General features: G+C 30.1%; 49 protein-coding genes. 16 read left to right on the forward strand and 33 right to left on the reverse strand.

Features of this window, described 5'->3' with window-relative positions; all coding sequences use genetic code 11:
* Window positions 1-50: 50 nt before the first annotated feature.
* The 5 genes from RDK80_RS14145 to RDK80_RS14165 all read right to left on the reverse strand — a co-directional run bounded on the left by RDK80_RS14145 (window position 51) and on the right by RDK80_RS14165 (window position 7,468).
* On the reverse strand, window positions 51-1,775 hold the full coding sequence (locus RDK80_RS14145) for a S41 family peptidase (protein WP_308524627.1): 1,725 nt from the start codon (window positions 1,773-1,775) through the stop codon (window positions 51-53).
* A gap of 20 nt (window positions 1,776-1,795) precedes the next feature.
* Entirely contained in the window at window positions 1,796-3,109 is a 1,314-nt protein-coding gene (locus RDK80_RS14150) for a lanthionine synthetase LanC family protein (RefSeq protein WP_308524628.1), read from the reverse strand.
* A gap of 175 nt (window positions 3,110-3,284) precedes the next feature.
* On the reverse strand, window positions 3,285-3,506 hold the full coding sequence (locus RDK80_RS14155; protein ID WP_308524629.1) for a hypothetical protein: 222 nt from the start codon (window positions 3,504-3,506) through the stop codon (window positions 3,285-3,287).
* Between the two features lie 96 nt (window positions 3,507-3,602).
* Window positions 3,603-6,785 carry a lantibiotic dehydratase gene (locus RDK80_RS14160; protein ID WP_308524630.1) on the reverse strand — a complete coding sequence of 1,061 codons (3,183 nt, stop codon included), beginning with the start codon at window positions 6,783-6,785 and terminating at the stop codon, window positions 3,603-3,605.
* 557 nt (window positions 6,786-7,342) lie between these two features.
* Window positions 7,343-7,468 (reverse strand): hypothetical protein, encoded by a 126-nt coding sequence (locus RDK80_RS14165; protein ID WP_308524631.1) that lies wholly within the window; start codon window positions 7,466-7,468, stop codon window positions 7,343-7,345.
* Window positions 7,469-7,631: 163 nt separating this feature from the next.
* Here RDK80_RS14165 and RDK80_RS14170 point away from each other — a divergent pair, with 163 nt between their 5' ends.
* The 6 genes from RDK80_RS14170 (at window position 7,632) to RDK80_RS14195 (ending at window position 15,667) form a co-directional block, all read left to right on the forward strand.
* Window positions 7,632-8,306, forward strand: coding sequence for a hypothetical protein (locus RDK80_RS14170; protein WP_308524632.1), 675 nt, complete (start codon window positions 7,632-7,634; stop codon window positions 8,304-8,306).
* 139 nt (window positions 8,307-8,445) lie between these two features.
* Complete coding sequence (locus RDK80_RS14175; RefSeq protein WP_308524633.1) at window positions 8,446-8,862, forward strand: hypothetical protein; 417 nt, start codon at window positions 8,446-8,448, stop codon at window positions 8,860-8,862.
* A 146-nt stretch (window positions 8,863-9,008) separates the two neighbouring features.
* Window positions 9,009-9,830, forward strand: a complete 822-nt coding sequence (locus RDK80_RS14180) for a putative ABC transporter permease (protein ID WP_216559910.1) — start codon at window positions 9,009-9,011, stop codon at window positions 9,828-9,830.
* A gap of 155 nt (window positions 9,831-9,985) precedes the next feature.
* On the forward strand, window positions 9,986-12,883 hold the full coding sequence (locus RDK80_RS14185; RefSeq protein ID WP_276515583.1) for an acyl-CoA dehydratase activase: 2,898 nt from the start codon (window positions 9,986-9,988) through the stop codon (window positions 12,881-12,883).
* A 16-nt stretch (window positions 12,884-12,899) separates the two neighbouring features.
* Window positions 12,900-14,267, forward strand: coding sequence for a 2-hydroxyacyl-CoA dehydratase (locus RDK80_RS14190; protein ID WP_276515584.1), 1,368 nt, complete (start codon window positions 12,900-12,902; stop codon window positions 14,265-14,267).
* A 77-nt stretch (window positions 14,268-14,344) separates the two neighbouring features.
* The gene (locus RDK80_RS14195; RefSeq protein ID WP_308524634.1) at window positions 14,345-15,667 is read left to right on the forward strand and encodes a helix-turn-helix domain-containing protein; all 1,323 of its coding nucleotides are present in this window, start codon (window positions 14,345-14,347) and stop codon (window positions 15,665-15,667) included.
* A 38-nt stretch (window positions 15,668-15,705) separates the two neighbouring features.
* Here the strand turns inward: RDK80_RS14195 and RDK80_RS14200 are convergent, their stop codons facing one another.
* Entirely contained in the window at window positions 15,706-16,200 is a 495-nt protein-coding gene (locus RDK80_RS14200; protein WP_308524635.1) for an ECF transporter S component, read from the reverse strand.
* Window positions 16,201-16,414: 214 nt separating this feature from the next.
* Between RDK80_RS14200 and RDK80_RS14205 the strand changes: the two genes are divergently transcribed.
* Window positions 16,415-17,785 carry an aldehyde dehydrogenase gene (locus RDK80_RS14205; protein WP_308524636.1) on the forward strand — a complete coding sequence of 457 codons (1,371 nt, stop codon included), beginning with the start codon at window positions 16,415-16,417 and terminating at the stop codon, window positions 17,783-17,785.
* Here RDK80_RS14205 and corA read toward each other — a convergent pair.
* The 6 genes from corA to RDK80_RS14235 all read right to left on the reverse strand — a co-directional run bounded on the left by corA (window position 17,780) and on the right by RDK80_RS14235 (window position 23,961).
* Window positions 17,780-18,835: a magnesium/cobalt transporter CorA gene (gene corA, locus RDK80_RS14210; protein WP_308524637.1), complete on the reverse strand. Its 1,056-nt coding sequence runs from the start codon at window positions 18,833-18,835 to the stop codon at window positions 17,780-17,782. The two genes, RDK80_RS14205 and corA, sit on opposite strands and share 6 nt — an antisense overlap.
* Window positions 18,836-18,935: 100 nt before the next feature.
* Entirely contained in the window at window positions 18,936-20,318 is a 1,383-nt protein-coding gene (locus tag RDK80_RS14215) for an MATE family efflux transporter (protein WP_308524638.1), read from the reverse strand.
* Window positions 20,319-20,460: 142 nt separating this feature from the next.
* Window positions 20,461-22,437 (reverse strand): helix-turn-helix domain-containing protein, encoded by a 1,977-nt coding sequence (locus RDK80_RS14220; protein WP_094903090.1) that lies wholly within the window; start codon window positions 22,435-22,437, stop codon window positions 20,461-20,463.
* A 48-nt stretch (window positions 22,438-22,485) separates the two neighbouring features.
* Complete coding sequence (locus RDK80_RS14225) at window positions 22,486-22,899, reverse strand: bacteriohemerythrin (protein ID WP_094903092.1); 414 nt, start codon at window positions 22,897-22,899, stop codon at window positions 22,486-22,488.
* 22 nt (window positions 22,900-22,921) lie between these two features.
* Complete coding sequence (locus RDK80_RS14230) at window positions 22,922-23,248, reverse strand: P-II family nitrogen regulator (RefSeq protein WP_094903094.1); 327 nt, start codon at window positions 23,246-23,248, stop codon at window positions 22,922-22,924.
* Between the two features lie 11 nt (window positions 23,249-23,259).
* The gene (locus RDK80_RS14235; protein WP_094903096.1) at window positions 23,260-23,961 is read right to left on the reverse strand and encodes a DUF1538 domain-containing protein; all 702 of its coding nucleotides are present in this window, start codon (window positions 23,959-23,961) and stop codon (window positions 23,260-23,262) included.
* Between the two features lie 151 nt (window positions 23,962-24,112).
* Between RDK80_RS14235 and RDK80_RS14240 the strand changes: the two genes are divergently transcribed.
* Window positions 24,113-24,799, forward strand: a complete 687-nt coding sequence (locus RDK80_RS14240; RefSeq protein WP_256311407.1) for a hydrolase — start codon at window positions 24,113-24,115, stop codon at window positions 24,797-24,799.
* 46 nt (window positions 24,800-24,845) lie between these two features.
* Here RDK80_RS14240 and RDK80_RS14245 read toward each other — a convergent pair whose 3' ends face one another.
* The 3 genes from RDK80_RS14245 to RDK80_RS14255 all read right to left on the reverse strand — a co-directional run bounded on the left by RDK80_RS14245 (window position 24,846) and on the right by RDK80_RS14255 (window position 28,052).
* A complete protein-coding gene (locus tag RDK80_RS14245; protein WP_308524639.1) occupies window positions 24,846-26,207 on the reverse strand; it encodes a sodium:alanine symporter family protein in 1,362 nt (453 codons plus the stop codon).
* A gap of 92 nt (window positions 26,208-26,299) precedes the next feature.
* The gene (locus tag RDK80_RS14250; protein ID WP_308524640.1) at window positions 26,300-27,145 is read right to left on the reverse strand and encodes a response regulator; all 846 of its coding nucleotides are present in this window, start codon (window positions 27,143-27,145) and stop codon (window positions 26,300-26,302) included.
* 28 nt (window positions 27,146-27,173) lie between these two features.
* Window positions 27,174-28,052 carry a DMT family transporter gene (locus RDK80_RS14255; RefSeq protein ID WP_216559930.1) on the reverse strand — a complete coding sequence of 293 codons (879 nt, stop codon included), beginning with the start codon at window positions 28,050-28,052 and terminating at the stop codon, window positions 27,174-27,176.
* A 161-nt stretch (window positions 28,053-28,213) separates the two neighbouring features.
* On the opposite strand from RDK80_RS14255, the gene RDK80_RS14260 reads away from it, so the two are divergent.
* The 5 genes from RDK80_RS14260 to RDK80_RS14280 all read left to right on the forward strand — a co-directional run bounded on the left by RDK80_RS14260 (window position 28,214) and on the right by RDK80_RS14280 (window position 35,106).
* Window positions 28,214-29,527 (forward strand): aminotransferase class V-fold PLP-dependent enzyme, encoded by a 1,314-nt coding sequence (locus RDK80_RS14260; RefSeq protein ID WP_308524641.1) that lies wholly within the window; start codon window positions 28,214-28,216, stop codon window positions 29,525-29,527.
* Window positions 29,528-29,550: 23 nt separating this feature from the next.
* Window positions 29,551-30,039 (forward strand): DsrE/DsrF/DrsH-like family protein, encoded by a 489-nt coding sequence (locus RDK80_RS14265; protein ID WP_235601373.1) that lies wholly within the window; start codon window positions 29,551-29,553, stop codon window positions 30,037-30,039.
* 841 nt (window positions 30,040-30,880) lie between these two features.
* Window positions 30,881-32,230: a radical SAM/SPASM domain-containing protein gene (locus RDK80_RS14270; protein WP_308524642.1), complete on the forward strand. Its 1,350-nt coding sequence runs from the start codon at window positions 30,881-30,883 to the stop codon at window positions 32,228-32,230.
* A gap of 453 nt (window positions 32,231-32,683) precedes the next feature.
* Window positions 32,684-33,931: a D-serine ammonia-lyase gene (locus RDK80_RS14275; protein WP_308524643.1), complete on the forward strand. Its 1,248-nt coding sequence runs from the start codon at window positions 32,684-32,686 to the stop codon at window positions 33,929-33,931.
* A 155-nt stretch (window positions 33,932-34,086) separates the two neighbouring features.
* Entirely contained in the window at window positions 34,087-35,106 is a 1,020-nt protein-coding gene (locus tag RDK80_RS14280) for a lysylphosphatidylglycerol synthase transmembrane domain-containing protein (protein WP_308524644.1), read from the forward strand.
* A 55-nt stretch (window positions 35,107-35,161) separates the two neighbouring features.
* On the opposite strand, the gene RDK80_RS14285 is transcribed toward RDK80_RS14280, so the two are convergent.
* The 13 genes from RDK80_RS14285 to RDK80_RS14345 form a co-directional block, all read right to left on the reverse strand.
* Window positions 35,162-35,608: a DUF340 domain-containing protein gene (locus tag RDK80_RS14285; protein ID WP_308524645.1), complete on the reverse strand. Its 447-nt coding sequence runs from the start codon at window positions 35,606-35,608 to the stop codon at window positions 35,162-35,164.
* A 1-nt stretch (window position 35,609) separates the two neighbouring features.
* Window positions 35,610-36,416, reverse strand: a complete 807-nt coding sequence (locus tag RDK80_RS14290; RefSeq protein WP_094903109.1) for a DUF3100 domain-containing protein — start codon at window positions 36,414-36,416, stop codon at window positions 35,610-35,612.
* Window positions 36,416-37,618 (reverse strand): M20 family metallopeptidase, encoded by a 1,203-nt coding sequence (locus RDK80_RS14295; protein WP_308524646.1) that lies wholly within the window; start codon window positions 37,616-37,618, stop codon window positions 36,416-36,418. The genes RDK80_RS14290 and RDK80_RS14295 overlap by 1 nt, the downstream gene beginning before the upstream one ends.
* 90 nt (window positions 37,619-37,708) lie before the next feature.
* Window positions 37,709-38,956 carry a serine hydroxymethyltransferase gene (gene glyA / locus RDK80_RS14300; RefSeq protein ID WP_308524647.1) on the reverse strand — a complete coding sequence of 416 codons (1,248 nt, stop codon included), beginning with the start codon at window positions 38,954-38,956 and terminating at the stop codon, window positions 37,709-37,711.
* Window positions 38,957-39,078: 122 nt separating this feature from the next.
* On the reverse strand, window positions 39,079-39,768 hold the full coding sequence (locus RDK80_RS14305) for a response regulator (protein ID WP_308524648.1): 690 nt from the start codon (window positions 39,766-39,768) through the stop codon (window positions 39,079-39,081).
* The gene (locus RDK80_RS14310) at window positions 39,765-41,327 is read right to left on the reverse strand and encodes a histidine kinase (RefSeq protein ID WP_308524649.1); all 1,563 of its coding nucleotides are present in this window, start codon (window positions 41,325-41,327) and stop codon (window positions 39,765-39,767) included. Before RDK80_RS14310 ends, RDK80_RS14305 begins: the two co-directional genes overlap by 4 nt.
* Before the next feature lie 366 nt (window positions 41,328-41,693).
* Entirely contained in the window at window positions 41,694-42,137 is a 444-nt protein-coding gene (locus RDK80_RS14315) for a hypothetical protein (RefSeq protein WP_308524650.1), read from the reverse strand.
* Between the two features lie 422 nt (window positions 42,138-42,559).
* A complete protein-coding gene (locus RDK80_RS14320; RefSeq protein WP_308524651.1) occupies window positions 42,560-42,754 on the reverse strand; it encodes a hypothetical protein in 195 nt (64 codons plus the stop codon).
* Complete coding sequence (locus tag RDK80_RS14325) at window positions 42,751-44,082, reverse strand: tetratricopeptide repeat protein (protein WP_308524652.1); 1,332 nt, start codon at window positions 44,080-44,082, stop codon at window positions 42,751-42,753. Before RDK80_RS14325 ends, RDK80_RS14320 begins: the two co-directional genes overlap by 4 nt.
* Window positions 44,083-44,570: 488 nt before the next feature.
* Window positions 44,571-45,233, reverse strand: coding sequence for an ABC-2 transporter permease (locus tag RDK80_RS14330; protein ID WP_094903127.1), 663 nt, complete (start codon window positions 45,231-45,233; stop codon window positions 44,571-44,573).
* Between the two features lie 11 nt (window positions 45,234-45,244).
* Complete coding sequence (locus tag RDK80_RS14335) at window positions 45,245-45,856, reverse strand: ABC-2 transporter permease (protein WP_308524653.1); 612 nt, start codon at window positions 45,854-45,856, stop codon at window positions 45,245-45,247.
* The gene (locus RDK80_RS14340; protein ID WP_308524654.1) at window positions 45,840-46,706 is read right to left on the reverse strand and encodes an ABC transporter ATP-binding protein; all 867 of its coding nucleotides are present in this window, start codon (window positions 46,704-46,706) and stop codon (window positions 45,840-45,842) included. The genes RDK80_RS14335 and RDK80_RS14340 overlap by 17 nt, the downstream gene beginning before the upstream one ends.
* Before the next feature lie 2 nt (window positions 46,707-46,708).
* Entirely contained in the window at window positions 46,709-47,083 is a 375-nt protein-coding gene (locus RDK80_RS14345) for a GntR family transcriptional regulator (protein WP_094903133.1), read from the reverse strand.
* A gap of 300 nt (window positions 47,084-47,383) precedes the next feature.
* Between RDK80_RS14345 and RDK80_RS14350 the strand changes: the two genes are divergently transcribed.
* The 3 genes from RDK80_RS14350 to RDK80_RS14360 all read left to right on the forward strand — a co-directional run bounded on the left by RDK80_RS14350 (window position 47,384) and on the right by RDK80_RS14360 (window position 50,315).
* A complete protein-coding gene (locus tag RDK80_RS14350; RefSeq protein ID WP_216559954.1) occupies window positions 47,384-48,499 on the forward strand; it encodes a glycosyltransferase in 1,116 nt (371 codons plus the stop codon).
* 110 nt (window positions 48,500-48,609) lie between these two features.
* Window positions 48,610-49,635, forward strand: a complete 1,026-nt coding sequence (locus RDK80_RS14355; RefSeq protein ID WP_216559955.1) for a lysylphosphatidylglycerol synthase transmembrane domain-containing protein — start codon at window positions 48,610-48,612, stop codon at window positions 49,633-49,635.
* A gap of 116 nt (window positions 49,636-49,751) precedes the next feature.
* A complete protein-coding gene (locus RDK80_RS14360; RefSeq protein ID WP_094903139.1) occupies window positions 49,752-50,315 on the forward strand; it encodes a biotin transporter BioY in 564 nt (187 codons plus the stop codon).
* Window positions 50,316-50,332: 17 nt separating this feature from the next.
* Here the strand turns inward: RDK80_RS14360 and brnQ are convergent, their stop codons facing one another.
* From brnQ to RDK80_RS14385, 5 genes are all read right to left on the reverse strand, one after another.
* A complete protein-coding gene (brnQ, locus tag RDK80_RS14365) occupies window positions 50,333-51,622 on the reverse strand; it encodes a branched-chain amino acid transport system II carrier protein (RefSeq protein ID WP_308524655.1) in 1,290 nt (429 codons plus the stop codon).
* Window positions 51,623-51,708: 86 nt separating this feature from the next.
* On the reverse strand, window positions 51,709-52,689 hold the full coding sequence (locus tag RDK80_RS14370) for a biotin--[acetyl-CoA-carboxylase] ligase (RefSeq protein WP_216559959.1): 981 nt from the start codon (window positions 52,687-52,689) through the stop codon (window positions 51,709-51,711).
* A 110-nt stretch (window positions 52,690-52,799) separates the two neighbouring features.
* Window positions 52,800-53,519, reverse strand: coding sequence for a 4-hydroxy-tetrahydrodipicolinate reductase (gene dapB / locus RDK80_RS14375; RefSeq protein WP_308524656.1), 720 nt, complete (start codon window positions 53,517-53,519; stop codon window positions 52,800-52,802).
* Between the two features lie 9 nt (window positions 53,520-53,528).
* Window positions 53,529-54,401 (reverse strand): 4-hydroxy-tetrahydrodipicolinate synthase, encoded by an 873-nt coding sequence (gene dapA / locus RDK80_RS14380; protein ID WP_308524657.1) that lies wholly within the window; start codon window positions 54,399-54,401, stop codon window positions 53,529-53,531.
* 3 nt (window positions 54,402-54,404) lie between these two features.
* Window positions 54,405-55,415, reverse strand: coding sequence for an aspartate-semialdehyde dehydrogenase (locus RDK80_RS14385; RefSeq protein WP_308524658.1), 1,011 nt, complete (start codon window positions 55,413-55,415; stop codon window positions 54,405-54,407).
* Window positions 55,416-55,574: the final 159 nt, after the last annotated feature.

The following is a 55,574-nucleotide window of genomic DNA, read 5'->3' on the forward strand; positions in this document are numbered from 1 at the left end:
TTATAATACTTTTTATTATCTATTGAAATTATTACATATATTATAAACAACTATTTATTTTCCAAAATATATTTAATTGCTTCTTCTATATACTCATCTCTACCTTCTCTTACTCCTTCTATAGTTTTTTCTATATCGATATCTGGACTAAGCCCTATTCTTTGAGTCTGTTTACCTTCAGCTGTATATACCCCAATAGCTGAAAAAGATATTGCATTTCCACAAGGAAGTTGTATAAAACTTACATCTCCATTTGCTCCAATAGAATTTTCTCCCATGACAGTTACATTAGGAGCTTCTCTAAGACTTAAAACAGAAGTTTCACCTGCACTTTGGGTAGTTTCACTCATCAATATTACTATAGGATTTTCATATATAAGTTCTGTAGAAAATTCTGTAAACTTTTCTGTATTTATAAATACACCTGGAACTGATCTTGATGGAATACTGAAACTAGCATATGGTATTCTTTTATCAAATAAATATTCTTGTAAAAAAGCAAAATTACTCTTAGGATATTGTCGTAAATCAATAATTATACCATCAGTATTTTTAAAGTCTTTCATAATCATATCTACTTCATCAAATTTTAATTTAGATGGATTTATAAGTCCAATATTATTTTCTAAAATTTTATAATCTTCTTCTATATTGTTGTAATTATATAAATTAAAAGGCATTCCTTTAAGCTCATATTCTATTTTATCATTATCTCTTAGCACAGTTATATTCATTATTTTTTCATGAGATATTAAAATCATGCTACCCATTGGGTTTAATATTTTTTCATTATTTGGAATAGATATATATTTCTTTAGATCTTCTATAACATCTTCTATTCTTTTACCATTTATTTCTATAGGTATATCACCAACTAATAAAGGGCATGTATCTTTATATTCATTGTCAATTCTTTCAACTACATATTTCCCCTCAGCTTTTGTTAAATATACTGGAGCTATATATTTACCAAATTCAATCTCATAGAATTCAAACACATCTTCTAATTGAGTACCTGAAAAAAAAGTATGTCCATCATGAAGTTTTGTTGAAAGTGAAGCAAGAGTCTGATTATAGCTATGTTTATCTATTCCACTTAACATAATCTCTATATATTCTTCTAATATTAAATTCCAGTCATCATCTAAGATATCTAAATAGGGATAATAATATTCTATAGCATTCCAAAATCTAAAAAGGCTTAATAAACGGTATCTACTATCACTATAATCCATATCTTTATAAATTTTTTCATTTGCAAAAAAAGTTGATAGAACTTTTTCAAATAATACAGGAGCTTTACTTCTATCTAATTCTGGAATTTCCCTTATTTCTAACAGTGCCTCTGAAAGGGAATCTCCTAAATATGATTTATCTTTAATCCAATTTGTATCAGCTTGTACTATTTTTTCTTCTTCTTTTGCTATTTCCCATTCTATGAATTTTCCTTGATAATTTCCATAGTCTATTTCTCCAAGACCTATAAACCAATCATAGAGTATATTATTAACTTCTTTTTCATTTTTAGATTCTTCAATTATAGGAATTAAATTAAGTAGTTCTTCATCCCAATCTTTCTCACCTAATAAAAAAGCAGGATGAGTATATTTAACATAGCCCCATACTTTGCAAAGTTTTTTGAGATTATAAACTTTTAAATCATCTTTATTTTTATCTTGAAAAATTGTATCTCTAAATATAAATAAAGAAGTGATTATAATCAAGATAAGTATAATACATATAAATATTATATTTTTATTTTTTTTATTTATCATACAAAACTCCTTTTTAACATTTAATTATAGGCTATTAAAATTCGACTTTCATTGCCATTTGGAATACCTGTTAATATAGAATAGATTGTTTGTAATATACCTGTATATCCAACAAGATAGTCATATTTATTAATTTCATCACCAGTATCTACTTTATAGTTTTTATTATGATGTAAGTTATAGCTTTCTATTGTATATTCAATTAATTCTAAAGTTCTATTCCAAAAGATTGGATTTTTGGTGTCTTTATACATTTCATTCATAATGGCTGCTGTACCAGCAAAACCATGACATACAATCGGGGATGTTAACATATAATCTGATATATTCATCTGTGCAATTTTAAGCATCTCATCAACAGTAAACTTTTCAATTTTTTTATTTAATATTGCTAATGAAGAAATATATAAAGAGCGTAAAATACCTACTGAACCGTAACACCAACTCATACGACATTCACCTATTTCACTCAGTTGTATATTTTTCATTTTTATATAATTTTCAAAAGATATTCTACCAGGCCAATATATTATATCATTAACATAATATGATGCTTTCAAATATTCTTCAATTATACCATTAATTGCTTGAATCAATCCACTTGAGTTAAATCCATTTGCATATACTAACGAAAGTACTGTTAAAGGACCGCACATGCCATGAGATATTCCATAGTTTATATAGCTACTAGTTGAATCTAATGTTGGATCAAGTTCATATTCATACTTATTTGGGTAATAAAACCAACCTGGAACTTTATAATTAAATATAATTTTTTCTTGAGAATGTTTTATTAGTGCATCTACTAGTTTTATAGTTAGTTCATAGAATTTCTCATTTTCATTAAAGTTAAGCAAATAACTTAAAGTCCCTGAAATGCCTTGAATAAGCTCAAAGTCTTTACCTATATAATCTTTATAATCTTTATCTATACTTAAATACTTATAAATATTTTCTACAAGAAGATTATCCAAAGAGTCTGAAAAAATTGATAAAGATGGCAATTTTAATAATAAGTTTTTTACAATATATGTAATATAACAAATACCTGAAAAGGAAGAGTAAGGTGAAAATATATTATCATAAATACCTTGACGTATATTTTTTAAAGAAATATATACAAGATCTTCCCATTCTTCTTTAGAAATGAAAAATTCTTTAAAATATGTTAATGTAGATAATACATCTAGTGCTTCATATGAAGATAAGTTTTCAATATTTATTTTAATCCTAGTTAAATCGGATACCGAGTTATTAATAAATTTTTCTAAAACAGAATCTTCTAATTTTATTTTTTTTGATATAATTTCTCTAAATTTTATCTGGTCTATCATTATTTTTCTCCTTCCAACTTTAGGTATTTGCTAATTATAAATAATAAAGGTTTACACTTATTTTCTATAAACAATCTGCTTGTTTTTAAATTTGGCAGGGTATTTAAATTTTAGAATCTTTAAAGCTTAATTATATTATTATTGTTTAAAACTTAAATAATTTAGGATTTGCTTTTTAACAGAATTTTCCTCCTCCTAGTAGTGCTGTAATTAGACATGCTGGTGCATCATTTTCAGTTAGACAATAACAATAAGACTGATCTCTATCAGTATATTGACATTTACATGTATCGCCAGTTACTAATGTACCTGTATCATCTGATAGTGGTTTTATACCATAATTGTTTTCAGTTATTTTTTTTACATCAAGATCAAAATCATCGAATAAATTTCCCATAATCTAACCTCCTTAATTTTATTTAGTCCCTCTTACCCTGCCAAAAAAAGGGAATATGAATCATTAAGTTATTTACTTCTAAACATATATATTAACTTAAGAATTATACTTAAGATAACCTTGTAATGATCTTAAGCCATCTCTTGCTAATGAATATATTTTACGTTCCCATATATTATTGCCGACAAATCTATTACAAAACATATGTATTATACTGGATATAATATTCTCTATAGTATTAGTAATTTCTCCTTGTTTATCTATTTCATAAACAGCTTTTGCATACTTTCTAAGTCCAGTATATGTTTCAGTTATTAGATTATATATATCTGGATATTCAATTAAACTACGTATGGTTTTCCAATTATCATCATTAACAGCACCCATATAAGTATCACGATTTTTTTGTAATAATTTTCTATATTCTCTTGTCTTAGATATATCTTCAAAGTTCATTGAATCTAAAAACATTTGTTGTCTATCTCGAGTAAGCCCAAAAGCCTTTAAGGTACTAATAATAAATGAAATTCCAATATAATCTATTTCTTCTTCATAACTCCCAAAAAATTTATTCATTGTTTTCATTATTAAATGGCTTTCATGACAAAAATATTCTTCAGCTTCTCTAATTAAATCTGGTCCTCCATATCTTTCCGTTTCTCTTTTATAAGAATCTATTAATACTTCTGATATAAATCCTTTGTTTTTAAAATTTTCAAGTAATTTATTCATATTTTCAAACAAAGAAGTAAGAAAACCTTCCTTTGCTTGTATACGTAAGCGTAAATGAGGCTTTGGATCTGAATATCTAATGAAAAAATATTTTTGAACTATACCATAATTTGCAAATTGCTCTAAAAAATCATATATATAAGCTATCATTTCATTTTGTCGTTTTCCATAACCATATAATTTATAAAAAATCCAATTTTCTTTTCCTGGAAGAAGAATTAATTCGTCTCTATTTATTTTCATACAGTTTAGAGAAATATCAGATTTAGTATTGATTATTTTACTATCTTCTTTTTGCATATCTCTATTTTTTGATGATAACATAAATGGAACAACTATCTCAGTTATATAATGATTGCCTTTTCCATCTACAGCAACATTATTATTAAAATCACATTCCATTTCATATAATGTAGTCTGCATAGTATCCTTTTTTACAACTTTATAAATTTGATCTATATGCATAGGGTTTTCAATATCCATTAAAATGCGATTATCAAACCTTGCCAAATATACATATCTTGGAATATGCCACTTTTCTCTATATAAATTAAATTTTTTGATAAACTCATCTTTTTTATTACTACTCATTTTAAGAATATCTTTTGAAATAATCCATGTTTCAGGTTTTATTATTATTCTTTTATAAACAATTCTAGGAGAATATTCACACTCCATATTTCTTAACATTGAAATCCCATTTAATACATTTATCTGACAATCTGATGAGATTTTTGTTAAAAATTTTAATACTGGGCTTGAATTTCTAGTGTTTAACATATTAGTCATAGTAACTATTACTTTTTTATTGAGTTTTTTAGATTTTATATAAAAAAAATTATTTTTATCTATACCTATATATAAATCTTTAATAGAAATAGGAATTTTTTCATCAGTATAATTTGATGTTAAAGTTATTTGATAATCATAGTCACTATTTGTTAATGAAACATTACTGGTTCTTCCATTTATGGGTAATTCTGATATTTCAGCAATTATGTATTCTGATGAATACTCTTTTTCAATTTTAAAAGCATCTTCAATAAATTTATTTTCATTTACTGTAAACAAATCTGTGAATCTTCCAAAAGTTTTTCCAATACCATTAGAGCCAAGACTAGGTGCAAGTGTAAAGGAATAATTTAGATTATTAGGATGTGCTATTAAAAATAATTCCAAAGATTTTAAACAAGTTTTATTACTAAAGTTTTGAAACTCTTCACCAGCAATATAGTCAATATCATCATCAGTAAGCTCAACTATTTTTTTATTTTCCTTTATTGCAGATAATATTTTTCTTTCTTTTAATAGATCTATACGTATTTCTTTTAATGAATTTTTTCTTATTGGAGAAATTATATTAATTCCATCATCTATATAATCCTCAGGACTTCCTATACCTTTATCAGTATCTAATAATTCTAGTACTGGAACTTCTGACCTATAGCCATACTTTTCATTAAAAATCTTTATATACTTATCCATATCATTAGATGTATTATATTCGGGTGTTATTTTACACATAGCATTAATAAACTGTTCTAGTTCTTCTCTTACAGACTCATCTAAAATATTAGCTTCAGTACTTACTTTCATATCAATTTGAAGATAATTTTTACATTTATATATATCTTTCATCATGTAGATTGTTTTATCTAATATATCTTGTCCACTTCCAATAGATTGTGAATTATATTTCGATATATTATTCCTTATTTCATTTAATTTTGTTAAATAATAATCTACATCTACATTATTTTTAATATTACTTAATACACCTATAACATAGTCTAAAATATCAGTATTTATTATTGGAGGTCTAAGTTCTGAAATAAGAAATTCATTTTCAAATAATTGAATAATAAATTTTTCTATACGTTCAACTGGTACATTTGGATTCTTTTCTGAAATAAAAGAAATTAAAAAAGATAATTTTTGTGGTTTCTGACATAAATTTTCAACTAATTTAACTTGAGATGTATATCTTACTGTGGTTGATAGTTCTTGAACATCATGGCCTGCTTCATTATGTTCTAAAAATGTCTTATTTGGTTTTTCAATTCTATTACCATTTATAAATGTGTAGTCATTAAAAATAACTTTTAATTCATTTTTAATTTTTGGATTGGATTCTATTTCTTTTATAACTCCATACAACCATTCCATATCAACTCTTGCTCTTTTTGTATGTTGAGATTTTTCAGAAATAATTATTTTTGATTCCTTATCAAATTCTCCCATTGATATACCTGAAAATAATCCAAAGGGTGTTGGTCGTGTTGACAACCTAATAAAATATTTAATTAATGACGAAGTTACTTGATCAGAAGATTTTGATGAATCAGTTATGTCTGTTCTATCTAAAGCTTCTAACAGGTCATTACTTGCGACTGCCAATGTTTCATTTAGAAAAGGTTCTTTGAACTTATCTTTAAGATTTTTTTTCATATCAATCTCAGAGACATTATCAAACATTAATAAATAATCATTAGTTGATAATAATGGAGTACGAATCATAAAGAAATCATTTGCATTATATTTTATCATTAATAGATCATCTCCTAGTATAATAATGTTATAGTCACTAAGGACTATAGTGTTAATACATTTCTATTATTAAGTAACAGAAGAAGTAGTTCTTCCTTCATCAGATATTACTTCTGTATTTAACATGTCTGACGGTTCTCGATAGACCCCAGACCTTTCATAAAGTATGCAACATTGTATTTGCCATTTTGCGTGATGAAAAAGAATTTGAGATCATTACTCCAGAAGAACATCAAAAGAATTACCTAAAAGTGAAATGTGACGTCGCTACATAGTGTAATTCTATAGAAGAATTCTTACTTTTTGACATACAATCAAAGGGTTTATAAAAGTTGCACTTTTTTAGTTCAACTGAAATATCAAATGTTTTTAAATTAGTCATTGACATTTCTTAGGTGGACTTATTTATATTTTTATATTAAAGCAACCTCTTTTGCTAGTAAATTTGAAATTACATAATTCTATTAATTAACTTCTTCAAAAAATAATGCCTCTTAAGAATACAATTTGAAAATAATATCCAAATATGGATTCTTCAATATATTATATTTATGTCATTATTCAATATCTGAATTATGTATTGTTGCTAAAATCAGCATATCATTCATAAAAAAACCTGTCAACCCATTGGTTTTGCTCATTTTTCGACATATTTTGATATACTTTGTCGATTTATTATACATGAATTTACCACCATGATTCTGCTGCAACTTTTAAATTAACATAACCCGAGCCCATTGATTTTACAAATGAAGTTGAGTATTTTTATTTTATTTTATTGTCATATTTATGTAGTGATACGTGGAAATGTGTGTTGTAATATAGATATAAAGAAGTATGTTTCCAATGTATCTAAAAAACTTTAATAAAAAAACTGGCAAAACATATTTATCCATTGTTCATAATTATCGAGATAAAGAAACAAAAATTACTAAGGCTAAAGTTATTAAGTCTCTTGGATATCTTGATGAACTGGAAAAGGAATATGATGATCCTGTTGCCTTTTTCACAGAAGAGACTAAGCGTATGAATGCTAAGCGTCTTTTAGACAATGCCCCTGTATCTTTTACTATTACAAGGGATGAATTAATTCCTGCTAATTCTGTAAATCGTAAGAATTTTGGTTATGCTGCTTTAAGTAAAATATATCATGAGCTTGGGATACACACATTTTTAGTTAATATGCAAAGACATTCTAATGAAGAATATGATGTTAATCCCATTATGAAGATGCTTGTTTTCTCTAGGCTATCAAATCCTGCTTCTAAGAAGAAGTCTTTTGAAGAACGAGATCGTTTCTTCGAAAATAATGACTATTCTCTTGATGATGTTTACCGTTGTCTTTCTCTATTTAACAAGCATAAGGATAATTTACAAGTTTGGATTAGCAATAAAATTAAAAACAATTACGGAAGAGATACTAAGCTTGTTTATTACGATGTTACAAATTATTATTTTGAAACTGATAAGATCGATGATTTTAAAAGAAAAGGTGTTCCAAGGAGCGTCACCCCAATCTAATTGTTCAAATGGATTTATTTATTGATAATAACGGGATACCTATTACATATCAATTATCTCCTGGCAACACTAATGATTGCCTTACTTATCGTCCAAACTTATCTAGAATTAAAAAGGATTATAAGCTTGGTAAGGTGGTGTGGTTGTTGCCAATAAGGGTATGACTACTGGTGATAATATCTGGTATACTTTATCTGCAGGAAATGGTTATGTATTTAGTATGTCAGTTAGAGGTGAAAACAAAGAACTTAAAGATTATGTTCTTAATCAAGATGGCTATGAGTGGCTAGGTAAAGAATACAAAAGAAAATCAAGGCTATATCCAAGGGCAATACAAGTAACATCAGTAAGTGGAAGAAAGATGAAAAAACCAGTTGATGAAAAGCAAGTTGTATTCTACAGTGAAAAGTATGATAAAAGAGCCAAGGCTGAACGAGCCGCTACTATAGCTAAAGTCCAAGACCTAATAGCTAACCCAGAAAAATATACTCAAGCAACCTCATATGGGGCATCTAGTGTAGCGTCATCTTCTACTAAAAGTATCTTTATCATATAAGCACCCCTTTCGTTACTAATATTATAGCAAAATATTAATAATTTCCTAATTAACTTTAATTCATTGAAGCAAATTGCATTTATTGATTTTTTGAATTATAATTATATCATTAACTAATCTAATAAAATATAGTGATGTGATATAATATGATGAATTTTATTTTAAAATATTTATGGTTCTTTATTATTTATGCTTTCTTAGGCTGGTGTGTAGAAGTTGCTTATCATGTAGTGACCTCTGGGAAATTTGTTAATAGAGGTTTTCTAAATGGTCCTGTATGTCCAATTTATGGCTTCGGTATGATAATATTGATATTTTGCTTAGAAGACCTATCAAAAAATTTCTTTCTATTATTTTTAGGTGCATTTTTGCTTACATCGACTTTGGAACTCGTTACAGGATTTATACTTGAAAAAGTATTTAATGATAAGTGGTGGGACTATAACGATATGCCTTTTAATATAAGAGGTTATGTATGTCTCTCCTTTTCGATTATATGGGGTCTTGCCGGAGTCTTTATGATAGATATAATTCATCCGTCAATTTCAAAGCTTGTATCTATCTTCAATAGTAATATTGGTAATATTATATTGATTATACTTTTGGCATATTTTATAGCAGATTTTTTTATAACAATTTTAGGTATCATGAAAATAAAAAAACATATGCGTATACTTGAAGAAATAGCTGAAAAATTAAGATCTTATTCAGAAGATGTAGGTGAGAATATTTATAAAGGTATGACATTAGCAATTAAAACTAAAGATAATATGAAAAATAGACTTGCAGAACAGAAGTCGGATTTTAAAGATATTATAGATGAAAGAAAGCTACATATTGAAGAATTAAAGACAAAATATGAAAAATTGTCAAAAGAAAAAGGATTTATCCATAGGCGTTTAGAAAAGGCTTTTCCTAATATTAAGAAAAAGCTTTCTGAGTTAGATCATAACAAAAAAGATAAATAAAACAACCTATTTTACAAGCAGAGGACAGTATTCTTACTATCCTCTATTTTATTTTTTTGGAGGTGTTTGTTAAATTTTATCGGAATATTGAATAATAATAAAACTGTGATATAGTATAATAAAGTTAATTATATAGAAATGAAGGGACGATAAAAATGAGAATCGGTATTGATGTAGGTTCTACAACATTAAAGTGTATTGTATTAGATGAATATGACAATATAGTTTTTAGTTCCTATGAGCGTCATTATTCTCAGATTACTAAAAAAACTAAAGAATTGCTAGAAAGAATTATGGAAGAATGTCAATGTGATGAATATGTTAATCTATCTATCTCAGGTTCTGCTGGTATGGGATTTGCCGATAGATGTAAAATCCCCTTTGTTCAAGAAGTATATGCAACACGTATAGCAGTGGGAAAATTGATACCAGAGGCAGATGTAGTTATTGAATTAGGAGGAGAAGATGCGAAGATACTTTTCTTAACCAACGGATTAGAAGTTCGTATGAATGGCTCCTGTGCTGGTGGTACAGGGGCATTTATTGACCAAATGGCAACTTTACTTAACATCACTCCTAGTGAGATGAATGATTTAGCTAAATCTTATGATAAGTTATATACAATTGCCTCAAGATGTGGGGTATTTGCGAAATCAGATATTCAGCCCCTCTTAAATCAGGGAGCTAAGAAAAATGATGTTGCTGCTAGTATCTTTTATGCTGTTGTAAATCAAACCATAGCAGGATTAGCTCAAGGTAGAGAATTATTAGGTAATGTTGTATATCTTGGAGGACCACTTACCTTTTTATCAGAGCTTAGAAGAAGCTTTGATAAAACTCTTGATACAAAAGGTATCTGTCCAGAGTACTCCTTATATTTTGTTGCCCTAGGTGCTGCCTTTATGTCTGAATCCCAAAAAGTAAATCTAAAATCTACCATAGCTATGATTGAAAATCAAAATAGTGATGGAGATTTCGCTCATACTTCTCCATTATTTCATAGTGTAGAAGAATATAATAATTTTATTTCTAGACACAATGAGGAAAAAGTAATATATTCAAATCCTAATGAATACAATGGAAATGCATATCTTGGTATCGATGCAGGTTCCACTACAATAAAGATGGTAATTATTGATGATGAGGAAAATATTCTAAATTCAGTTTATCTTCTCAACAAAGGAAACCCTGTGTCTATTGTAAAGGACTTTCTACAAGACTTTTATAATAAATTTCCAAATATCACCATAAGGTCTAGTACAGTAACTGGATATGGCGAAGAAATACTAAAAAACGCCTTTCAAATAGACTATGGTATTGTAGAAACTATTGCACATTTTACTGGCGCTAAGAAATTTAGGCCTAATGTGGACTTTATAATAGATATAGGTGGACAAGATATTAAATGCTTTAAGATAAAAAATGGTGTTATTGATAATATATTTTTGAATGAGGCTTGTTCCTCTGGCTGTGGTTCATTTTTACAAACCTTTGCCGGAGCCTTGAATTATACCATTGAAGACTTTGCCAACCTAGGAAACTTTGCTTCAAATCCTGTAGACTTAGGATCACGTTGCACAGTTTTTATGAATTCTTCTGTCAAGCAAGCTCAAAAAGATGGAGCTACCATTGAAGATATATCAGCAGGTTTATCAGCTTCAGTAGTTAAGAATGCGCTATATAAAGTGATTAGAGTTACATCTAGAGAGGGTTTGGGTAAGAATATTGTAGTTCAGGGTGGCACATTTTTGAATAATGCTGTACTTCGTGCTTTTGAAATGGAATTAGGGCAGGAAGTTATTCGACCAAATATCGCAGGTTTAATGGGAGCCTATGGTGCAGCCCTTTATGCAAAATCTAATGCTAAGGATATTTCTACTATTCTATCAAAGGATAAACTGATATCTTTCTCTCATGAAGTACAAGGCTCTACTTGTGGACTTTGCAGCAATAATTGCAGATTGACTATTAACACATTTGATGATGGCAGAAAGTTTATTAGCGGTAATCGATGCGAAAAACCCCTAGCTAAGAAAGAAGGTAGAAAACAATTAAGTATATATGATTATAAGCTAAAACTCTTAAATAACTATCAGCCTATTAAGGGAAAACGAGGCAGAATAGGGATACCCATGGTATTAAATATGTATGAATTATTACCTTTCTGGCATAAATTCTTTACAGAATTAGGATTCGAAGTAATCATTTCTCCTAAATCCAATAGAGATTTATATCTAAAAGGTCAACATACTATTCCTTCTGATACCATTTGTTATCCAGCAAAACTCGTTCATGGACATATTGAATCCTTAATAGATGGAGAGGTTGATAATATATTCTATCCATGTATGAGTTATAATTTAGATGAGGGATTAGGAGATAACCATTATAACTGCCCCGTGGTTGCATACTATCCTGAAGTGGTAGCCGCAAATGTCCCGCAAATTAAAAATATTAACTTTATCTATGATTATATTGGTCTTCACAGACCTAAGGATTTTATAAAGAAAATCCATGGAATTTTAGGCAGAAGTTTTAAGGATATTACTTTAGAAGAAGTAAAGCTGGCTTCTAACAAGGCCTATGAAGAATACTATTCTTATTTAGAAAGAGTTCAAGCCATGGGCAAACATTATATAGATTATGCAAATAAAAATAATCTACCCATTATCGTTTTGGCAGGTCGTCCTTACCATGTAGATCCTGAAATAAATAATGGAATAGATAAATTAATATGCCAATTAGGTGCTATAGTTATATCTGAGGATGTTATTAGCGGAAATACATCCAAATTTCCAACTTCAGTTTTAAATCAATGGACCTATCACGCTAGGCTATATGCTGCTGCTAAATATATTGGAGATAAAGATAATATGAATTTAGTACAATTAGTTTCTTTTGGATGCGGTTTAGATGCAGTCACTACAGATGAAGTTAGTGAGATATTAGAAAATGAAGGAAAAATCTATACTCAAATAAAAATAGACGAAATAACAAATCTTGGAGCTGTAAAAATTAGACTTCGCAGTCTAATGGAAGCTCTCAACCAATGAAAGGAGTCATGGTAATATGACAACAGATCATATTAATATAGAGGATTCAAATGTCGTATTTACTAAAGAAATGAAAAAAGATTATACTATTTTAATTCCAGATATGTCTTCAATCCATTTTTCTCTTTTTAAAAATGTATTTGAACAGTATGGATATAAAGTAGAAATACTTAAAAATGAAGGCTCTTCTGTAGTAAACGAGGGATTAAAATATGTTCACAATGACATCTGTTACCCTGCATTACTTGTTATTGGTCAAATGATAGATGCCCTAAATAGTGGTAAATATGATTTAAATAAGGTGGCCCTCATTATTAGCCAAACGGGCGGAGGATGCAGGGCTTCCAACTATATACATTTACTTAAAAAAGCTTTAAAAAAAGCTGGATATAGTAATATCCCCATTATCTCCTTCAATGTTAAGGGACTTGAAAAGAATAGTGGATTTAAACTTACTTTACCTTTGATTAACAAACTATTAGTAGCATTAACCTATGGTGATATGTTGATGCTTTTAAAAAATCAAGTTAAGCCCTATGAAATCTTTAAGGGTAGTAGTGAGAATCTGGTAGATTTTTGGATTAATCATTTGGGAAGACAGTTTGAACATGACAAAGGATATAAAATAAAAGAAATAAATAGAAACTTAGAAAGAATAGTAAAATCCTTTGGAGAGATTCCAGTTTTCAACGAGAAAAAAATAAAAGTAGGAATCGTTGGGGAAATTTATGTAAAATACTCAAAGTTAGGCAATAACCATCTAGAAGATTTTCTCATAAGTGAAGATTGTGAAATCATGGTTCCTGGTATTATGGGGTTTGCAATGTATACTGTAGATAATTCTATGGTAGATGTTGATATCTATGGTGGAAGTAAGATTAAAAGGACCAGTGCCTCATTAATAATGAAGTACCTTAGAATGTACGAAAATATGATTATCAAAGCAGTGAAAAAATATAGTAATTTTACTCCACCCTCTTCATTTGAACATTTAAAGTCCTTATCTGCCGATATCATAAATGAAGGTTGTAAAATGGGAGAAGGTTGGGTATTAACTGCTGAGATGGTTGATTTAGTTAAAATGGGATATGAAAATATCGTATGCACTCAACCTTTTGGATGTTTGCCTAATCATATAGTAGGAAAAGGAATGATACGTAAAATTAGAGACATCTGCCCTAGTGCAAATATAGTCCCTATTGATTATGACCCGGGGGCTACTAAGGTCAATCAAGAAAATAGGATTAAGTTAATGCTCTCTGTTGCCAGAGAAAATCAGGAACTAAATAATCCTACTAAGGACTGTGAAGTAGCAGATATGAAAGAAGATTCTTTAGGGGTTAAAGGTTATAAAATTGGAAAACATTTGAAGGCAGGAAATTAATATAGCAACACAGGAAACATTTTTGCTCTATCCCTATGCTAAACTTATATTACCCTAGGGCAGAGAGGAGAATAGCCATGACCACTATTCAATTGCTTCAAAAATCAATTGACTATATTGAAGAGAATCTAAAATCTGAACTTTCATTATCAGAGCTTGCAGAAATCTCAGGATTTTCAACATTTCATTTCTGTCGTATTTTTTCTAACTATGTAGGTATGCCTGTAGCTGCTTTTATTACTAAGCGTAGGCTTTACCATGGAATTTATGAGATTCAAATCGGCAAAAAAACAATTGATATAGCTCTTTTATATGGTTTTAATACCTATGCAGGATTTTTTAAAGCATTCAAGCGTGAATTTGGCTGCTCTCCTACAAAATATTTAAAATTAAATACTGCTAAAAAACCAATGGCAGTAAATTTAATTAGGGAGGCAAAAATTATGCTAACACAGAGAGAAATAAAACAGATATTGTCAAATTGGAATTTAGACTCAAATTTAGAAATAGAAGATACCTTTACTTTAGGTGGTACAGCTAAATCTGATAATACATGGTTAATTAATGGAAAATATATCTTCAAAACAGGAAAAAATATTGCAGGTTTAAAAACACATATCGCCATTTCAAAGGAACTAGAAAAATCTGGAGTCCTTGCAGCAACTCCTATTAAAACCATTGAGGATGAGGATTTCATTATTAAAGATGACAAATACTTTTGTCTTACCAATCATATCAAGGGGAAATTTTTAACACCTGAAGAACGTTATGCAGGGAATAGAATTGAAATAGGAAAAAAATATGGTGAAGCCATTGGTAATCTACACAAAATCCTTAAAAAACAAGATAAAAATTTAGAAGTTAATGACAATAATCTCCTAAAAACTGTATTAGGCTGGGCATTGCCCCAGACAAAAATAACTATGGAACAATGGGGTTGTCCATTACCCGATAGATTCTATGAGGATTTTACTGAAAACTTTAGTAAGCTTTATAATGAACTACCACGACATATAATTCATCGTGATCCTAATCCGTCAAATATTATGTTTCATAATGATGAAGTAAGTGGCTTTATTGATTTTGAAATCAGCGAGAGAAATGTAAGAATCTTTGATCCTTGTTACTGTGCAACAGGAATCTTAGCTGAAGCTACTACAATTGCTGATAGGTTTGAAAAATGGGATGAAATATTAAAGGGAATAATTACTGGATATGATAATATCTGTAAATTGACAGAAGCCGAAAAACTTGCAATTCCTTATGTAATCTATTCCATTCAAATGATTTTTATTGCCTGGTTAGATGGAAAAGAGGAACTTAAGAATCTTACAATGCAAAATAGGAAGATGCTTATCTGGATATGGGAAAATAAAGATAAGTGTTTTGAAAGCCTATAAAATATAAAGTCTGACAGAAAATTTCTGTCAGACTTTATTTAATTGGTTATTCTTGTCTTTTTTAATGTTGTATATAATACTACTGCTGTAACTGCCCCAAGCAAGCCTTGCATTAAATTACCCGGTATAGATGCTAATGCTGCCTTTGCTCCATACATAAATATTTCTGCAAAATAATATCCAAATGCCATAAATACTCCGCCAATAACTGTGGCTATAATCGGTGTTCTTTCCCCTAGTTTAGTCTCAAGTATTTTTCCTGCTATATAACCCTCTAACCCTTTTACTATAAAAGTAATAGGAGCATAATGAGTGTATCCCAATAATATGTCTGCTAAGGCTGATCCTAACCCTCCTACTAAGAATCCACCTCTTCTGCCTAGCATTATAGCTGCCAAAAATACCACCATATCCCCCAAATTTAAATATCCATTTGTTCCTATAGTAGGTATATGGATTACCATAGTCATCACAGTTGTTAGAGCCATAAGCACAGCTATTCTTGTTATTGTTTTAGTATCCATATCTTTCATTTTTAATCTCTCCCCTTTCACCGTACGGGTACAATATTTTTAAACTTATGTAGTGTCTGTATATATAGAATAACACTTCCACTACACTTTTTCAATAGTTTTTTAGGGCAATTGAAATATTTATTTTCTTTATTTATTTAAGATTAAAAGTATAGACTCTATCTGAAAATTATATGATATTATATATCTATATTAAAGGAAAAGGAATGATCCTATGTTACAAAACTTATATGAATCAAAAAGAGAGTACTTTGATAATGGAAACACTAGAAGCTATGAATTTAGAATAACTGGGCTTAAAAAACTTAGAAACATAATAGAGAAAAATGAAGAGAATATAATTAATGCTCTGACATTAGATCTAGGTAAACCTATATTTGAATCCTATACTGCTGAAATAGGTGTTGTATATCAAGAACTAAATCATGCAATAAAAAACTTAAGGTATTGGATGAAGCCTAAAAAAGTTCCTACCCCAATTTATCTACAGCCAGCTAATAGCTTTATCTATCCAGAACCTAAAGGAGTAGTGTTGATAATCAGCCCGTGGAATTATCCATTTCAATTGGCCATATCACCTTTAATAGGTGCCATCGCCGCAGGAAACTGTGCTATTTTGAAACCATCAAATCAATCAAAGGAAACTGAAAAGATAATTTCCAAGATAATCCGTGAGGCCTTTTCTGATAATTATATTAGTGTAGTAGAAGGACCAGGTTCTGAAGCTGTTACACCTTTAATAGAGAATTATAGATTTGATCATATATTCTTCACCGGAAGTGTAAATGTAGGCAAGAAAATATTGGAACTATCGGCAAAACATTTAACACCTGTGACATTAGAATTAGGTGGGAAATCGCCAACCATAGTTTACAAAGACGCAGATATAGATATTGCAGCTAAAAGAATTACTTGGGCAAAATTTTATAATGCAGGCCAAACCTGTGTAGCACCTGATTACCTTTTAGTACATGAATCTAAAAAAGAAACTTTAATTAATAGTATAAAGCTATATATCAAAAATTATTATGGAGATAATGGTAAAGAATCTGAAAATCTAGGTAGAATAATCAATGAAAAGAGATTTCATAGACTTATATCTTTATTAGAAGGATGTAATATTCTAGAAGGTGGAGTTTATAATAAAGAGGATAGATTCATTGCCCCTACATTAGTTGATGAAATAGATATGAATCATCCAATTATGCAGGAAGAAATATTTGGTCCAATACTTCCTATATTAACATATAATCATATTTCAGAAGTTTTGGATATAGTTAGGATAAATCATTATCCTTTAGCTTTATATCTTTTTACAAGAGATAAGTATATTGAGGACTATATTATTGAAAATATCCAATTTGGCGGAGGATGTATTAACCACGCAATATCACATGTTGCGAACTCTCATCTTCCATTTGGAGGAATTGGTTTCAGCGGCATGGGAAGATATCACTCAAAATACACCTTTGATACTTTTTCCCATGAAAAAAGTATATTTAAATCTAATGGAAGACTTGACAGCAATATACTATACCCTCCTTACAATGAGAAAAATTTAAGATTGGCTAAGAAATTTCTATAGCCAATCTTTTTTTCTAAAAAATCTTAACATTAATATAATAATTATAATGCTTATTATCCAAAAGCTAAAATATCCATATTTCCAATTTAATTCTGGTAAGTATCTAAAGTTCATACCATATACTCCTGCAAGAAATGTTAAAGGTATAAATATGGTTGAGAATATAGTAAGAACCTTCATCACTTCATTTGTTTTATTTCCTATGCTGGAAAGATAAGTATCCAGCATACCACTGCATATATCTCTATATGTTTCTATAATATCTATCATTTGGATTACATGATCGTAAACATCTCTTAAATAATAAATTGTTTTACCATCTATTAAATCATAATCATTTTTAGATAAGCTGCTGATTACATTTCTCATAGGCCAAAGTGAATTTCTAATATAAATCAAATCCCTCTTCAAGATATAGATCTTCTGGAGTATCTCCTTCTTAGGATTTAATAGTAATTCATCTTCTATAGTATCTATTTTTTCTCCTATATCTTCTACTATTAAAAAGTAATTATCTACTATTGCATCAAGTAATCCATATAATAAATCATCTGCTCCGTTTTTCCTTATATTAGTACCTTCCTTTAGTCGACACAAGATACCATCAAATAGCTCTGTTTCTAGCTCTTGAAAAGATATAAGTTTATCTTTGAATAATATAAATGATATTTGCTCTGTTTCTAATTCCTCTTCTTCATTAAAATACATTAACTTAGTGACTAAAAATATATAATCATCATAGTCCTCCATTTTTGGATTTTGAGATGTATTTAATATATCTTCTATTACTAGTGGATGTACCTTTAGTGATTGGCATATTTTATTTACTAAATTTGTATCGTGGATTCCTATTATATCTAGCCATTTCACTTTATCATCTGTATCATTTATAAACTTACCTAAATCATTTATTTCTTTTCTTTCAAGTTCTAGGTTATTATATTTTGTATATGTAATTTTAATATTTTCTACCTTTTTCTCTCCTACATGTATTAGAGAACCTAGAGGCGTATTTACTATTTTAGCTATATTTTTACTTTCCTTAGTCATTTTACTCACCTCAGTATATTTCTATATATTATACCCTAAAAAAATCATACTTCATACCAAATATAATAATGAGCCAGAGAACTAATCTCTGACTCATTGGTTAGTGTGAAGCAAAAGGAACCGTCCCTCTTGCATTTTCTATTTTTATATTTAACTCTTGTCTCTCTTCTCTTATTAACATATATGACGCAATACTTGCTAAAATATCTGATATTGGATAAGCTAACCAAACTCCCATAGCTCCTAAATGAAATACTTTCACTAATATAACAGATATCGGTATGGTTAAAATTAGCTGCTTAGATATTGATAAAAATATTGATGTCTTTGCCTTTCCAAGGGCTTGAAAATAAAATATAGATACATAATAAATACTAGCCATCGGAAGTGCTGCCACCACTATTCTAAATGCTTTTACTGATTCAGATATTATCTCAGGCTCCTTCACAAATATAGATATTAATTGTGGAGTATAAATCATAGCAATTAACCACATTATCATAGATGTAAGAAAGGCATATATGCTAGTTTTCTGCATTACCGTTTTTAATCTCTTATAATTCTTAGCCCCTACATTAAATGCAGCTATTGGCTGCATAGCTGAAGCTATTCCAAACATTGTTATAAACAGGAACATATATATCTTAGATATAACCCCAAGTACTATGATTCCATTATCTCCTGCTGTATTAAGTAACAAATGGTTGCGTACTGCCATTAGTACTCCATCTTCTGATTCTATAATAAATGCAGATAAACCCACTAATATAATTGCTTTTATTAGCCTTTTATCAAATTCAAAACCTGATGGTATTTTAAATTCTTTCTTTACCTTTGAATAATTATAATAAGCATAACTAAATCCAATTATCTGAGAAACCGTTGTAGCTATGGCTGCCCCTTTAACTCCCATTTTAAACTCTACAACTAAAATATAGTCAAGGATTATATTAATTATAGCTCCTATACTGGTGCTTATTATTGAAACCTTATTATTCCCTACAGATATCATTATATTAGATATAAATGTTGTTAAGCTTAAAAACGTAGATCCAAATATTATTATATCTAAATAATCCTTCGCATAAGGTAATGTCTGATGACTAGCACCAAGACCTAAAAGTATCTTCTCTGAGAATATATATATAATAGCCGTAATAGATACCATCAATAAGAAGGATAAAGAAAAACCATTTCTAACAATTTTTCTAGATTGATCCATATTATTTTGTCCGTTGGATCTAGAAAATGCTGTTGATGTTCCTACAGCTATCATTACACTCAATGCAATTATTATCCTTTGTATAGGAAATACTAGTACTAATCCTCCTATTCCATATCCACCTACAGTTCTTCCCACAAATAGCGTATCCACCATATTATATAGTTCTGATACTAAGAAAGAAATTATTATTGGAATAGAAAATCTAAGTAATAGTTTACCGATCTTTTCCTCTCCGAATAATTTATTGTTTTTACCCATAATAAAACCTCCATTTATCTTACTTTATTATGTTAACATAAATGGAGGTTCCTTTTCATTCACTTGTTTATCCTCTATCTTGGATTGTTTTTGGCTTTTTGAATAAACAAGATTTTCAAAAACCTTAAGATAATCCAAAAATTTATGAATTTAGTACATTATTTAGTACAAAAAGCACAGTTCCATATGGTTTTATAGTAGCAACTGTATTATATACTGTAGATTTTTTTCCATAATAGAAAGATACATTGGGATGTACATATTCCTTTAGTAATTCCCAATTATCATTATCTAATCTTTCTGGTCTATTTAAACCCAGCCATTTATCATATACTGAGCCAAATCCCTTGTCTAATACATATTTAGTGACTTGAAAATCTGATTCCATATTTAGTATATTTAATGAGATTTTTCGCTCTTTAATCTTATCCATAGGAAGGCTATCATATATTACCTTTTCATCTATTTCTACAGGATTAAAAAGCATTATCTGATATCCATACTCTGATTTTGTAACTATATAACCTTCCCCCCTATCTATTACTCTATCTCCTAAAAGAGATAATAACATATAAGCATAATAGGAAGGCTTCTTTAAGTAGTTAGATGTAAATATACCATTTCCACCGAAGAAGGTATCATTGTTTAATATGGTTTCCTTAGATATTTCATCTACCATATTTAATACAACTCTATTATTCAAATGAATATAATTATATAGTACATAAGGTACCATAGAAATCGTATCCTGCATTCCACTAATTTTCTTCTTTGGGAAATATGGCTCTAAATCTTCTATCCTCATACTTAACCATTTCTCCACATCTTCATCATAGAGATTAGAAAAATGATTTATAAAATCATTAATTATATATTCTTCAACATTTTCACTAATGATTATCGGGATAAGATTCTGATCTCTTAAAAAATCTAATATATTTTCAACTCTAGTCCAGTTAATAAATTTATGATTCTTATCTCTATAAATATCCATATCCTCAGAGAAAAGTTTATTTACTATGCAATATTTAAATTCTATCTCTCTTTGTATTTCCTCTAGAATTCTTCTATTTTCCTCTTCAAGAAGAAGATAAATATCCCCCAAATCTATTATATCTGGTTTCCTATATTCATCTATAGTATCCTTATTCAAATCTATATCAATCTTTATAATTCTATTATCATAATCATACCTTTCATAATCTTCAATATAGTTAGTAAGATAAGGTATGGCTTCTCTAATATTAAAGTATTTAACCTTTGTCATCTTCTCAAGTTCTTTTTCACTTACTTTATATTTCTTCCTATACTGCATAGGTGTACAATTATAATGAAGCTTAAAATGTTTATTATAATATCTTACATGAGAGAAACCTACTTCTTCTGATATTTCTGATATATTTCTATCTGAATCTAAAAGTAGTTTTGTAGATTCCTCTACCCTTATTTGATTTAAATACTCATTAAATCCATGGCCTAATATATCCTTGATTTTATAAGATAAATACTGAGAGCTGAGAAACTCCTTGTCTGCTATTTCCTGCAAACTTACCTTATTCATATAGTTATTACTTAAATATTTAACTATTCTATGATATCTCTCTAACTGTTCGTCATCCTCTTCTAAGCCTTCTCCTTCATAGAAAAGGTAGTGAAAGTTATTTAATAGATGATACATCATATCTAATAAATATTCTTCTATCTTATCTTCATAATCATCTATTTTAGATATTGCTTCGTAAAGAAGTATCGAAATATACTTTCTTAACTCATGATATTTTTCATCTTCTTGGGGTTTTCCCTCTGAGGAATCTGTATAAAAGAATACTTCCTTGGCATCATCATAATATCTTTCAAAAAAATTAGGGTCGATATTGAGTACAAGGACTAAATTATCTGGATCATTGGACTTTATACTATACACTTCATTGACGTTGATTATCTCTATTTCTCTTTCATTTAATGTATATATTTCATTTTCTACACCTACATCTATAGTGCCTTTCAGAACAAACAAAATTTGAATGGAATCCTGCCAATGGATTGGGTATTCCATGATATTGGCTAAAAATATATTTATAGGTAAATCCTTCATATATTCCACATGTACTTTTCTCATATTAAATCCCCTTCATTATCCCAATCTAATGTGTATTATTAGAAGAGTTTAATAAACGCCTTTACTATTTAAATAGTTTTTATATTTCATATCTGTAACAAGAATATGATTTTCGATCCAATTAGCTATAAAAACAATTAAATCCATACCAATTTTTCTTTGTTTTACATCTACATCATCAGCTTTAATAGACTGAATCTTAGCTACAAATGCATCATGTTGTTTCTTGTGATTATCAAAATCCTTATACCCATGAATCTTCATCAATTCTTCTTCATATGTGAAATGTTCTATAGTGTACTCTGCCAATCTATGGATTACAGTCATAATTTCATCATAGCGATCAACTCCATCTTTTGCAGAAACTAAGTTATATAATTCTGTACCCATTTTAAATAGTTCCTTATGTTGTTCATTAATCTTTTCAATGTTGACACTGAAATCGTCCTTCCATTTAAACATAATTTATCCCCCTTGTACTTTATTATTCCTCAAATTCTTCTCTATGATGTAAACCTATTAAATTAGTAACTGGTACTGTAAAAATAATGCCTGTCCCTGGTTTCTTAAGCTGTCCTGCCTCTACCATTGCATTCATTATATTCTTATACTTATCTATTTCCGTTAGAATTAAGATTATCTCCTTAGAGGCTTCAACATGCATATTTAAGAACTTTTTTACTTCAGATTCTCCTGTTCCTCTACCATAGAAAATAGTAGCACCATTAGCTCCTGCTGATTTTGCAGCATCTACTACTTTTTCAGCTTTACCTCTTTCAACTACGGCTATTATACATCTAATTTCAATCACAATACCACCTCCTAAATTTTAGTTAATATACCTAATATCATTACAGAAATCATTGAGCCTATGGATGTAAGTCCTACTATTCCAAAACCAGATATCAATGGGTCAACCCCTTTAATAACTGAAGCCAACCCTACAGCCAAAGCCATATTGATTGGTATGTTTACAGGTCCCGTTGTAGCAGATGCAGCATCAAATGCTATTGCACCAAATGGCTCTGGTGCGAAAAAAGATAGAAGTATTACTATTAGTAGCAGTGGTACAAGGACTTTTATATATGGAAGGTTCAATAATATCTTTAATAAACCTATTGTCATACCACAGCCAAATCCCACGGCAACTCCATGGATTAGGACCATATGTGGTATAGCTCCTTGAGATAATTCTTCTACCTCTAAAGCTAATGCTTTCAATCCTGGTTCTACTAAAGTAGCAGCATAACCTATTACAAACCCTATTACTAGTATAATCCATTTTTTCTCAATAATTACAAAATTTCTACCAACTGAATCCCCTAAAGGTATTAAGCTCATGGTTGTACCTTTTAAGAATAAATGTAAACCTAGTACAGATAATATAAATCCAATTATAAAATCCCTCACATTATGTAGTGGCTTTTTTAGGATAAATATCTGAAGTGCAGCTAATATAGCGGTTAGAGGTATGATGCTAATAGCAGTTTCCCAGAGTGCACTCAAATTCGGTAGTCCCTTCATGTCAATTCACTCCCTTGCTATTTTTATGATTTGTCTTATATATCCATTATAGCATACTTTTAACTGCAAGATTATGTAAAAAGAAAATCATAGAGGAAAACAATATTTATGGGTATAATATAATTATATAAATATCTTTAGGAGGTGTTTTATGGAAAAAGAAAAATATATACCAGAAGTAAAATCTCAGCTTAGATCTAGGATCATAGAGGTTCCGCCTGTAATCTATAAAGCTAGTGGTATAAAAGTATTAGGGACAAGGATCAAATCCTTGCTATTCTCAACAGATGTGGCTATTATAAAAAATACAAATGCCAATTCAATTATAGCAGTATATCCCTTTACCCCGCAATTGTCTATTACTCAAGCTATACTTGAAGTTGCTCCAGTTCCTGTTTTTGTAGGTGTAGGGGGTGGACTTACAACTGGCAAAAGGTCTGTTGATATCGCCCTTCAGGCAGAGCTCATGGGTGCATATGGAGTTGTAGTAAATGCTCCTACAGCTAATGATGTAATTTCTAAAATGAAGGGTAGAATCGACATACCTATTATAGCTACTGTTGTTTCAGAATGTGACGATTATAAGGGCAAGGTTCAGTCCGGAGCCAGTATATTAAATATATCTGGTGGTCCTAGAACAGCTTCTCTCGTGAGAAAAATAAGGGAAGAATTTGGAAAAGAATTACCTATCATTGCTACAGGTGGTCCTACAGAAGAGTCTATCCTTGAAACCATAGAAGCTGGAGCCAATGCTATAACCTATACTCCGCCTACCAGTGCTGAAATATTCGCAGGGGTCATGGAGAAATATAGAAAAGAAATGAGAGATCATCAATAAACAAAGGACAGATCCATTAAAAAGATCTGTCCTCTTTATTTATAATTTATTTATTACCAAGAGCTCTTTCTTTTGCAAAGAATTCCTTAGTAAGTTTAATAACAACTCCACTTAAAGCCGCAACTCCTATTAAGTTTGGAATAGCCATTAAACCATTTAATGTATCTGCTAAAGCCCAAAGAACTTCAAGTCCACCTACAGCACCTACAGCTATAAAAGGTATCCATAAGATTCTATAAATCATATTAACTTTAGGCCCAAATAAATATTCAGCACAACGCTCTCCATAGTATTCCCAACCTAGTATAGTAGAGAATGCAAATAGTAAAATACCTATGGAAACTATAGTTCCACCCCAAGTTCCCGGTAAACCATGGCTGAAAGCCTCAGTTGTAAGAGCTGCTCCTGTTGCTCCACTTTGCCATACACCTGTAGTTAAAATTGACAATGCAGTTATGGAACAAATAACTATTGTATCTACAAATACTTCAAATACTCCCCATAATCCTTGACGTACAGGGTGATCTGTTGTCGCAGCTGCATGAGCTATCGGTGCACTACCAAGTCCTGCCTCGTTAGTAAATACCCCACGTGCAACTCCATATCTCATAGCATCCTTAAGGAATGAACCTGCAAATCCTCCTACAGCAGCTGTTCCAGTAAATGCTGAGCCAAAGATTAATCCAAATGCCTCTGGAATATGTGCTGCATTAATAATAATTATTACTAAACCGCCTATAATATAGAATGCTGCCATAAAAGGTACTAATTTTTCAGTTACAGAACCTATTCTCTTAATACCACCTATAACAACCATAGCTGCAAATACTGCTAATGCAATTCCTGTCCATAATTTAGGAATATTAAATGTTACTTGAAGTGATTCTGCTATAGAGTTGGATTGAACCATGTTTCCTATACCGAATGCAGCTAAAGCTCCAAAGAATGCAAATATATATGCAAGCCATTTCCATTTTAATCCATTTGTAATATAGTACATCGGACCTCCGACAAATCTTCCGTCAGGAGTCTTTTCCCTATAATGAACTGCTAGTACAACCTCTGCAAACTTTGTAGTCATACCAAATAATGCAGCAATCCACATCCAGAATACTGCTCCTGGCCCCCCAATAGATATTGCAGTAGCAACACCAGCAATATTACCTGTACCTACAGTAGCAGCTAATGCTGTGGCAACTGCCTGGAATGCTGTTACCTCACCTTCACCATGGTCATCCTTAGCGAACATCTTAAGTAAGGTATTCTTTAAAATATAGCCAAGCTTTGTAATTGAGAAAAAATTAGTGCGAAGAGTTAAATAAATTCCGGTACCAACCAATAATATAAGCATTGGTGGACCCCATACAAAATCATTGATAATTCCATTGATTTCCATTAATTTGTCCATTGACCTGCCTCCTTTTTTATTAGACTAGGTCAATTATATATACGGAGTTTCAAAAAACTTCAAAAATACTCAAAAATGATTTCTGAATATTTCTAATTGTTATACTTTTCGCAAAGTATACATAATCCTGAGAGGAATTTTTTCATATTTATTGAACCTTTTCCATTATTTTTCCCTCGAATATAGTCCATTTCACGCTTTATTTGTTCGAAATTAAACAGAGTATTTGAATATTCCACAAAGGTTTCATTCATATAGTCCTCTATACCTAAGGATGCAATATTGCTCATAGCTACATTGATAGTCCTTCTCATTCTTTGTTCCATGGCCTTAGGATTATTGGTAAATCTAGAGCATAATTCTCGTATAGAAAGATCATTTATTTTAACTCTATTTTTCATTAAAAAATTTGCTACTTTTACTAAATCTTCACTTCCTATTTCACCAATAATACCTAGTCTAAAAAGTATTAAATTGATATCTTGTTCACAATCCTTTGACTCTATAGTTTGTTCAAAATTTGGCGTAATATCGTTAAATATTTGTTGAATTTTATTCATCTTTTCTTCTAATTCTATTTTATATTTGACCTTTTTTATTATGGTTTCTACTTCTAAGTAATTTATAGGCTTATAAATAAAATATTCTACTCCATGAATATATGCCTTTTCAACATTTTCCTTAGATGTAAAATTGGAAATCATAATAAATTTAGTGCTAAGACTCTCTTCTTTTATTTCTTTAATTATACGAAATCCATCAAATTCTTCATCTAACATATCCAAAATAATCAAATCCGGCTCTGAAGTCATTATTTCTTCTACACCTTCTAAAGGATCATCAGATACGCCCACTAAAAAACCTAAATGATTGTTATGGATAATCTTTTTTAGAGTATTTATATCATCCATATTTTTATCTAATATAAATATCTTCATATTTATCCTCCAATTACAATCTTTTGTTTTAATCCCTCTTCAACTTTAAAAATTCCCACTTTGTTTCACTAGTTATAACTGAAATTAAAATTGCCATACATCCTATTAAAAATCTTACAGTAAAGGGTTCTTTCAGAAATATAATTGCAAAAGTGCTTCCAAACACCGCTTCTAGACTCAAGATTATAGCCGCATGAGTTGAGTTTGTGTACTTTTGAGCAACAGTTTGTACTAGAAATGCAAACATTGTACTAAATAAAGATAAATATAATATCGGAATTAATGTCTGAGTTTGAATATTCATTTTTGTCCCTTCAAATAATATGGCAAATATAAATGAAAGTATACCTGCTGTACCTAATTGTACTATTGATATAACATATGGATCTGATTCCTTTGCAAAATATCCTGTAGAAGATATATGGCATGCAAACATTATGGCACATAAAAATGTCAAGAAATCTCCATATCCAATTGTCAAATTACTATTTAAGCTGAGTATTCCGATCCCAACTAAGCATAAAAAAGCTGCTGCTAAATCAAATTTATCTGGTCTTTTCTTAGATATACCCCAATAAATAAATGGTACCATAACCACATTGGTTGCTGTAATGAAAGCCTGTTTTCCAGCTTCAGTATATTGTAGACCTACTGTTTGCATAGCAAAACCTGCAAATAGAAATAATCCTATAATTACTCCAGCTTTTATATCTTTTATAGAAGCCTTCCTAATTTTGTTAAAAAATATCACTGATAGTATTATGGTGGAAATAATAAATCTAAAGAACAATAAGTAATAAGGAGTTACATGATCTAATGCATTCTTTGTCACAACAAACCCTGAGCCCCAAACAACAGCAACTAAAAGTAAAGATAAATCTGCATATAAAGTTTTTTTACCTGTCAAAAAAATTCCCCCTATATTTGAAGCAGTAGGGATGATCCTACCTTCTTATTTTTACTACTATTATATCATAATTATAGGATTATAACTTATATTCAGTAAAATGGCACCAAAAATATATTTTCTAATAAAATAGTATTATATTAAATAGTAAGGGTGATTTTATGGATAAAAACTTAATTGTAGGTAGCAATAGTCTAGTAAGGTTAGAAAATGGCAACTCTGTGCATTATATCAACTTTGATAATGCTGCTACGACACCTCCCTTTCAATCTGTTGTAAAAGAGATAGTTGAGTTTTCTAGCATTTATTCTTCTGTGCACAGAGGTACAGGATATAAGTCCATAGTGTCTTCAATGATATATGATGAAGGAAGAGAAATAGTATTAAATTTTGTTGGAGGAAATAAGGATTATCATACAGTAATATTTTTAAAAAATACTACAGAATGTATAAATAAGCTATCTTATAGATTAAAAGATACTCTACAGGATAAAATAGTCTTATCTACATACATGGAACATCATTCTAATCTACTACCTTGGAAATATAGATATACTACAGATTATATACAAGTAGACGCCTCTGGAAGACTATGCTTAGAGGATTTAGAATTCAAATTAAAACTATATAAAGGGAAAGTGGGATTAGTCGCAGTAACTGGTGCATCAAATGTAACTGGTTATATTAATCCCATATATGAAATAGCAAAGTTATGTCATAAATATGGAGCTGAAATTTTAGTAGACGGAGCCCAGCTCATTCCCCACAGTCACTTTGATATGAGACCTGTAGATAGCCCTGAGCATATCGATTATATAGCATTTTCTGGACATAAAATGTATGCCCCCTTTGGTGTAGGTGCATTGATAGCGCCTAAAAAAGTTTTTGAAAAGGGTTTTTCAGAACAAGTGGGCGGAGGAACAGTAGAGTTTGTATCTATTAAAGATACAATATGGGCAGACCCTCCTGAAAAAGAAGAAGCCGGAACCCCTAACTTAATGGGAGTGGTTGCATTATCTACTAGCATCAAAACATTACAGAACTTAAATATGAGGAAAATAGATGAATATGAAAAAGATCTTACCCGATATGCCATAAGTTTAATACATGATATACCTGGACTTATTCTCTATGATGATATGAATGTAGAAGAGAAAGTATCTATTATTTCATTTAATATGGAAGGATTAAAGCATAATGAATTAGCAACCATACTTGCTCGTGAGGGAGGAATCGCCGTTAGAAATGGTTGCTTCTGTGCACAGCCTTATGTTCAAAGACTGCTTAAAATACCTGATGAAGATGTAGAAAAATATATGACTAATCAATCACTATCTCGCCCCGGTTTAGTCAGAATTAGTTTCGGTCTATATAATGATTATAATGAAATATATCTACTTGCATATCTTCTTAAAGAAATCAGTCAAAACTTAGATTTTTATAAAAATAAGTATAGAAATTCTCCTTTCTACTAAACCTAGTAGAAAGGAGGTTTTCTATGGAAATGAATACTGATAAAAAAATGAGTATACTTATGTTCAGCGGTGATTATGATAAAGCATTAGCAGCTCTTATATTAGCTAATACTGCAAAGGAGATAAATGTAGATGTCACAATGTTTTTTGCATTTTGGGGATTAATGCTTGTTAGAGATCCCAATAGTATCTCTGCTGAAGATAAAACTACATCAGAAAAAATGTTTGCAAACATGACTCCAAGACATATTGAAGAGTTACCTCTATCTAAAATGAACTTTGCAGGTATAGGAAAGAAAATGCTTTTGGGAATGATGGATGATAGTGATACTCCTAAATTATCTGATTTTCTCAATGGTGCATTAAAAAAAGGTGTAAATATGAAAGCATGTAAACTCTCTTGTGAAGTAATGGGCTTCAAAGAAGAGGAGCTTCTCAAAGAAGTTAGTATAGTTACAGCAGAAGACTATTTAGTAGAAGCTTTGAATTCTAATATTCAGCTTTTTATCTAAGGTATTACTATAGTGATAGAAAATACACAGAGGAACGGCAGACGGTGCAAAAATGGATACTTTTTCCAATGTAATAGCCGTAGTCTTTTATGCTATGAGTTGTTTAATGTTACCAAATAATATTCTATGTTTAGAAAATTGTGGGTTAACAGGTGACCTTTTACCTGTTAACCCCTTTATTATTTCTCTTATACTTACTATATTTATCACTCTTTTCATATCATAGGCTAAAAAGTCCAAAGAGGTATTTAGTAAATTTGTTAAAATTTGTAGAATATTGCAAAGAATTGTAATAATTTGCAATATTCATAAAATTGCAAAATTTACCTTGACTTCTAATAAATGTTTTAATATAATTCATATATACCATGGTATAATGCAAAAAAGTTAGAATGTCGTGTCATACTAGGGGGGTGAAAATATAATGAAAATGAAGCCGATTATTGAAGCTAGTTGGAATTTGCAAAATGAGTCAAATCAGGAGAGTTCACAAATGGGACCAATGGTAGGAATGGGTAATCAATGGTGCTGTGCTTGCTAAGCTTAGTAAGGTGGTTTAGCTTACTCTCTTACTGAATATTTGATTCGAAAAAAGCTAAGCTACATAACCCTTCTATCACAATAATCCAAAGTATTCAGTGATAGAAGGGTTTTTATCACAGATAACATCCCGCCAAACATTTTGCTTATTATGGTTTGCGGCAATGTGATTTGTTGGGAAATTATGTGTGCACCATAAACTTGGCGGAGATGATAGGTATTTGGCTTATATATACTTTGGACATCCCCAGCAAAGGTGGGACTTCATCAACACAACAATCAGCTTTAGGGAGGGAAAGCAATGAGATTAATTAAACACATGATATTTGTAGACATACACGATAACAAAAAACTGTTGATAAACTCTTTAACAGGCACTATGGACGAAATTGATGCCCCTATTTACGAAACATTGTCCAAGTGGCAGGCTTGTGAAGAAATTGTAACGGAGAATGATTTGGAGGCTGAGCTATTAAGCAATCTCCAATCCAGAGGATATCTGGTAAATAACTACGAAGAGGAAATAGCCAAAAAGAATGAAATTTTAAAGGTATTGCGCAACGATCACATTCAAAGGCAAAAAGACCAAAGATCTGTCGTCTTTGTTATGACTTATGACTGCAACTTCAGATGCCCTTATTGCTTTGAGGGTGATGCCTATCTTAAAAAAGAGGTCATAACTCCGGAACAAATTGATGCTGCCTTGAAACTTGCGGGTGAGGGCGTAGAGTCAATATGTCTTTTTGGAGGAGAGCCGTTGCTTCCAAAAACCAGACCTGCTTTGGAACATCTTTTTAATAAGGCCCCCGATAAAACATATCAAATTTTCACCAATGGGTATTATCTGATAGAATCCCTTGATTTACTTTTGTCTATAAATATTTCTCAAGTTTTAATCACTTTAGATGGCAGTGAAGAGTCTCACAATAGCAGGAGGGTCTTAGCTAACGGAAAGCCTACGTTCAAGAAAATTATGGATGGTATAGAGAAGTGTTTAGAAAGCGGGATAAATATCCGAATCAGAATGAACCTTGACAAAAACAATTGCAAGCAAGCAATTGATTTAAGAGAAAAGCTGCTTGACAGATTTTCAGGATATAAGGATAATTTATCGTTTGAATTAGCCACACTGCTTGGAAACTCTTATGATGAACGAATTGATATAATGACTGAAATATATCATTCGGATATAAAGCACTCCTTCGAGGATAGGGAAAGAATAAACGATTTTATAACTAAAAAAAATTCAATACTGGATCACTTAGTATATGGCAGAGCCATAAATCCTTTGTACTCCTATTGCTATGCTCACGTAGATGGCATGGCGTTTGACCCCTATGGCGATATTTATCCATGCTTGGGGTGTGTTGGCAAGGACCGCTTTTCTATAGGAAAGTATCATCCCTTAATTGAATTCAAGGAAAACTCAATACGCAACCGTAATATAGAAAAAATTCCCGAATGCAGGGATTGTACATATTCTCTTCTTTGCGGAGGAGGCTGTCCTTTGGGGTTAGATGGAAATGGTGATTTTTTCAAGCCTATGTGCTATTCCGTCAAAACTCTTTTGCATAAAGAACTCCCCTTATTTTATAAAGAAAGAGAAGAAGCTATGAAAAAAACCGAGGAAGCAGTAAATAGCACCTATTGATGGAACGGGAAATCGTCAACCCCAAAACCATAGATGCACACAAAAACGCTGTAATCCGTTGATACGACTGGATTTGCAGCGTTTTTTCTTATTCGATGAGCTTTATCCTTCAGAAGATCCCATTCTTTACATAGAGCCACAAATTGTTTAAATACTAAATTTATGGCCTCTTTATTATCTTTTCTAAAGTCCGATATTGATTTTAAATCTGTAGTTAATCTTCTTAGTAGTCACATTACTTCTATATTTATTCCTTCTGTATATCTAATACTACCACCATTTCTTATGATATCATGGATAAATTGCAGCATATTTAACCTAAATTATGTCAACCAATTGTTGGATTTTCTACACGGTCTGACGGTTCTCTTGTGTCTTTTTTCTTTTCTCTTTTATTATCTAGATATATCTTATATACTATAAATAAAAGATATTGTATTGGAGGTTTTTTATATGGATTTTCCGTTATTAAATGAATTGAAAGCTGCAAAGGAAATTATATGGTATAACGACAATTATATTAATTTTGATGAAGTTAAAGATGGACTACCTGTGTCCTTAGATGATGTACTTGAAGCAGAAAATAGACTTAAAAGATTTGCCCCATATATAAAAAAAGTATTTCCTGAGGTAATAGATGGAATTATCGAATCACCTATCTCTGAAATTGACAAGATGAAAGGTCGAATGGAAAATGAATATAATAAAAATATATATGGCAGGCTAATTCTCAAGAGGGATGATTTACTTCCCATAGCTGGTTCGATTAAAGCTCGAGGCGGTATATATGAAGTATTAAAACATGCAGAAACCTTGGCTATAGATAATGGCCTACTAAAGCTAGAAGATGATTATAGTATATTAGCCGATGATGATTTTAAGAAATTCTTCTCTACTTATACAATTCAAGTAGGCAGTACAGGCAACCTTGGACTAAGTATTGGTACAATCTCTGCCAAAGTAGGATTTAATGTAATAGTCCATATGTCTCAGGATGCTAAGCAGTGGAAGAAAGATTTACTTCGCTCTAAAGGAGTTAAAGTAGTTGAATATACATCAGATTATTCAAAGGCTGTGGAAGAAGGGAGAGCATTATCAGATAAAGATCCTAAATCTTATTTTATAGATGATGAAAATTCCAAGGATTTATTTATGGGGTATGCTGTCGGTGGCATGAGAACTAAAAGACAGCTTGAAGATATGGGAATTGTAATCAACAAGGATCATCCTCTTTTTGTATATCTTCCTTGCGGTGTAGGTGGAGGCCCTGGCGGTGTAGCTTATGGACTTAAACTTATGTATGGAGATAATGTAAGATGCTTCTTTGCAGAACCAACTCATTCACCTGCTATGCTATTGGGTTTGGCTTCTGGGCTTCATGATAAAATTTCCGTAGAAGATATTGGTCTAGATAATAAAACTGATGCAGATGGTTTAGCAGTGGGAAGACCTTCCTCTTTTGTAGGAAAAATCATGGACAAAACATTAACTGGTGCATTTACAATTGATGACTATAGGTTATATGACTTTCTAAAAGCACTATATGATGAGGAAAAAATATTCTTAGAGCCTTCTGCCCTTGCAGGATTTTTAGGACCTATATTTACTTCGGAAAAATATAAAAATGAAAATATAACTCATATGTGTTGGGGAACTGGTGGAAGTTTAGTACCAGAAGAAATAAGAAAACAATTAATTTAGTGCAAAGGCAGGTAGCGTCTATCGGTGTACAGACGTTTATCCTGTCTTTAGGTATATAAGTTCTCTATTTTACTGCCCCCTTCTAATTTACATGAAGAAGGTGTATAATAGAGAATAAAAGTTCTTGTGCATAATAAAAGAAAGTAGGAATTACTATGAAAAAAGCATTAAATTATATAATATTAGTAGGTCTTATAGTGCTTACCATATGGATTTTTGTTAGCAACAATGATTTCGATAATTTTTCTGAATTAATCAGTAGTGCAAATATCGTGCTTTTATTAATAGCAGTTTTATGTATGGTATTGTATTGGTTTTTTGAAGCCTATATAATCCATAGAATGAAAAAAACCTTAAATATTAAAAGTACCTATGGAGCATCTCTTAAACTTTGTATGATTGGTCAATATTATAGTGCAATTACTCCATTCTCCACTGGAGGTCAGCCTGTTCAAATATATTCATTGGTAAGTGATGGTGTACCTGTAGGTACTGCATCATCTTTATTTGTTAACAGGTTCTTGATATATCAATTGGTAGTTACTTTCTATTCATTATTTATGTTTATAATTAGATTTAACTTGCTTTATACTGAAGCTAAACTAGCACTACCTTTTGTAATAATAGGCTGTTTGGTTAATTTCATAATTTTAATTATGATATTTGGATTCTTACTAAATGAAAAATTTATTAGAAGTCTTTTAAGTAAATCTATTAAAATTTTACACAAATTTAAAATAATAAAAGACATAGAAAAATCTGAAGAAAAAATGAATAATACTTTATTAGATTATAAGACAAGCGTCGAAGAGATGAAAAAAGATAAGAAAACTACATTGGAATTGATTCTAGTGTCTATAGTACAGTTGACAATTGGTTTTTCTATTACTTTTTTTGTCTATTTAGCATTAGGTTTTGAAATGGGTCATTTCTTAGATATCATTGCTATTCAATCTTTACATTATATGGCAGTGTCTTTTATGCCTACTCCAGGAACTGCTGGTGCGGCAGAAGGTGGATTTTATATGTTATTTAAAGTCATATTCCCTAAAAAGATCCTATCCTTTGCCTTAATGCTATGGAGATTTATAGATTATTATTTGAGAGTTATGATAGCAGGATTAGTAACATTAATAGACTTTATATCTAGAAAGAAAAAAGTAAGCATTAATTAGACTTATAGATAAACCTCAAGGAGCTTTAACTTCTTGAGGTTTATTTTTATTACAATTAAATTTGTCCTAAGGCTCTTAATAAAATATCTGCAATAATTGCCGAACCTAGATAAGTTCCAATCATTACAAAAATTGCAAGAATTACAATTCTCCATCCTGTTTTTTTAAGAGAGTCTAAATTTTTACCAGTATAGATCCCTGCATATCCTAAAATCGGAGTGGCTAATGCTAAGAAATTAACTTTTGAAACTAGATTTGATATAGTTGCTGCTCCCGGTATTCCAGGTACTGTTAATAATGTAGATAAAGTTACAATATATGCTACACTAGGAATTTTGAGCGGTATTATCTTTGCTAGTACTATTCCTAACACTGCTATTGATACTAATATTAATACTCCTGGAATTGCTTCTATCATATTTACTTTATAACCAACATAATTTCCCACAACTGAGATTGCTGCTGTTATTAATAATATAATAACGGAATCCTTTAGTTTCATGTTAATTTCCCTCCTTAGTCACAGGAACTTCTGGCAGCTCTTTATACTTCATTTTATATACCTTCTTATATAACCATTCAGCCAAAGGTAATGCTAACCATAATGACATATATAAACCATCTAAGCCGGAGAGCATATTGCTTGCAGCTCCAAAAGCTGTAATCATTTCTTCCATTTCTGGAAACATAGCTACTAAGGAGCCTACTCCCGCTGTCATCATGCTCCCTGAACCTACTCCAGAAGCCATGGCTAAAGAATAAGGATGTAAGGAAGTATTTGCAGCAAGAAAACTTGCCATTAATCCAATAAATACTGTTCCGAAAACTGTCCCTACTATATAAACTCCTAATACTCCTTGTCCCTCTTCACTATCAAGTCCAAATTTATCTCCAACTAGAGCGACATTAGGTTCTCTAGCTATTGAATGAGCTCCACCTATAGCTTCTCTTTTTAGTCCCAATAACACTGCAATTGGCACTCCTAGTAAAACTGTTCCTATATTTCCGAACTCTTGCAAAATAAGAGCAGGACTAGCAGCTAATATTTTCGGCAAAGTAGGTCCAATATTTGTACCATATTTAGCCATTAAAAGCATCAGAGTTAAGCTTATTAAAGACCCTGCATCATCCATTTCTTTTTCTCTTGCAACATTTAAAAACTTGGGTGTCAATAGTACACCAAAAATCATAGCATACAGCATTGGTAATAATACAATTGTTCCAATTCCAATAGGAATATTTATGACGCCAATAAATTCAGAAATAACTACTAATCCTAAAACTAATAAATGCAGTTTTACATTCTTCATTATCTCACCTCATTTTTATTTTCATTGGCATATTTTATACCATGTAAAACCATGTTACTCATTACTGCTGAAGCAGTAATAACAGCTCTATCATCTCCATCAAATCTTGGATTGTGCCAAACATAATTCATATCCTTTTCTTTGTTACCTACTCCTAACCAAAAGAAAAATCCAGGAACTTTTTCAGTAAAAATGGAAAAGTCCTCTCCACCCATTGAAGGTATTGGATCAACAATTCCTTCCTCTCCTACTATTTCTTTTGTTGCATCATATGCCAATTTTGTTAGTTCATCATCATTAAATACAGCTGGTAAGTCAAAAATATACTCTAATTCAACATCTACCATATAAGCCTTTGCAGTGTACTCTAATACTTCCTTTATCCTTTTTGGTAACATTTGTCTTACTTGTAGATCAAAACTTCTTACAGTGCCTGACATCTCCACGAGTTCCGAAATGACATTGTTAGCAGTTCCAGAATTAAATGTCCCTATGGAAATAACTGCTGAATCTAAAGGACTTACATTACGACTAACTATTGTTTGCAAGTTCATTAACATAGCTGACGCTGCTATAATAGGGTCCCTTGTAGCATTGGGTATTGCACCATGACCTCCCTTCCCTTTCACTTTTATTCTTATAGTGTCAACTGCTGCCATTAATCCGTCCTTTTTAATTGCAATTTTCCCCCATGGTATCTCTGGATTATTATGGAGTCCAAATATCAAATCCGCTTTATAATCTGTAAATAGCCCCTTTTCAACCATTACTTTTGCTCCCTTATTTATTTCTTCAGCTGGTTGAAATACAAACATTACATTTCCATTTAATTTATTCTTAATATCAGATAAGATTATTGCAGCACCTATTACAGATGAGGCATGAAAATCATGACCGCAGGCATGCATTACTCCATCTATTTTGGATTTATAGGGAACATCATTCAGTTCTTGAATCGGAAGAGCATCAATATCTCCTCTTAATGCTATTGTAGGTCCTTCTTCTTTTCCTTTTAATAAGCCTACAACACCAGTTTCCATCCCTAAATCCATTATTTCAATGCCTAATGAAATTAATTTTTCTTTAATTTTTTCAGTAGTCCTATACTCTTTGAAACTTAGTTCTGGGTACATATGAAGATCTCTTCTAAATTCAATTACTTCCTCCTCATATAATTTTTTCAATTCTTCCAACTTTAACATAATAGTCCTCCTTCTTTTATCACCCTATTTCCCAAAACCCATATCTTTTTGAACAAGTAATACAAATCTTATAAACTATAGTTGAAGTTGTTAAAAATATCTTTCATATAATGGAAATCTTTGACTTATACCTAATACTTCATTTCTTATTTCATTGAGTACATCCTCATTGTCTATGCTGTTTGCAACTTTATTTATTATTGACCCTATTTCTTTAATATCCTGCTCTTTCATACCTTTTATTGTCATGGCTGTAGTTCCAATCCTAACTCCACTAGTGACCATTGGTTTTTCGGGGTCAAAAGGTATCATGTTTTTATTTACAGTGATCCCTACATAATCCAAGGCTTTTTCCAATTGTTTACCTGTCAGCTTCTTTGGTCTTAAGTCAACTAATAATAAATGTGTATCTGTACCTCCAGATACAATCCTAAATCCATATTCCGATAATGCAGCTCCCAAGACTTGAGCATTTTTTACAACTTGCTTCATTAAATTTGCAAATTCTTCTGTAGAGGCACGCTTAAAGGTATATGCTTTTGCCCCCATTGTGTGAAGATGAGGAGAACCTTGGGAACCCGGAAACATTGCCTTATCAATTGCCTTAGCATATTCTTCTTTGCATAATATAAACCCGCCTCTTGCACCACATAAGGTTTTAGTAGTAGTGGAGGTAACAAAGTCTGCATACTTCATAGGATTAGGATATATCTTAGCTGCCACAAGTCCTGCTACATGGGCCATATCTGCCATGAAATATGCTCCAACAGATTTGGCTATTTCGGAAATCTTTTTGAAATCAATAATCCTTGGATAAGCACTTCCCCCTGTAACTATGAGTTTTGGTTTATATTCTCTTGCAAGCTTTTCAATTTCATCATAATCAATTAATTCTGTTTCCTTATCAAGTCCATAGGCAATAAAGTTGTATATCTTTCCTGAAAAGTTTACCTTATTGCCATGGGTCAAATGTCCGCCTTGATCTAATCTCAATCCTAATACAGTATCTCCTGGTTCTAATATTGCAGAATAAACAGTTTGATTTGCTTGTGAACCTGAATGTGCTTGTATATTAGCATGTCCAGATTCATAAAGCTGTTTTGCTCTAGATATTCCTAAATTCTCCACTTTATCTATTACATGACATCCTGCATGATATCTTTTTCCCGGAAAACCTTCTGTAGTCTTATTCGTCAAAATACTACCTTGCAGCTCTAGAACCTCTGTAGGAACATAGCTTTCAGATGCTATCATTTCGATTCCCGTTCTTTGACGATTTAATTCTTCCTTTACCATTTGAAATAATATGGAATCTGTTGCTTTTAAAGTATCTAACATAATTAGTCTCTCCTTTTCATAGTTGTTATGGTATATTATTTCAAATATTCAAATAATTTTAAATTAACTAAATCACTATTTAATTGAACTAAATCATCTATTAACAAAACAGTAGCCTAAAGCTACTGCTTATAATTTTTAGGTGTATTTCCCGTTATAATTTTAAAGGTTTTATAAAAATAATTTAGATTATTAAAGCCTACTTGTGTTGCTATCTCCTTAATAGGAAGTTTTTCATTGTACATTAATTCTATAGCTTTATCAATTCTAAATTTATTTAAATACTTTATAAAAGTCATATGAAAATATCTATTAAACAATCTATTAATTTGATTTACACTAATATGAAAATCCTTAGCACATTGATTTAATTGAATATCATTTCTATAATTAATATTTATATATTGAAGAATATCATTTAACAATGGATTATCGGTGAATTTATATCCTATAACTCTAGCAATAGATTCCTTCAAGCTGTTAGCCTCTATAGGTTTTAATAATATGTCCTTTGCTCCTAATCTCAGCGAGGACTGGGCATATTCAAAATAACTAAATGCTGTGACCACAATAAATGTTATCGGTTCAATATAATGATTCTTTATATAGTCCATAACATCTATTCCATCACTACCTGGCATTTCTATATCCAAAAAAACTACTTCTGGCTTTAAATCAAAGATTAGTTCTATAGCTTCTCTCCCGTTTTCAGCTTCTCCCATCACTTCTAAGGGTATATTATTTTTGCTTATTAAAAGTTTTAATAAATCTCTAGCTAATATTTCATCGTCTACAATCAATGTTTTAATCATAATTCCTCCTTAATAGCTGGAATTACTATTATGACTTGAGTGCCAGCATTCTTCTTACTTGAAATTTTAAATTCAAAATTATTATGATGAAGTAATTCTAGTTTTCTATATATCATCATTAGACCACTAATAATAAAATTCTCTGTCTGTCCTTTAATCATATTATTAAGTTTTTCAATTTCATCTTCTTCTAATCCAGTTCCATTATCTAGTACTTGAATATAAATTTTATCCTGATTCTTTCTACAGCTAATTTGGATGCTTAGGTTGTCCATTTTATTTTTAAAACCATGGACAAAAGAATTTTCAATTATTGGCTGAATGAAATTAAAGGGAATTCTTGCCGATTTGGCATTTTCAGAAATATTAATATTTACACTAAGTCTTTCACCATATCTTAATTTTTGCAGCTCTAGATAATCCATAATAAATAAAATCTCATCATTTAATGTGGCAATAGAGTTGCTTGACTTCAGTGAATATCTAAAAATTTTTGATAATCTAATTATTGATTCATAAGTCTTTATGCTATCTTCTTTTATAGCAAGACTAGCAATTGCATTTAATGTATTAAAAAGAAAATGATTATTAATCTGTATACTCAAAACCTGTTCTTTTGTAGATCTTAAGCTCTCCTCCAATAGAAGTTCATTTTTAGCAATATCTTTAATTATCTCTTCTTTCTTATATAATTCCATCTCAGTATTTTCTAATAGATAATAATATGAAATGTTCTTACTCAAGGTCTTTATATGCTGCAAAATAGCCATGATACGTCCTTGATGAACTATCTGAATTTTACGATACAATGCATAATCTAAGTCTAATTCATCTTTAAATTCTACATAACTTTCATCATATATTCTAATATGTCCTCCTTTTATAGTACCAACCAAACTATTGTTTATAATAATTGGCATAACAAATACTCTTAATCCATATTGACAAACAAAAGCAAATGGATCTTTATAATGGGGAGGCATATATTCATCATAAATATTATATAGATGGCAATTCCTTACATCTTTATGTACATTGCATTTTTTTATACAAAATTCGGGATAGTTATGAGAAATAATAACCGGTTCATTTTTTCTGTCAAATATGGATAATGGAATTCCTAATATATCAATAGCCTCATCATATAGATGTTTAATCTTATCATTTAATACTATTGTATCCTCAAAATTTTCTTTATGCACCTCCCCGCTATTCAATATATCATTTAGGGGATTGCGTTGGTTATAATATACTGGAATTGATATCAGTAATTCTTTAATTGGTTCTTCACCCGCATTTATTGCCTCATGTACTGAACCTGCATCTATATGAAATAAAGACCCCGGCTCCTTAATACTTAACTCCTTACCAATAAGCTGTTCTCCTTGTCCAGATAAAACATATAATAATTGTTCATCTCCATAGTGAATATGCTCCTTTTGTCTTTTTCCCGGTAATATGGTACTAATGCCTATATGCATTATATTAGTAGAGTTCTTAGTATCAGGCTCATAAATCCACTCTATATTGCCCCAATCAAAATATTGTATATGACTCATTATCTTCACCCCTAAAACTATTGATAATAAAAATATGATATTGATTTTAGAATATTGAAATTATTCTATGTTCAGTTTACTATACCTAAGTAGAAAAGTAAACCAATGAAGTCAACCTTAAAATGCTATGTTTCTACTTCAAAGCAACATTATTATAAATATCAAAGCAATAAAAATAAGTTAAGATTTTGATAAGAATATCAAAATCTTAACTTATTTTTATTTATTTATTTTATTGTTAATTTCTTTTTTGGTTGGTTAGTTTTAGTTTTAAAAATAACTGTTGTTAGTAAAAAAAAGTATATATACCGTTTGCACAAAACATTTTATAGAATCTAGAAAACAGATTATGCCAACCATTTAATTTTAGTCTATTTTTATTTCATTATCATCCCTATCAAATATATACCAAGTCTCATATCCATCGATATTATCTGGTTCTTCATTCGATACTTTTGTTTTGTTATATTTACTATAAATTATATAATCATAACCATCCTTTTTATCCTCTCCTATATGAATCCTTAATTTGAATCCACTAGGTCTGCTGCCATTCCAATATTCATCTCCAATTTTTTGCATAAAATCAATACCTATTATTGTTTGAAATTCATTTATTAGATATTGGAAATCTCCTTTTTCTAAGTCTCCTTTATAATTAATATCTGCATAAAGAGTAGGTCTTTTAAATCTAAATTCTAAATTTGCTATTTTTTCGTTAGAACCCATAATTGTTTTGGTAAATTCTTTGGTTTCATCAATGCTAACAGTTTTATAAGGACTGCATCCTGCTAGTATTGTTATAAACATTAGGATAACAGTTAGAGAATAAATTTTTATTTTATTTTTATAGACATATGTTAAAATATATAATTTCACCACCTAAATTATTATCATATATTTCATCTAAACTGTAAGATTTTCTTTTTTCCCAGGTTGATATAGCTATATTCCTATCTCCATGAACTCCATTTTGGAGGTATTTAGTTATAGTAACTCAATGCCAGTTTAGTCTAGATACTACTATATTATAATATTGTATTAGATAAATATGGCATAAATTCTTACCTCTTTGTTATTTATTGCATAGCAACTTTTATTTAACACAGGTTCAGAGTTTATGCCCTATTCATTTTTGGTAATATTACCAATTATTATTTTATTTTCATAGAATTAGAGTTATTCACTTTATTATTAACTAATTAATCTTAACTAATTTAAATTACCACTTATTAATTAGGTCTAGTTGTACCTGCATCACCTCCACAAGAGCTAACTGTAGGATATTCTGGTTTTCCTTGATAACCTGAATATCTCTTAGCTTCTGGTCTAGCAGTACCTGAATCTGCTCCAGCAAACACCCCCATGGATAGATTAAATAATAAAAACATCAATACAACTACACTTATTAATTTCCTTCTCTTCATATGCTCTCTCCTCCTTGATATTTTATTATATTATCGATTAGTTTTTCAAACCTATCGTACTCTTGGTTATCAACATATGTCTTCAAACATTTAAAGACTGCCAATGAACCATCATTAAATTTCATGCCAGATATAATATCGTCATTATACTGTTCTATTATTTGGCCAATATCCTGAACCTTCGTTTTTGTATTTAATTCTATCAAAGATATGATATTTTTAGAGATATAATTATATTGAACATTCTTCTTTGCATATTCTAAGGATTCTTTATAATACTTTTCTGCTTGTTCAAGCTCTCCTAAATTTTCATACGAAACAGCTAACTGGTTACAAATTTTACAATAGAATTCTCCATCCTTATCTAATTCACCAATATCTTTTAATATTATATCCAAATATTTATAGGCACGCTTTTCATCATTTAATTTTGTATAAGCTTCAGCTATATTTCCATATATTATATATTTATGATCACTATATCCAGTAAAAGTTAAAACTTGAAGTGCTTTATTATAGCTACTTAAAGATGCTTCATATTCTCCCATTTCAAAATAACATAAACCTTGTAGGTTATATGCCATTCTCCACAAATCATATTCTTTTCTCTCAGAATGTCTCAACAAATCTGAAATCACTTCTAAAGAAGGAGAATACATCTTTAATCTATAATAAGCCAAAGCATAGTTATAATATAGATAGGTTAAATATTTTTCTGGGATATCGTCAATATTCACAAGAGCTTTTTGATATATTGTGATTGCATCCTGACATTTTCCTCTATCAATATAGTTATTGGCTAGCTTTATCATTATTCTATAATTTAGCTTTCTCTTAGGATATCTAGTTGTCAGCTCCCAAGCTTTAGACATATATTCATATTCCTTTTCATAATCTCTAGAATTAAAATATATATCTCCTATGAGCTCGTACGCCTTAATCTTTTTGTCCATAAGATCATATTCATTTAGGAGAAACTCTAAATCATCTATATCATCTACATCAATAACATAATCCTTATCATTTTTATGCTTGTCCAACTCTGCAATATATGCTTCCACTTCTTCTTTTGCATCATATCTTCGTGGATTAAGCAGGTCCTCAGGCTCCATGATTAAGTCCATATTTCTTTCTTCTAGGATATTATTTATTTTCTTACATATTAATTGTGCATTATCTATCTTTAGGGGAATTTTACCAGACTCTATTAAGCTTATTAAGTTGCTAGTGCTATCTTCTCCTGTAATTTCTGATTGGCTTATATTTAATGTCTCTCTTATTCTTCTTAGAACTCCCCTAAAATTAGTCTCTGAGATTGCAATATCCAAACACATCACCCCTATCTAATATTTAACTTCTGGTGTTTGATATGGAAAGTTAGAACTATCTAAGGGAATAACTCTTCAATATAAAGAAACCCTTCTTATTTCATATACCTAATTCTATAATTTGAAATTATTATAGCTAGTATACACCATAAGTTATTTATTGAATCAACAATATGATTGTTAAGTTCATTAAATCATATTGTAACTTCTAGGGTCAACGTTTTTGTTTTTACAATTTTCGATACTTAGTGTCGTATTTTATCGAAAACTATCTTCATAATTCTATGATTATTAGATTATAAATGTGTTTTTTAAAACATTTATCTTGTGAAAATATTTGAATATTTAATGACATCTTTTGTCTAATTATTTTGATATAATTAGAATAAAAAAACCTATAAATATAGATTTTTTTAGTATCTATACTATAGGTTTGATTTTAAAATATTCTACAGTTTTTATATAAGCTTATTATATCTTTATTTTTTCTAAAATTCCTTACCTTTATATATACCTTTTGAAATCTGTAGAGAAATCAAATACATTATTATCCCAACACCAGCAAACAGAAGAATGAGTATTTTCCAATCCATGTTTATTATATTTTGAAATATCTCTGCATTTTCAAATTTTCTACCAAATCTACTTATTATATTGGGCAATAAAATAAGTATGATATAGAAGATTTGATTAAATGCTTGGGCTTTTCCTACATTATAATAATGAAATGGCAAGTATATGGAGAAAAATATCAAAGATAATCCCAATATAAATAATACATCCCATATAGTTGCAGGATTCCCTACTATTGTGGTACTAAATATAATCTTAGATATATTAGAGGATAAAAAGACAATTCCAGTTATAAATAAAATATATAGTCCCATAGATATATATTTTGATTTTACAATATCATATCTATCTACTGGAAATGAATTTAACATCATATCTGCCTTTCCTTTTACATCGTATTGAGTGGAAAACATTGAAACCACATATACCATTATAAACATAGCAAATCCATATACAAGCTTAGATTTATATACATGGTCGATACTCACTCCAACATATCCAAAGAATAGTCCTCCACATAGTATAAATAGGTTTATAAATCTTAATAATCGTATATCCTTAATTACAAGCTGTTTCATTGATATCCCCCCTATGCAAAGTCCCTTGTTTCATATAACCATAAAGATATTCCTATGGATAAGAAATATACTATAGCTGCTATAGCTGGTAATCCTAATCCATTTAATATGTTCTGAAATTTATAAGATGTTACAATAACAAAATTCATGATAAATATATATACAAATATATTTGCAATACTAGCTATTTTAGGCGGCAATCTAAAAAGAGCTGGCAGTGATATAGATAGCGACAACAATACTATTGGTAAAGTAGATCCTATTAAAGAAAGATTGAAAGTATCCACATCTATAAATCCTAATAGATTGATTATCCACAAATAACCCCCAGTAATAACAAAACCAACTACATAATTTACAAATATAGATAAATACCTGCTAATAACTATATCCCTTTTCTTAATAGGCAAAGATTGCAATAGTATATGAGGTTTTGTCTGCACCTCATAACCAAAAGGTATGGTTGTTAGCATATATACGAATGTATAAATCATTAGATTAACTACAAATTCATTATCTGTTCCCATTGTAAATAAAATAAATGGTACATATAATATTATTAAAATCCAAGATTGTTTATTGGAAAAGGTTAACAAGAAATCTTTTTTAATTAAGTTTAACATCTTCCTGCCTCCTTACACTATAAACCATTATATCTTCAAGTGTTGGTTTTTCAATTAATATCTCACTGCCAAATAACTTCTTTAGCCTTTGAGGATTTTCTGCTAATCCTTCAAAACCTACATTAGTTTCCCTAAGTCCTATGAACTCTTTTCTTGTATCTCTGTCTAATAAATTTTTCCCACCCTTTATCACTCCATAGGATTCTAAAATTTCATCCTTCGATTTTGAAAATACTATTTTACCTTTATTAATAAATGTTATATAATCCGCTATTTTTTCAAGATCTGTCGTTATATGGGTAGAAAAGAATATAGATTTTTTTTCATCTTGTATAATACTATATAATACATCTAAGATTTCAGATCTAAATATTGGGTCAAGTCCTGATGTAGGTTCATCCATTATTATCAAATCTGCATTGTGAGATAAAGCTATTGCCAAAGAAAACTTCATCTTCATACCTTTAGATAATTTTTTTATCTTTTGGTTAAGGTCTAAATCAAAATCCTTTATATATTTATTAAACAACTTTTCATCCCATTTTTTATAAAAAGGTGATATTATATTCTTCATCTGTCTTATGGTCAAATCCTCATAAAAATAAGATTCATCATATACAAAACCAATCCTATTCTTAATTTCTTTTTCGAACTGTATATGGTCTTTGCCAAATACTTTTATCTCTCCAGAATCCTTTTTTAGCAAATTCATTATGAGTTTTATAGTCGTACTTTTTCCTGCACCATTTGGTCCAATAAATCCCATTATATATCCTGGTTCTAATTTAAATGATACATTGTCTAGCTTGAATTTATTAAAATCTTTAGTTAAGTTTTTTATCTCTAACATATTTAAACCTCCTCAAATAGAATCTTAAGCATTTCGTTTACTTCAGTGTACTTTAATCCTAGCAATCTAGATTCTTCCACTACTTCAGCTAATTTTTCTTCTATTATTTTTAATTTTTTTTCTTTCATTAGCTCTTTATTTTGCATAGCTACAAAAGAGCCTTTTCCTTGCATAGTTTCTATAAATCCTTCCTTTTCTAATTCTTCATAAGCTCTCTTAGTTGTAATAACAGATATCTGAAGATCCTTTGCTAGACCTCTTATGGAAGGTAATGCTTCTCCTTCTCCTAGCTCTCCCTTTATTATCATACCTTTTATCTGATTAGCTATCTGCTCATATATTGCTTCATTAGAAGAATTAGATACGATTATTCTCATAACGTCCCTCCTTATATAACTGTTATCTTCGTATATACTGTATATGTCATATATATACAGTATATGTCTATATTATTCTTTTGTCAATATTTTTTTTAATGATGATTTAAATAATATTTATAACGCATATTTATAAGATATAAATACTATATTTACAGATTGATTTATTATATGGTGCAGTAAAGTTTTTTTATATCCCGTTATAGTAATGGGTATATTAATGATGAGAATTTATTTATATATTAATATATCCTAATATAAAATTATTTAATGAATTAACCTATCAAGGGGGACTTATATATGAAAAAAGTACTAATATTTACTGCCTCCATAGGAGGCGGTCATAATGAGGCAGCCTCATGCCTAGAAAAAGAATTTACTCAACATGATTTTATAGTTAAAAAAGTAGATGCATTATTAGCTATAAGTAAAAGCTTCGATTCTTTTATCTCTGGTTCATGTAAAATTATAGTTAATAATTTCCCTAAATTATATGGAAATCTATATGATATCAGCAATAAAGAAAAAACTAATAAATTGCTTAATATATCTTTAGCTAAAATTGCTAAGGAGAAAATTTATAATATGATATTAGAAGAAAATCCAGATTTGATTATTTCAACTCACTCATTTGTCATAAGTATGGTAGGACATTTGAAGGAAAAGAACCTTATCAATATACCTTTTATTTCTGTAGTAACAGACTATGAGGCACATAAAATTTATGTAAATGATAATGTAGATGCATATATTGTTGCTAGTGAACATACAGGAAAAACCTTATTAGCTCAAGGCGTATCTAAGGATAGAATATTCCCTTATGGCATACCAATCAAAGCCGAATTTTTAGATAAGTGTAATATCGCCCCTATAAATAAAAAGCCTTTCCAGATATTATTGATGGCAGGAAGCTTAGGTCTAAAAAGTATGACAAAGGTATTAGATAATATAATAACTCTAGACGGTGATTATCATATTGTGGCTGTTTGTGGAAATAATAAAAAATTAAAACTTTCTATAGAAACAGAATATACTAACCTAATTAAAAGCAATAAAATTACTCTTTATGGATTTACTACTAATATACCATCTATCATGGAAAATTCAGATATACTCATAACAAAACCAGGAGGTTTAACTGTATCAGAAGCAATAGCCAAAAGACTGCCCATGATTATTCCATATTATATTCCCGGTCAAGAAAAAGAAAACTTAGATTTCTTGGTAAAAAATGGTATGGGCATATATGTATATCAGATAAAGGAAATTAAAAGCCTAATAGAATATATTATGAAAAATCCATCTGTTATTAATAGCATGAAAAAAAACATGGAGAAAATGGGTAATGGATTCTGCCCTAATAATGTTGTTTATCTTAGTGAAAATTTAATCAATGATTGTACTTTAAATAGATGAAATTGGCCTAGCATAAAGGTCTTTGACATATATTAATTTTTAATAAGAGATAACTTAATTTTAAAAGCCTAAGAAAAAAAGTGAAGAAACACACAAGGTGGGTTCAATATATGAAAAAGATAATAAATTACATTTTATTAATAGTTTCTCTAGGATTAACTTATTGGATCTTCTTTTATAAAAATGATTTCTCTAATTTTCCTCAATTAATAGGTAAAACCAATAAATTTTATCTCTCCTTAGGCTTTTTATGCATAATATTATACTGGATATTTGATGCATATATAATTTATAAAATAAGAAAGGTACTGGATATTGAAGGTAGCTTTAAATCATCTTTTATAATTACTATGATCGGTCAATATTATGGTGCAATTACACCATTTTCCAGTGGAAGTCAACCTGCACAAATCTATTTATTAATAAATAATGGTTTCCCAGTGGGAACTGTATCTTCATTAATGATAATCAGATTTTTAATTTATCAACTTGTAATTACATTCTACTCAATATCCATGTTTATAATTAATTTTAATTTTCTACTAAATAAAGTAAAATTTGCTATACCTTTTATAGCAATTGGCTGCTTATTAAACCTTTTTATATTATTAATGATAATAGGATTTTTCCGTAATGAAAAATTGATAAAAAAAGTATCTTCCAAAGTTTTTGCTATTGGTCATAAACTAAAACTAATAAAAGATATTAGAAAATTAGAAAATAAAATAGATAAGGGTCTTGTGGACTATACAGTTAGTATAAATCATATGAAGGAAGACAAGAGAATTACTTTACTTTTAATTTTAACTAGTTTTTTACAGCTAACATTTTACTTTTCAATAACTTACTTTGTATATTTAGCTATTGGGCTTATAGGATTTTCTTTTTTAGATATAATTGGAATCCAATCTCTGCATTATACGGCAGTCTCTTTCATACCTACACCTGGCACTGTAGGTGCTGCAGAAGGTGGATTTTATATATTATATAATACCATATTTCCTAGAGAAATCTTAGTATTTGCAATGATACTATGGCGATTTATAAGCTATTATTTTGTAATAATTATGAGTGGAATAGTTACATTGGCCAATTTTATCCACAAAAGAAAAAGAAATCAAGATAAGTATAACTAATCATAATATCTTTTGTAAACCTCTGTATATTTTCCTGTTGACAATTGACTAAAATTAATTTATTATACTATTGTAAACTATTTTTATATAATTGGTTGACAATAGGAGGTAATAAAATGAAATTATCTACAAGACAAATGACTCTAGTTGCTATGTTTACAGGACTTACCACTGTAGGAGCTTTTATTAGTATTCCTTTAGGTGAAGTACCTATAACCTTGCAGACTCTATTTGTTATTTTATCTGGTCTTATTTTGGGTCCTAAATTAGGTGCTCTATCTCAAATAGTCTACATATTCTTGGGTTTAGTAGGTGTACCCATATTTGCAGAATTTACTGGTGGAGTTCAAGCTATAATGAAGCCTAGCTTTGGATTTATTATTGGATTTATTTTTGCAGCTTATATTGTTGGAAAGATTGCCCATTCTGGGGAGAAAGTATCTTCTAAGAATATTTGGATTGCATCTTTAGTTGGAATCATAGTTATATATTTATTTGGTCTGCCTTATATGTATTACATACTAAACATTGTAATGGCAAAAGGTTTATCTTTCAATACGATTATGAAAATAGGATGTCTTATTTTCTTACCTGGAGATTTTCTAAAACTTATAGTAGCTTCAGTTGTTGCAGCTAAGACTTTACCAATATTAAATAAAGCAGGGTTATCTGTAAATTAAGATAACCCTGTTTTTTATTAATTTATTTGAATATCTGATTTGTTTGGCATCAACATTCCCAAAACAGCTCCCAATATTGCTGGAACTAGCCATGATAATCCCCATGAAGCTAAAGGCAAATATTCCACTACATGGGTAAAATATGTCCATATTTTAAATCTATATAATAATTCTAGTGTACTTACTATTAAAGTTGCACATATCGCATGTCTATAAATATTCTTATTTGGCTTGTCACCTAAAATTATAGTTAATAAAATCATGACTATTACAACTGGATACATGAATACAAGTATTGGTTCTGAGAAAGCAATTATAGATTCTACTCCTCTTATGGACATAATGGCACTAAATATAGTAGTTGCTATTACTATAGCCTCATATTTTAGTTTTCCATTACTTATCTTATTGAAATATTGTCCCACTGTGGCAGTAAGTCCTATAGTAGTAGTTAAACAAGCTAAAGACACTACTATTCCAAGACCTATTTTACCAAAACTTTCTAAAGAATTATTTGCTATATTTACTATCAAATCTACCTTCTCTATATCCTTTGAAAATAATGAGCCTCCAGTAGCTCCTAAGTACCCCAATCCTCCATAAACAATAGTTAATCCTATCACTGCTACTAAACCAGCTTTTCTAGTCATGTTCATTTGCTCTTTCTCATCATCATATCCATTTTGAATTAAGGAGGTAGTTATTATTCCGCCAAATAGTATGGAGGCTAAAGCGTCCATGGTTTGATATCCGCTAATAAATCCCTCAGAAAAAGGTCTTGCAAAGCTTTCTGCTACAGGTACACCCATAGGATCAAAAAGACCCTTGATTATAATTAGACCTAATAATATAAGTAAGGCTGGTGTTAAAATCTTTCCTATCTTATCAATTACTTCATTGGGCTTTATAACTAATAATAAGGTTATCCCAAAATAAAGTATAGAAAATATTGTAGAATTGCCATTAGGCATAATGGGTAAAACTCCTATTTCAAAAGCAGTCGCTCCAGTCCTCGGAATTGCTAATAAGGGACCTATAGCCAAAACAACTGTTATTCCCAGAAATTTACTAAATAAGGGTGAAACTCTTCTTCCTAGTTTATCTACATCTCCTCCAGCTTTAGCAGAAGCTATTATTCCCAAAAGAGGCAATCCAATCCCTGTAATAAAAAAACCAAACATAGACCAATTCCATTTTTGGCCTGCCAGCAGCCCTAAAAATGGAGGAAAAATTAAGTTTCCTGCTCCAAAAAACATGGAAAACAAAGCTGCTCCTAAAATAAATGCATCATTTTTCTTTTTCTTCACAACAACACCTCTCTATATTTTAAAAATTATTTAAATTGTACCATAAGTCTGAAAATTGTTCAACTATTCTTATAAATTTAGTGTTGTTATATATATCCTTCTAATCCTCTAATAGATATTTCTCCTGAATAAATATTTTCAACAACTCCACCATCAAATTCTACGACCAAATGCCCTTCTTCATTTATGTCTAATGCCTTTCCTACTCTTACTTCATCTCCTCTGATTATTCTAATGTCTTTACCTATTAATGCAGAATTTGCTTTACATATATCTATTGCTTCAGATATAGAGTCTTTATCTATAAAGTCTTTATATATTTTCTCAAACTCATTAAGAATATTGGCAAATAATTCTTTTCTATCTATTTCTTTGTCTTCAATTATCTTAATAGATGTAGCTTTATCTTTTAACTCTTCAGGTATATCACTTTCATCAAGATTAACATTTATACCTATCCCCATAATTACATAATTAATCATATTTAATTCAGCACTCATCTCTGTCAATATCCCACAAATCTTTTTTCCATCTATTAATACATCATTTGGCCACTTTATCTGAGATTTTATATTCATATTAGATAAGGCTTTATATACTGTTGCTGCACCTAATAAGGTTATCTTAGCTACCTTCATTGGATCTACTTTAGGTTTTAGAATTATACTCATCCATATACCCTTTCCCTTTGGAGATATCCAATGTCTTCCTAATCTGCCTTTTCCTTCTTCTTGTTGCTCCGCCACTATAACAGTACCTTCTTTTTCCCCAAAAGCTATTTCCTTGGCTTTTCTATTTGTAGAATTTATCGAATTAAAATAGTATATATTTCTTCCTATAAAATCAGTATCTAAATATTCTGCCACTTCTTCATATGTGAGTATATCTGGAAAAGACATTATTCTATAACCTTTTCTAGGAATAGATTCTATAATATATCCATCTTCCTTCAACATATTTATGTATTTCCATATGGCAGCACGAGTCATATGAAACTCCTTAGACATTTCTTCTCCAGATATAAAATCTTCACTGTCCTTTAGTATCTTTAGAATTTTATTTTTCAATTTATCACCACCTAAAATATAGTGAATAATTAATAGATAATAGTGAATAGTTAAAAGACAACAAGCTTTTACTTAAAACTATTCACTATTCACCATTCACTTTTCACTATTTATATCTTCAATACATCCTTCATGCTATATAGTCTTGGTTCTTTTCCAATAATAAATTTAGCTGCTTCTATGGCACCACTAGCAAAGACTTTTCTATCATAAGCCTCGTGAACAATTTTTATGGATTCTAATTCATTTATAAAGTTTGCTTCATGGTATCCAACTATATTTCCACCTCTTATGGCATGAATACCTATCTCACCTTTTTCCCTCGGACATTCACCAAGTCTTCCATATTGGTGAGGCCTCACTTCTCCTAGACCTCTTTCTATAGATTCTACTATGGTTACGGCACTACCTGATGGTGCATCTTTTTTTCTATTATGATGTGCTTCTATTATTTCAATATCAGTCTTATCTCCTAATATTGCAGCAGTTTGCTCCACCAATGCAAATAAAAGATTCATTCCTAATGACATATTAGTTGCATGAAGAATTGGAATTTTAGTAGAGGCTCTCTTTATCTTTTGATTTTGTTCTTCACTATATCCTGTAGTACCTATTATAATTGGTAATCTTCTATCTAATCCAATTTGAAGTACCCTATCTAATGAGGATTCATGAGTAAAGTCTAGCATTACATCAAATTTAATATCATCTGCTGGCATAGGAATCGTCCTACATAAACCATATACATTAGTCCAATAAGAATCCTGTATTGCTAATTCTTTAATTGCTTTCCCCATTTTGCCATTTATCCCATTGATTAATAAATTCATATTAACCTCCTAAATGATATTTAATTTCCTCATTTCTTCTGCTAGTTTATTTCTATTTATTTCCTCCATAGGTGTTAAAGGTAATCTTAGTTCATTCTCAATATAATTCATTTCTACTAAAGCTGCTTTAACCGGTATAGGATTTACTTCACAGAATAATAAATCTATGAATCTCTTATATTTTAACTGAAGCCTTAATGCTTCTTCCACATCCCCATTCATGAATGCTTCACACATATGCTGAATTTCTTTAGGGATAACATTAGATGCTACAGAAATAACTCCATGACCACCGCAGGCATATATAGGTATTACCTGATCATCATTTCCTGAGTAAATCATAAAATCTTCTGGAACTAATCTTTTTATCTCTAGTATCTGTGAAATATTGCCACTAGCTTCTTTAACTCCTATAACATTTTCCACCTTTGACATTGCTACAACCACATCTGGAGGTATATTCACTGCTGTTCTGCCAGGTACATTATATAATATAACTGGTAACTTTGTAGCATTAGCTACTGCTGTAAAATGGGCTATCATCCCTTTATTCGTACATTTATTATAATAAGGCGTAACAATTAGTATTCCATCAGCACCTAATTCTTCTGCCTGTTTAGTATATTTAACTGCAACATCAGTACAATTAGAACCAGTACCTACTATAATTGGAATCCTCTTAGCATTTTTTTCTATTGCTGTACGAATAACTTCTTCCCTTTCTTCATAGCTAAGTGTTGAAGCCTCACCTGTTGTACCTAATACTATTAAAGCTTGGGTTCCGTTTTCAATTTGAAAGTCAATTAGTCTTTCATAGCCATCCTTATCAAATTTTCCATTCTTAAATGGGGTAACTATAGCAACACCTGCTCCCTTAAACATTAACTATCCCTCCATTTTAATATTCTCTATTGCTTCTATAATTTGAACAGCATTAGTGGCTGCACCTTTTCTAAGGTTATCTGCCACTACCCAAAGAGATAACCCCTTTGGATTATAAAGATCTTTTCTTATTCTCCCTACATAGGTAAAATCTGTATTTGCTGCTTCTATAGGTGTAGGATATCTATTCATCTCCGGGTCATCATCTACTATTATACCTTGAGATTCTTCTAATATTTCTTTAATGCTATTTATATCTACTTCTTCTTTTAGCTCCAGATAAATTGATTCACTATGACCATAAAAAACTGGAATTCTAACTGCTGTAGGATTAATTTCTATTGAATCATCTTCCAGAATCTTATGTGTTTCATGCACCATTTTTAACTCCTCTTTTGTAAATCCATTATCATTAAATACGTCTATGTGAGGTATACAGTTTCCAGCTATTTTTCTTGGATATACTTTATTTGGATATTCTTCATCCCTTATTTGGTTTTGTAATTCATCTATAGCTTTGTATCCACTTCCAGACACTGCTTGATAAGTAGATACTACAATCCTTTTTATGCCATATTTCCTATATAAAGGCGCTATAGCTACTATCATTTGAGTAGTAGAGCAATTTGGATTAGCTATTATTCCTCTATATCCCCTTAGGACATGGGAGTTTACTTCTGGTATTACTAAAGGTATATTCTCAACCATTCTAAAATGTGATGAATTATCTATTACCATATTACCTGCATCTCTAGCTATTGGTGCAAATTTTTCTGATATACTTCCACCTGCTGCAAATAATAGATAGTCGTACTTTTCCTTCATAACATCTTCTGTGAGAAGTTCTACTGTAATTTCTTTATTATACTTATCTAGTCTAATAATTTTTCCTGATGATTTTTCAGATGCAAAAAGTCTTAGATTCGATACAGGTAAATTTCTTTCCATAATCACTTCAATCATCTTTTGCCCTACTGCACCTGTAGCTCCTACAATTCCAATAGTTAAACCCATGTTATATCACTCCTATTCTTGGGTAATTAATAGATATATTATATATCTTCTGACCTTCCTAAACAAGAAATTCTTCAGTTATTGTCATACTGTTATTATATGAGAAAGCTGTTAAATATTAACTCGTATTTCTGATTATTTAAATATATAATATAATAT

Source organism: uncultured Tissierella sp., from assembly GCF_902479755.1.
GTDB lineage: Bacteria > Bacillota > Clostridia > Tissierellales > Tissierellaceae > Tissierella > Tissierella carlieri.

Bases quoted from the DNA above. Each gene is read 5' to 3' on its own strand.
- RDK80_RS14270 (WP_308524642.1), top strand. From the start codon at position 30,881: ATGAGATTAATTAAACACATGATATTTGTAGACATACACGATAACAAA.
- RDK80_RS14260 (WP_308524641.1), top strand. From the start codon at position 28,214: ATGGATAAAAACTTAATTGTAGGTAGCAATAGTCTAGTAAGGTTAGAA.
- RDK80_RS14190 (WP_276515584.1), top strand. From the start codon at position 12,900: ATGACAACAGATCATATTAATATAGAGGATTCAAATGTCGTATTTACT.
- RDK80_RS14330 (WP_094903127.1), bottom strand. From the start codon at position 45,233: ATGAAACAGCTTGTAATTAAGGATATACGATTATTAAGATTTATAAAC.
- RDK80_RS14195 (WP_308524634.1), top strand. From the start codon at position 14,345: ATGACCACTATTCAATTGCTTCAAAAATCAATTGACTATATTGAAGAG.
- RDK80_RS14180 (WP_216559910.1), top strand. From the start codon at position 9,009: ATGATGAATTTTATTTTAAAATATTTATGGTTCTTTATTATTTATGCT.
- RDK80_RS14170 (WP_308524632.1), top strand. From the start codon at position 7,632: ATGTATCTAAAAAACTTTAATAAAAAAACTGGCAAAACATATTTATCC.
- glyA (WP_308524647.1), bottom strand. From the start codon at position 38,956: ATGTTAGATACTTTAAAAGCAACAGATTCCATATTATTTCAAATGGTA.
- RDK80_RS14340 (WP_308524654.1), bottom strand. From the start codon at position 46,706: ATGTTAGAGATAAAAAACTTAACTAAAGATTTTAATAAATTCAAGCTA.
- RDK80_RS14215 (WP_308524638.1), bottom strand. From the start codon at position 20,318: ATGGGTAAAAACAATAAATTATTCGGAGAGGAAAAGATCGGTAAACTA.
- corA (WP_308524637.1), bottom strand. From the start codon at position 18,835: ATGACTAAGGAAAGTAAAAATATAGCTAAAATAGTAAATACGCCTCTA.
- RDK80_RS14150 (WP_308524628.1), bottom strand. From the start codon at position 3,109: ATGATAGACCAGATAAAATTTAGAGAAATTATATCAAAAAAAATAAAA.
- RDK80_RS14160 (WP_308524630.1), bottom strand. From the start codon at position 6,785: ATGATAAAATATAATGCAAATGATTTCTTTATGATTCGTACTCCATTA.
- RDK80_RS14280 (WP_308524644.1), top strand. From the start codon at position 34,087: ATGAAAAAAGCATTAAATTATATAATATTAGTAGGTCTTATAGTGCTT.
- RDK80_RS14145 (WP_308524627.1), bottom strand. From the start codon at position 1,775: ATGATAAATAAAAAAAATAAAAATATAATATTTATATGTATTATACTT.
- RDK80_RS14350 (WP_216559954.1), top strand. From the start codon at position 47,384: ATGAAAAAAGTACTAATATTTACTGCCTCCATAGGAGGCGGTCATAAT.
- RDK80_RS14310 (WP_308524649.1), bottom strand. From the start codon at position 41,327: ATGAGTCATATACAATATTTTGATTGGGGCAATATAGAGTGGATTTAT.
- RDK80_RS14275 (WP_308524643.1), top strand. From the start codon at position 32,684: ATGGATTTTCCGTTATTAAATGAATTGAAAGCTGCAAAGGAAATTATA.
- RDK80_RS14360 (WP_094903139.1), top strand. From the start codon at position 49,752: ATGAAATTATCTACAAGACAAATGACTCTAGTTGCTATGTTTACAGGA.
- RDK80_RS14305 (WP_308524648.1), bottom strand. From the start codon at position 39,768: ATGATTAAAACATTGATTGTAGACGATGAAATATTAGCTAGAGATTTA.
- RDK80_RS14315 (WP_308524650.1), bottom strand. From the start codon at position 42,137: ATGTTTATAACAATACTAGCAGGATGCAGTCCTTATAAAACTGTTAGC.
- RDK80_RS14295 (WP_308524646.1), bottom strand. From the start codon at position 37,618: ATGTTAAAGTTGGAAGAATTGAAAAAATTATATGAGGAGGAAGTAATT.
- RDK80_RS14335 (WP_308524653.1), bottom strand. From the start codon at position 45,856: ATGTTAAACTTAATTAAAAAAGATTTCTTGTTAACCTTTTCCAATAAA.
- RDK80_RS14200 (WP_308524635.1), bottom strand. From the start codon at position 16,200: ATGAAAGATATGGATACTAAAACAATAACAAGAATAGCTGTGCTTATG.
- RDK80_RS14265 (WP_235601373.1), top strand. From the start codon at position 29,551: ATGGAAATGAATACTGATAAAAAAATGAGTATACTTATGTTCAGCGGT.
- RDK80_RS14290 (WP_094903109.1), bottom strand. From the start codon at position 36,416: ATGAAGAATGTAAAACTGCATTTATTAGTTTTAGGATTAGTAGTTATT.
- RDK80_RS14185 (WP_276515583.1), top strand. From the start codon at position 9,986: ATGAGAATCGGTATTGATGTAGGTTCTACAACATTAAAGTGTATTGTA.
- dapA (WP_308524657.1), bottom strand. From the start codon at position 54,401: ATGTTTAAGGGAGCAGGTGTTGCTATAGTTACCCCATTTAAGAATGGA.
- RDK80_RS14165 (WP_308524631.1), bottom strand. From the start codon at position 7,468: ATGTATAATAAATCGACAAAGTATATCAAAATATGTCGAAAAATGAGC.
- RDK80_RS14285 (WP_308524645.1), bottom strand. From the start codon at position 35,608: ATGAAACTAAAGGATTCCGTTATTATATTATTAATAACAGCAGCAATC.
- RDK80_RS14205 (WP_308524636.1), top strand. From the start codon at position 16,415: ATGTTACAAAACTTATATGAATCAAAAAGAGAGTACTTTGATAATGGA.
- RDK80_RS14345 (WP_094903133.1), bottom strand. From the start codon at position 47,083: ATGAGAATAATCGTATCTAATTCTTCTAATGAAGCAATATATGAGCAG.
- dapB (WP_308524656.1), bottom strand. From the start codon at position 53,519: ATGAATTTATTAATCAATGGGATAAATGGCAAAATGGGGAAAGCAATT.
- RDK80_RS14235 (WP_094903096.1), bottom strand. From the start codon at position 23,961: ATGAAGGGACTACCGAATTTGAGTGCACTCTGGGAAACTGCTATTAGC.
- RDK80_RS14155 (WP_308524629.1), bottom strand. From the start codon at position 3,506: ATGGGAAATTTATTCGATGATTTTGATCTTGATGTAAAAAAAATAACT.
- RDK80_RS14250 (WP_308524640.1), bottom strand. From the start codon at position 27,145: ATGAAGATATTTATATTAGATAAAAATATGGATGATATAAATACTCTA.
- RDK80_RS14245 (WP_308524639.1), bottom strand. From the start codon at position 26,207: ATGGACAAATTAATGGAAATCAATGGAATTATCAATGATTTTGTATGG.
- RDK80_RS14240 (WP_256311407.1), top strand. From the start codon at position 24,113: ATGGAAAAAGAAAAATATATACCAGAAGTAAAATCTCAGCTTAGATCT.
- RDK80_RS14385 (WP_308524658.1), bottom strand. From the start codon at position 55,415: ATGGGTTTAACTATTGGAATTGTAGGAGCTACAGGTGCAGTAGGGCAA.
- RDK80_RS14320 (WP_308524651.1), bottom strand. From the start codon at position 42,754: ATGAAGAGAAGGAAATTAATAAGTGTAGTTGTATTGATGTTTTTATTA.
- RDK80_RS14225 (WP_094903092.1), bottom strand. From the start codon at position 22,899: ATGTTTAAATGGAAGGACGATTTCAGTGTCAACATTGAAAAGATTAAT.
- RDK80_RS14355 (WP_216559955.1), top strand. From the start codon at position 48,610: ATGAAAAAGATAATAAATTACATTTTATTAATAGTTTCTCTAGGATTA.
- RDK80_RS14220 (WP_094903090.1), bottom strand. From the start codon at position 22,437: ATGAGAAAAGTACATGTGGAATATATGAAGGATTTACCTATAAATATA.